The sequence below is a fragment of the Serratia sp. 22278 genome (assembly GCF_052045405.1).
Classification (GTDB): domain Bacteria; phylum Pseudomonadota; class Gammaproteobacteria; order Enterobacterales; family Enterobacteriaceae; genus Serratia; species Serratia marcescens.
Map to the genome: position 1 here is coordinate 1 of NZ_JBQEOW010000001.1, position 55,579 is coordinate 55,579.

General features: G+C 61.3%; 55 protein-coding genes (1 of these 55 cut by a window edge). 28 read left to right on the forward strand and 27 right to left on the reverse strand.

Features of this window, described 5'->3' with window-relative positions:
* The coding region (gene prpR, locus ACTJJ6_RS00005; protein ID WP_440827386.1) for a propionate catabolism operon regulatory protein PrpR at nucleotides 1-1,429 on the reverse strand (1,429 nt) is incomplete at its 3' end.
* Nucleotides 1,430-1,673: 244 nt separating this feature from the next.
* Between prpR and prpB the strand changes: the two genes are divergently transcribed.
* The 4 genes from prpB to ACTJJ6_RS00025 all read left to right on the forward strand — a co-directional run bounded on the left by prpB (nucleotide 1,674) and on the right by ACTJJ6_RS00025 (nucleotide 5,972).
* Complete coding sequence (gene prpB, locus ACTJJ6_RS00010; RefSeq protein ID WP_016928535.1) at nucleotides 1,674-2,564, forward strand: methylisocitrate lyase; 891 nt, start codon at nucleotides 1,674-1,676, stop codon at nucleotides 2,562-2,564.
* A gap of 33 nt (nucleotides 2,565-2,597) precedes the next feature.
* Nucleotides 2,598-3,761, forward strand: a complete 1,164-nt coding sequence (gene prpC, locus ACTJJ6_RS00015) for a bifunctional 2-methylcitrate synthase/citrate synthase (RefSeq protein ID WP_016928534.1) — start codon at nucleotides 2,598-2,600, stop codon at nucleotides 3,759-3,761.
* A 50-nt stretch (nucleotides 3,762-3,811) separates the two neighbouring features.
* Complete coding sequence (locus ACTJJ6_RS00020) at nucleotides 3,812-5,263, forward strand: bifunctional 2-methylcitrate dehydratase/aconitate hydratase (RefSeq protein WP_049299532.1); 1,452 nt, start codon at nucleotides 3,812-3,814, stop codon at nucleotides 5,261-5,263.
* A gap of 79 nt (nucleotides 5,264-5,342) precedes the next feature.
* A complete protein-coding gene (locus ACTJJ6_RS00025; RefSeq protein WP_193842658.1) occupies nucleotides 5,343-5,972 on the forward strand; it encodes a LysE family translocator in 630 nt (209 codons plus the stop codon).
* On the opposite strand, the gene ACTJJ6_RS00030 is transcribed toward ACTJJ6_RS00025, so the two are convergent.
* Complete coding sequence (locus tag ACTJJ6_RS00030; protein WP_049299516.1) at nucleotides 5,969-6,808, reverse strand: helix-turn-helix transcriptional regulator; 840 nt, start codon at nucleotides 6,806-6,808, stop codon at nucleotides 5,969-5,971. The two genes, ACTJJ6_RS00025 and ACTJJ6_RS00030, sit on opposite strands and share 4 nt — an antisense overlap.
* 99 nt (nucleotides 6,809-6,907) lie before the next feature.
* Here ACTJJ6_RS00030 and ACTJJ6_RS00035 point away from each other — a divergent pair, with 99 nt between their 5' ends.
* The 4 genes from ACTJJ6_RS00035 to ACTJJ6_RS00050 are packed head-to-tail and all read left to right on the forward strand — an operon-like array spanning nucleotide 6,908 to nucleotide 11,920.
* Nucleotides 6,908-8,332 (forward strand): MFS transporter, encoded by a 1,425-nt coding sequence (locus ACTJJ6_RS00035; protein WP_151254861.1) that lies wholly within the window; start codon nucleotides 6,908-6,910, stop codon nucleotides 8,330-8,332.
* 57 nt (nucleotides 8,333-8,389) lie between these two features.
* Entirely contained in the window at nucleotides 8,390-9,019 is a 630-nt protein-coding gene (locus ACTJJ6_RS00040) for an FMN-binding negative transcriptional regulator (RefSeq protein ID WP_016928529.1), read from the forward strand.
* Between the two features lie 38 nt (nucleotides 9,020-9,057).
* On the forward strand, nucleotides 9,058-10,017 hold the full coding sequence (gene ybiB, locus ACTJJ6_RS00045; protein WP_440801619.1) for a DNA-binding protein YbiB: 960 nt from the start codon (nucleotides 9,058-9,060) through the stop codon (nucleotides 10,015-10,017).
* 46 nt (nucleotides 10,018-10,063) lie between these two features.
* Nucleotides 10,064-11,920, forward strand: a complete 1,857-nt coding sequence (locus tag ACTJJ6_RS00050) for a M3 family metallopeptidase (protein ID WP_151254862.1) — start codon at nucleotides 10,064-10,066, stop codon at nucleotides 11,918-11,920.
* A 63-nt stretch (nucleotides 11,921-11,983) separates the two neighbouring features.
* Here ACTJJ6_RS00050 and ACTJJ6_RS00055 read toward each other — a convergent pair whose 3' ends face one another.
* Nucleotides 11,984-12,619 carry a carbonic anhydrase gene (locus ACTJJ6_RS00055; RefSeq protein WP_004939270.1) on the reverse strand — a complete coding sequence of 212 codons (636 nt, stop codon included), beginning with the start codon at nucleotides 12,617-12,619 and terminating at the stop codon, nucleotides 11,984-11,986.
* Between the two features lie 275 nt (nucleotides 12,620-12,894).
* On the opposite strand from ACTJJ6_RS00055, the gene ACTJJ6_RS00060 reads away from it, so the two are divergent.
* Entirely contained in the window at nucleotides 12,895-13,311 is a 417-nt protein-coding gene (locus ACTJJ6_RS00060) for a putative T6SS immunity periplasmic lipoprotein (protein WP_016928526.1), read from the forward strand.
* A gap of 68 nt (nucleotides 13,312-13,379) precedes the next feature.
* Here the strand turns inward: ACTJJ6_RS00060 and bhsA are convergent, their stop codons facing one another.
* Together bhsA and ACTJJ6_RS00070 are read right to left on the reverse strand one after the other, a co-directional pair.
* Nucleotides 13,380-13,640 (reverse strand): multiple stress resistance protein BhsA, encoded by a 261-nt coding sequence (gene bhsA, locus ACTJJ6_RS00065; RefSeq protein WP_016928525.1) that lies wholly within the window; start codon nucleotides 13,638-13,640, stop codon nucleotides 13,380-13,382.
* A gap of 169 nt (nucleotides 13,641-13,809) precedes the next feature.
* A complete protein-coding gene (locus ACTJJ6_RS00070; RefSeq protein ID WP_033640932.1) occupies nucleotides 13,810-14,439 on the reverse strand; it encodes a flavin reductase family protein in 630 nt (209 codons plus the stop codon).
* 118 nt (nucleotides 14,440-14,557) lie between these two features.
* Between ACTJJ6_RS00070 and rlmF the strand changes: the two genes are divergently transcribed.
* The 6 genes from rlmF (at nucleotide 14,558) to ACTJJ6_RS00100 (ending at nucleotide 22,754) form a co-directional block, all read left to right on the forward strand.
* Entirely contained in the window at nucleotides 14,558-15,523 is a 966-nt protein-coding gene (rlmF, locus tag ACTJJ6_RS00075) for a 23S rRNA (adenine(1618)-N(6))-methyltransferase RlmF (RefSeq protein ID WP_170913119.1), read from the forward strand.
* Nucleotides 15,524-15,733: 210 nt separating this feature from the next.
* Nucleotides 15,734-18,733 carry a DUF4214 domain-containing protein gene (locus tag ACTJJ6_RS00080; protein WP_151254863.1) on the forward strand — a complete coding sequence of 1,000 codons (3,000 nt, stop codon included), beginning with the start codon at nucleotides 15,734-15,736 and terminating at the stop codon, nucleotides 18,731-18,733.
* A gap of 308 nt (nucleotides 18,734-19,041) precedes the next feature.
* A complete protein-coding gene (locus tag ACTJJ6_RS00085; protein WP_151254864.1) occupies nucleotides 19,042-20,346 on the forward strand; it encodes a methyl-accepting chemotaxis protein in 1,305 nt (434 codons plus the stop codon).
* Nucleotides 20,347-20,536: 190 nt separating this feature from the next.
* Nucleotides 20,537-21,106 (forward strand): TetR/AcrR family transcriptional regulator, encoded by a 570-nt coding sequence (locus tag ACTJJ6_RS00090; RefSeq protein WP_197754618.1) that lies wholly within the window; start codon nucleotides 20,537-20,539, stop codon nucleotides 21,104-21,106.
* An 11-nt stretch (nucleotides 21,107-21,117) separates the two neighbouring features.
* The gene (locus tag ACTJJ6_RS00095) at nucleotides 21,118-21,756 is read left to right on the forward strand and encodes a GNAT family N-acetyltransferase (RefSeq protein WP_206195286.1); all 639 of its coding nucleotides are present in this window, start codon (nucleotides 21,118-21,120) and stop codon (nucleotides 21,754-21,756) included.
* Nucleotides 21,744-22,754 (forward strand): alpha/beta hydrolase family protein, encoded by a 1,011-nt coding sequence (locus ACTJJ6_RS00100; RefSeq protein ID WP_143778745.1) that lies wholly within the window; start codon nucleotides 21,744-21,746, stop codon nucleotides 22,752-22,754. The genes ACTJJ6_RS00095 and ACTJJ6_RS00100 overlap by 13 nt, the downstream gene beginning before the upstream one ends.
* A 2-nt stretch (nucleotides 22,755-22,756) precedes the next feature.
* Here the strand turns inward: ACTJJ6_RS00100 and ybiO are convergent, their stop codons facing one another.
* From ybiO to dps, 6 genes are all read right to left on the reverse strand, one after another.
* Nucleotides 22,757-24,976 carry a mechanosensitive channel protein gene (gene ybiO, locus ACTJJ6_RS00105; protein WP_240429742.1) on the reverse strand — a complete coding sequence of 740 codons (2,220 nt, stop codon included), beginning with the start codon at nucleotides 24,974-24,976 and terminating at the stop codon, nucleotides 22,757-22,759.
* A 154-nt stretch (nucleotides 24,977-25,130) separates the two neighbouring features.
* Nucleotides 25,131-25,853: a glutamine ABC transporter ATP-binding protein GlnQ gene (glnQ, locus tag ACTJJ6_RS00110; RefSeq protein WP_004939230.1), complete on the reverse strand. Its 723-nt coding sequence runs from the start codon at nucleotides 25,851-25,853 to the stop codon at nucleotides 25,131-25,133.
* On the reverse strand, nucleotides 25,850-26,509 hold the full coding sequence (gene glnP, locus ACTJJ6_RS00115; RefSeq protein ID WP_004939229.1) for a glutamine ABC transporter permease GlnP: 660 nt from the start codon (nucleotides 26,507-26,509) through the stop codon (nucleotides 25,850-25,852). The genes glnQ and glnP overlap by 4 nt, the downstream gene beginning before the upstream one ends.
* Before the next feature lie 102 nt (nucleotides 26,510-26,611).
* A complete protein-coding gene (gene glnH, locus ACTJJ6_RS00120; RefSeq protein ID WP_019454486.1) occupies nucleotides 26,612-27,355 on the reverse strand; it encodes a glutamine ABC transporter substrate-binding protein GlnH in 744 nt (247 codons plus the stop codon).
* Nucleotides 27,356-27,694: 339 nt separating this feature from the next.
* Nucleotides 27,695-27,961, reverse strand: a complete 267-nt coding sequence (locus ACTJJ6_RS00125) for a DksA/TraR family C4-type zinc finger protein (protein WP_016928515.1) — start codon at nucleotides 27,959-27,961, stop codon at nucleotides 27,695-27,697.
* A gap of 142 nt (nucleotides 27,962-28,103) precedes the next feature.
* Nucleotides 28,104-28,607 (reverse strand): DNA starvation/stationary phase protection protein Dps, encoded by a 504-nt coding sequence (gene dps / locus ACTJJ6_RS00130; protein WP_016928514.1) that lies wholly within the window; start codon nucleotides 28,605-28,607, stop codon nucleotides 28,104-28,106.
* Between the two features lie 357 nt (nucleotides 28,608-28,964).
* Between dps and ACTJJ6_RS00135 the strand changes: the two genes are divergently transcribed.
* A complete protein-coding gene (locus ACTJJ6_RS00135; protein ID WP_440801631.1) occupies nucleotides 28,965-29,516 on the forward strand; it encodes an adenylate kinase in 552 nt (183 codons plus the stop codon).
* On the opposite strand, the gene nanQ is transcribed toward ACTJJ6_RS00135, so the two are convergent.
* Together nanQ and rhtA are read right to left on the reverse strand one after the other, a co-directional pair.
* Entirely contained in the window at nucleotides 29,498-29,965 is a 468-nt protein-coding gene (nanQ, locus tag ACTJJ6_RS00140; protein ID WP_016928512.1) for an N-acetylneuraminate anomerase, read from the reverse strand. The genes ACTJJ6_RS00135 and nanQ overlap by 19 nt on opposite strands.
* A gap of 132 nt (nucleotides 29,966-30,097) precedes the next feature.
* Entirely contained in the window at nucleotides 30,098-30,985 is an 888-nt protein-coding gene (gene rhtA, locus ACTJJ6_RS00145; RefSeq protein ID WP_004939202.1) for a threonine/homoserine exporter RhtA, read from the reverse strand.
* A gap of 400 nt (nucleotides 30,986-31,385) precedes the next feature.
* Here rhtA and ompX point away from each other — a divergent pair, with 400 nt between their 5' ends.
* The gene (gene ompX / locus ACTJJ6_RS00150; protein WP_004939201.1) at nucleotides 31,386-31,904 is read left to right on the forward strand and encodes an outer membrane protein OmpX; all 519 of its coding nucleotides are present in this window, start codon (nucleotides 31,386-31,388) and stop codon (nucleotides 31,902-31,904) included.
* A gap of 90 nt (nucleotides 31,905-31,994) precedes the next feature.
* Here ompX and ACTJJ6_RS00155 read toward each other — a convergent pair whose 3' ends face one another.
* On the reverse strand, nucleotides 31,995-32,975 hold the full coding sequence (locus tag ACTJJ6_RS00155; RefSeq protein WP_412088883.1) for a nitrilase family protein: 981 nt from the start codon (nucleotides 32,973-32,975) through the stop codon (nucleotides 31,995-31,997).
* A gap of 91 nt (nucleotides 32,976-33,066) precedes the next feature.
* On the opposite strand from ACTJJ6_RS00155, the gene ACTJJ6_RS00160 reads away from it, so the two are divergent.
* On the forward strand, nucleotides 33,067-33,939 hold the full coding sequence (locus ACTJJ6_RS00160) for a LysR family transcriptional regulator (protein ID WP_440801638.1): 873 nt from the start codon (nucleotides 33,067-33,069) through the stop codon (nucleotides 33,937-33,939).
* A 4-nt stretch (nucleotides 33,940-33,943) separates the two neighbouring features.
* Here the strand turns inward: ACTJJ6_RS00160 and ACTJJ6_RS00165 are convergent, their stop codons facing one another.
* The 6 genes from ACTJJ6_RS00165 to ltnD form a co-directional block, all read right to left on the reverse strand.
* Nucleotides 33,944-34,474 (reverse strand): GNAT family N-acetyltransferase, encoded by a 531-nt coding sequence (locus tag ACTJJ6_RS00165; protein WP_440801641.1) that lies wholly within the window; start codon nucleotides 34,472-34,474, stop codon nucleotides 33,944-33,946.
* Between the two features lie 63 nt (nucleotides 34,475-34,537).
* Nucleotides 34,538-35,908 carry a GntP family transporter gene (locus tag ACTJJ6_RS00170; RefSeq protein ID WP_016928507.1) on the reverse strand — a complete coding sequence of 457 codons (1,371 nt, stop codon included), beginning with the start codon at nucleotides 35,906-35,908 and terminating at the stop codon, nucleotides 34,538-34,540.
* A 106-nt stretch (nucleotides 35,909-36,014) separates the two neighbouring features.
* Nucleotides 36,015-36,791, reverse strand: a complete 777-nt coding sequence (gene otnI / locus ACTJJ6_RS00175) for a 2-oxo-tetronate isomerase (RefSeq protein WP_016928506.1) — start codon at nucleotides 36,789-36,791, stop codon at nucleotides 36,015-36,017.
* A gap of 3 nt (nucleotides 36,792-36,794) precedes the next feature.
* Nucleotides 36,795-37,427, reverse strand: coding sequence for a 3-oxo-tetronate 4-phosphate decarboxylase (gene otnC, locus ACTJJ6_RS00180; RefSeq protein WP_016928505.1), 633 nt, complete (start codon nucleotides 37,425-37,427; stop codon nucleotides 36,795-36,797).
* A complete protein-coding gene (gene otnK / locus ACTJJ6_RS00185; protein WP_016928504.1) occupies nucleotides 37,424-38,683 on the reverse strand; it encodes a 3-oxo-tetronate kinase in 1,260 nt (419 codons plus the stop codon). Before otnK ends, otnC begins: the two co-directional genes overlap by 4 nt.
* Complete coding sequence (gene ltnD / locus ACTJJ6_RS00190; protein ID WP_143778748.1) at nucleotides 38,683-39,597, reverse strand: L-threonate dehydrogenase; 915 nt, start codon at nucleotides 39,595-39,597, stop codon at nucleotides 38,683-38,685. The genes otnK and ltnD overlap by 1 nt, the downstream gene beginning before the upstream one ends.
* Before the next feature lie 283 nt (nucleotides 39,598-39,880).
* Here ltnD and ygbI point away from each other — a divergent pair, with 283 nt between their 5' ends.
* Nucleotides 39,881-40,651, forward strand: a complete 771-nt coding sequence (ygbI, locus tag ACTJJ6_RS00195) for a DNA-binding transcriptional repressor YgbI (RefSeq protein WP_350024523.1) — start codon at nucleotides 39,881-39,883, stop codon at nucleotides 40,649-40,651.
* Nucleotides 40,652-40,752: 101 nt separating this feature from the next.
* On the opposite strand, the gene ACTJJ6_RS00200 is transcribed toward ygbI, so the two are convergent.
* The 4 genes from ACTJJ6_RS00200 to ACTJJ6_RS00215 form a co-directional block, all read right to left on the reverse strand.
* Nucleotides 40,753-41,328: a hypothetical protein gene (locus ACTJJ6_RS00200; protein WP_079449495.1), complete on the reverse strand. Its 576-nt coding sequence runs from the start codon at nucleotides 41,326-41,328 to the stop codon at nucleotides 40,753-40,755.
* 122 nt (nucleotides 41,329-41,450) lie between these two features.
* The gene (locus ACTJJ6_RS00205) at nucleotides 41,451-42,218 is read right to left on the reverse strand and encodes a molybdopterin-dependent oxidoreductase (RefSeq protein ID WP_033640918.1); all 768 of its coding nucleotides are present in this window, start codon (nucleotides 42,216-42,218) and stop codon (nucleotides 41,451-41,453) included.
* Nucleotides 42,211-42,816, reverse strand: coding sequence for a cytochrome b/b6 domain-containing protein (locus tag ACTJJ6_RS00210; protein WP_048795952.1), 606 nt, complete (start codon nucleotides 42,814-42,816; stop codon nucleotides 42,211-42,213). Before ACTJJ6_RS00210 ends, ACTJJ6_RS00205 begins: the two co-directional genes overlap by 8 nt.
* Before the next feature lie 13 nt (nucleotides 42,817-42,829).
* Nucleotides 42,830-43,453, reverse strand: coding sequence for a hypothetical protein (locus ACTJJ6_RS00215; RefSeq protein ID WP_420277023.1), 624 nt, complete (start codon nucleotides 43,451-43,453; stop codon nucleotides 42,830-42,832).
* Nucleotides 43,454-43,593: 140 nt separating this feature from the next.
* Here ACTJJ6_RS00215 and ACTJJ6_RS00220 point away from each other — a divergent pair, with 140 nt between their 5' ends.
* Both ACTJJ6_RS00220 and ACTJJ6_RS00225 read left to right on the forward strand, forming a co-directional pair.
* A complete protein-coding gene (locus ACTJJ6_RS00220) occupies nucleotides 43,594-44,265 on the forward strand; it encodes a heavy metal response regulator transcription factor (protein WP_016928497.1) in 672 nt (223 codons plus the stop codon).
* Nucleotides 44,262-45,680, forward strand: coding sequence for a heavy metal sensor histidine kinase (locus tag ACTJJ6_RS00225; RefSeq protein WP_440801649.1), 1,419 nt, complete (start codon nucleotides 44,262-44,264; stop codon nucleotides 45,678-45,680). The genes ACTJJ6_RS00220 and ACTJJ6_RS00225 overlap by 4 nt, the downstream gene beginning before the upstream one ends.
* On the opposite strand, the gene ACTJJ6_RS00230 is transcribed toward ACTJJ6_RS00225, so the two are convergent.
* Together ACTJJ6_RS00230 and ACTJJ6_RS00235 are read right to left on the reverse strand one after the other, a co-directional pair.
* Entirely contained in the window at nucleotides 45,652-47,160 is a 1,509-nt protein-coding gene (locus ACTJJ6_RS00230) for an ATP-binding protein (RefSeq protein ID WP_440801652.1), read from the reverse strand. The genes ACTJJ6_RS00225 and ACTJJ6_RS00230 overlap by 29 nt on opposite strands.
* Nucleotides 47,161-47,163: 3 nt before the next feature.
* The gene (locus ACTJJ6_RS00235; protein ID WP_016928494.1) at nucleotides 47,164-47,877 is read right to left on the reverse strand and encodes a response regulator transcription factor; all 714 of its coding nucleotides are present in this window, start codon (nucleotides 47,875-47,877) and stop codon (nucleotides 47,164-47,166) included.
* Between the two features lie 150 nt (nucleotides 47,878-48,027).
* Here ACTJJ6_RS00235 and ACTJJ6_RS00240 point away from each other — a divergent pair, with 150 nt between their 5' ends.
* From ACTJJ6_RS00240 to ACTJJ6_RS00255, 4 genes are all read left to right on the forward strand, one after another.
* On the forward strand, nucleotides 48,028-48,639 hold the full coding sequence (locus tag ACTJJ6_RS00240) for a cytochrome b/b6 domain-containing protein (protein ID WP_016928493.1): 612 nt from the start codon (nucleotides 48,028-48,030) through the stop codon (nucleotides 48,637-48,639).
* Nucleotides 48,640-48,649: 10 nt separating this feature from the next.
* The gene (locus ACTJJ6_RS00245) at nucleotides 48,650-49,426 is read left to right on the forward strand and encodes a molybdopterin-dependent oxidoreductase (RefSeq protein ID WP_049299842.1); all 777 of its coding nucleotides are present in this window, start codon (nucleotides 48,650-48,652) and stop codon (nucleotides 49,424-49,426) included.
* Nucleotides 49,427-49,485: 59 nt separating this feature from the next.
* Nucleotides 49,486-49,776, forward strand: coding sequence for a pentapeptide MXKDX repeat protein (locus tag ACTJJ6_RS00250; protein WP_016928491.1), 291 nt, complete (start codon nucleotides 49,486-49,488; stop codon nucleotides 49,774-49,776).
* A gap of 67 nt (nucleotides 49,777-49,843) precedes the next feature.
* A complete protein-coding gene (locus ACTJJ6_RS00255) occupies nucleotides 49,844-50,311 on the forward strand; it encodes a YkgB family protein (protein WP_016928490.1) in 468 nt (155 codons plus the stop codon).
* A gap of 44 nt (nucleotides 50,312-50,355) precedes the next feature.
* Here the strand turns inward: ACTJJ6_RS00255 and ACTJJ6_RS00260 are convergent, their stop codons facing one another.
* Complete coding sequence (locus ACTJJ6_RS00260; protein ID WP_004939112.1) at nucleotides 50,356-52,395, reverse strand: choline transporter; 2,040 nt, start codon at nucleotides 52,393-52,395, stop codon at nucleotides 50,356-50,358.
* A gap of 400 nt (nucleotides 52,396-52,795) precedes the next feature.
* Between ACTJJ6_RS00260 and betI the strand changes: the two genes are divergently transcribed.
* From betI to betA, 3 genes are all read left to right on the forward strand, one after another.
* The gene (betI, locus tag ACTJJ6_RS00265; RefSeq protein ID WP_004939107.1) at nucleotides 52,796-53,398 is read left to right on the forward strand and encodes a transcriptional regulator BetI; all 603 of its coding nucleotides are present in this window, start codon (nucleotides 52,796-52,798) and stop codon (nucleotides 53,396-53,398) included.
* A 14-nt stretch (nucleotides 53,399-53,412) separates the two neighbouring features.
* Complete coding sequence (gene betB, locus ACTJJ6_RS00270) at nucleotides 53,413-54,885, forward strand: betaine-aldehyde dehydrogenase (protein WP_016928486.1); 1,473 nt, start codon at nucleotides 53,413-53,415, stop codon at nucleotides 54,883-54,885.
* A gap of 225 nt (nucleotides 54,886-55,110) precedes the next feature.
* A protein-coding gene (gene betA / locus ACTJJ6_RS00275; RefSeq protein ID WP_049299841.1) for a choline dehydrogenase crosses the window boundary here: on the forward strand, nucleotides 55,111-55,579 show its 5' portion. It continues 1,199 nt past the right edge of the window; the window shows 469 of its 1,668 coding nt (coding positions 1-469); it begins with the start codon at nucleotides 55,111-55,113; its stop codon lies off the right edge, out of view.

The following is a 55,579-nucleotide window of genomic DNA, read 5'->3' on the forward strand; positions in this document are numbered from 1 at the left end:
GCGCATGGACAAATTGGATTTGCCCATGCTGCCGCGCCTGTTCCAATATCCTCACTAACGCCTGAAGCACCCGCCCGAGCTCGCGCAGGTTGCCGGGCCAGGCGTAATGACTGAGCGCGGCGTAACAGCCGGGCAGGGCGGCGCGCAGCGGCTCCGTCAGCGGCACGTCGAGCGCCGCCAGCGACTGTTTCAGAAAGTGTTCCGCCAGCATCGCAATATCGTCGCCGCGCGCCCGCAACGGCGGCAGCTGCAGCCGCAGGGCGCTCAGGCGGTAGAACAGATCGGCGCGAAAATCGCCCTGTTGAATCGCCTGCTCCAGGCGGGTGTGGGTGGCGCTGATAACGCGAAAATCGACCTTTACCGGCTGTTGCCCGCCCACCCGGGTGATGGTTTTTTCTTCCAGCGCCCGCAGCAGCCGGGTTTGCAGGTGCAGCGGCATTTCGCCGATCTCATCCAGAAACAGGGTGCCGCCGTTGGCGGTTTCCAACAGCCCGCGTCGGCCGCCGCGCCGTGAGCCGGTAAAGGCGCCTTCCTCATAGCCAAACAGTTCCGCCTCCAGCAGCGATTCGGCGATGGCGCCGCAGTTGATGGCGACGAACGGCGGCGTCGCGCCGCGCCGGGAAAAGTATTCGCGGTGGATCGCCTGCGCCGCCAGCTCTTTGCCGGTGCCGGTTTCGCCTTCGATCAACACCGCCGCCGGCGATCGGGCGTACAGCATGATGGTGCGTCGCGTCTGTTCCATCTGCGGGGAATCGCCCTGTAAATCGCTCAGCCCATAGCGCGGCTGCAGGGTATTGCGTGCGGCGTAGTCGCCGCCGCGTTTGGCGCCGCCCAGCATCAGGCGCGTCACGTCCAGCGCGTCGCTGAAGGCGGCGCGCAGGGTGGCGGCGGAATAGAGAAAAATGGCGGTGAGCCCGGCCTCTTCCGCCAGATCGCTGATGAGGCCGGCGCCGACCACCGCCTGAATGCCGGCGGCTTTCAGCTCGGCGATCTGGCCGCGCGCGTCCTCTTCGGTGACGTAGCTGCGCTGCTCCAGCGGCAGATCGAAGGTTTGCTGGAACTCCAGCAGCGCGGGCAGGGGCGTTTTGTAGGTGATGACGCCGATCCGATCGGCGGTTCTGCGCGCCTTGCTCAGCGCCTGCAGCAGATCGAAGCCGCCGGGTTTGACCAAAATGACCGGCACCGACAGGCGGCTTTTCAGGTAGGCGCCGTTGGAGCCGGCGGCGATGATGGCGTCGCAAGGCTCGGTCGCCAGGCGAGCGCGGATATGCTGCACCGCCTCCTCAAAGCCGAGGCGGATCGGGGTGATGACCGCCAGATGGTCGAACTCGAGGCTGATATCCCGGAACAGATCGAACAGGCGGGTGATGGAGACGGTCCAGATCACCGGTTTGTCTGGCGCGCGGGACGGCGTGATGTGATCGCTCATGGTGGGTTACCGAATGAAAGTGGCTGCATTAGGTGTAGCCTTGTTTCAGTCATGTTTCAAATATGCCGATTGAAACCGCGATTGAAACGTTAACTGAAACGTTTTTTATCGCTTGGTCTGCCCAATGGCGACGCGAATTTTATAACTCATTTATTTTTATCGCTTTTAATTTTTTCCTCGCCAAAGTGCAACCTGGCCCGCCCCTTGCTCTGTCTGTTCCATCTAGCTAATCGGAGAGAACGTCATGACGCTGCGCTCACCCGGGCTCGCCTTTCGTCAGGCCCTGAGTAAAGAGAAACCCCTGCAAATCGCCGGCGCGATCAACGCCAACCATGCCCTGCTGGCCCAGCGGGCGGGGTTCCAGGCCATCTATCTTTCCGGCGGCGGCGTGGCGGCCGGTTCGCTGGGGCTGCCGGACCTGGGCATTTCAACGCTGGACGATGTGTTGACCGATATTCGCCGCATCACCGACGTCTGCCCACTGCCGCTGCTGGTGGATGTCGACAGCGGTTTCGGCGCATCGGCGTTCAACGTCGCCCGCACGGTGCGCTCGGTGAGCAAGGCCGGGGCGGCGGCGCTGCATATCGAAGATCAGGTTGGCGCCAAGCGCTGCGGCCATCGGCCCAATAAGGCCATCGTTTCCACCGAAGAGATGGTGGATCGCATCAAGGCGGCGGTGGATGCGCGCAGCGATCCGGACTTCGTGATCATGGCGCGCACTGACGCGCTGGCGGTGGAGGGGCTGGAGGCGGCCATCGAGCGCGCTCAGGCTTACGTGGCGGCCGGGGCCGACATGCTGTTCCCGGAAGCGATCACCGAACTGGGCATGTACCGCCGTTTCGCCGAAGCGACGCAGGTGCCGATCCTCGCCAACATCACTGAATTCGGCGCGACGCCGCTGTTCACCACCGACGAGCTGCGCAGCGCTCGGGTGGATATGGCGCTGTATCCGCTGTCGGCCTTTCGGGCGATGAACCGGGCGGCGGAGCGGGTGTACCGCGCCCTGCGCGAGGAGGGCACGCAGAAAAGCGTCATCGACACCATGCAGACCCGCAACGAGCTGTACGAAAGCATCAACTACTATTTGTTCGAAGAGAAACTCGACGCTTTGTTCGCTCGCCAGCGCGACGAATAAGCGCCATTCACGCAGAAGCCAAATGAGGACAGTATGAGCCAAGCGATCCCCCCGCAAAGCCCGACTGGCGTTAAGCCGAAAAAATCCGTGGCGTTATCCGGCGTGCCCGCCGGGAATACCGCGCTGTGTTCCGTAGGGCGCAGCGGCAACGATCTGCACTACCGCGGTTACGACATTCTCGATCTCGCGCGCCACTGCGAGTTTGAAGAGGTCGCCCATCTGCTGATCCACGGCAAGTTGCCCAACCGCGACGAGCTGCAGGCCTATAAACACCGTCTCAAAGCGCTGCGCGGCCTGCCCGCCAGCGTGCGCACGGTGCTGGAGGCGCTGCCGGCGGCGTCTCACCCGATGGACGTGATGCGCACCGGCGTTTCGGCCCTCGGCTGCACGCTGCCGGAAAAAGAGCAGCACGGCGCGGCCGGCGCGCGCGACATCGCCGATCGGCTGCTGGCGTCGTTGGGATCGATGCTGCTCTATTGGTATCACTACAGCCACAACGGCGAGCGCATTCAGCCTGAGACCGACGACGATTCCATCGGCGGCCACTTCCTGCACCTGCTGCACGGTGCAGCGCCTTCTGCCAGCTGGGAACAGGCCATGCATGCGTCGCTGATCCTGTACGCCGAGCATGAGTTCAACGCCTCGACCTTCGCCGGCCGGGTGATCGCCGGCACCGGATCCGACGTCTATTCGGCGATCGTCGGCGCCATTGGCGCGCTGCGCGGGCCAAAGCACGGCGGCGCCAACGAGGTGTCGCTGGAGATCCAGCAACGCTATGAAACGCCGGACGAAGCGGAAGCCGACATTCGCCGCCGCATCGATAACAAAGAGGTGGTGATCGGCTTCGGGCACCCGGTGTACACCGTCTCCGATCCGCGCCATCAGGTGATCAAAGAGATCGCGCTGCGCCTGTCGCAGGACGCGGGCGCGATGAAGCTGTATGACATCGCCGACCGGCTGGAAAGCGTGATGCGCGACACCAAAAACATGTTCCCCAACCTCGACTGGTTCTCGGCGGTGTCTTACCACCAGCTGGGGGTGCCCACCGAAATGTTCACGCCGCTGTTCGTCATGGCGCGGGTGAGCGGCTGGTCGGCGCACATCATCGAGCAACGGCAGGACAACAAAATCATTCGCCCCTCCGCCAACTATACCGGGCCGGAAGCGCGGGCGTTCGTGCCGCTGGATCAGCGCTGAGCGCCGATCGTTATCGTGTCGTTTTCACTATGGAGCCTTTGGGAATCATGATGCTTGAGTCTGCCAACACCGGCCGTCCGCCGTTCGATCGCGAAATGGTCGATATCGTCGATTATGTAATGAAAGAGGCCGTCGATACCCCGGCGGCGTACCGCACCGCTCACTATTGCCTGCTCGATACCCTCGGCTGCGGGCTGGAGGCGCTGAGCTACCCCGCCTGCAAGAAACTGATGGGGCCGGTGGTGCCGGGCGCCGAGGTGCTGAACGGCAGCCGGGTGCCGGGCACCCGCTTCCAGCTGGATCCGGTGCAGGCGGCGTTCAATATCGGCGCCATGATCCGCTGGCTCGACTTCAACGACACCTGGCTGGCGGCGGAGTGGGGCCACCCGTCGGACAACCTGGGCGGGATCCTGGCGGTGGCCGATTGGCTCTCGCGCCAGGCGGTGGCGGCGGGCAAAGCGCCGCTGACCATGCGGCAGGTGCTGATCGCCATGATCAAGGCGCATGAGATCCAGGGCTGCCTGGCGCTGGAAAACGCCTTCAACCGGGTGGGGTTGGATCACGTGCTGCTGGTGAAGGTGGCGTCCACCGCGGTGGTGGCACAGCTGCTCGGCCTGAGCCGCGAGGCGATCCTGAACGCGGTGTCGCTGGCGTGGGTGGATGGGCAGTCGCTGCGCACCTACCGCCACGCGCCGAACGCCGGCACCCGCAAATCCTGGGCGGCGGGGGATGCGACCGCGCGCGCGGTGCGGCTGGCGCTGATGGCCGCCACCGGCGAGATGGGCTATCCCTCGGCGCTGACGGCGCCGACCTGGGGGTTCTACGACGTCTCGTTCAACGGCGAACCTTTCCGCTTCCAGCGGCCGTACGGCGCGTACGTGATGGAGAACGTGCTGTTTAAAATTTCGTTCCCGGCGGAGTTCCATGCCCAGACCGCCGTGGAGGCGGCCATGACGCTGCACCGCCAGATGCAGGCCGCCGGCAAAACCGCCGCCGATATCGCCAGGGTGAGCATCCGCACCCATGAGGCCTGCCTGCGCATTATCGACAAGCAAGGGCCGCTGGATAACCCGGCGGATCGCGATCACTGCATTCAGTATATGGTGGCGATCCCGCTGCTGTTCGGGCGGCTGACGGCGGCCGATTACGAGGATCGGGTGGCCGAGGATCCGCGCATCGACGCATTGCGCGGCAAGATCCTCTGCCATGAAGATCCCGCCTTCACGCGCGATTATCACGATCCGGAAAAACGCTCGATCGCCAATGCGCTGACGGTGGAGTTCGCCGACGGCAGCCGTCTGGATGAGGTGGTGGTGGAGTACCCTATCGGCCATGCGCGGCGGCGTGAAGCGGGTATCCCGCTGCTGATCGAGAAGTTCAAAACCAACCTGGCGCGCCAGTTCCCGGCCCTGCAGCAGCAGCGCATTCTCGAGGTGTCGCTGGACCGGCAGCGGCTGGCGCAGATGCCGGTCAACGAGTATCTCGATTTGTGGGTGATCTGACGCGAGCGGCGCTGACAAGCCACGTCGGCGTCGCTATGATGGACGCTCCATTTCCGTCTGTCTTCTTATCAGGTGATTCATGGTTGATGCCGCAACGTTGTTGTTGTTTTCCGGCGCCTGCGTGGCGCTGGCGCTGACCCCCGGCCCGGATATGCTGCTGATCGCTTCGCGCAGCGTCAGCCAGGGGCGGCGCGCCGGTTTCGCTTCGCTGGCGGGCATTCAGCTCGGCACTTACTGCCACGCGCTGGCGGCGGCGCTGGGGCTGTCGCAATTGTTCGTCGCGGTGCCGCTGGCTTACGACGCGGTGAGAATGTTGGGCGCGGCCTATCTGCTCTATCTGGCGTGGAAAACGCTGCGATCCGGCAGCAGTCTGCAGGCTTCCGCCGGGTTGCAGGCGGTGCCGACCGCGCGCATTTTCCGTCAGGGATTGTTCACCAACATCCTCAACCCGAAGATGGCGCTGTTCGTGTTGGCGCTGTTCCCGCAGTTTATCGATCCGCGCGCCGGCTCGGTGGTGGTGCAGATGCTGGCGCTGGCGACGGTGCTGAATCTGGTCGGCTTGCTGATTAACGGCGGGGTGATCCTGGCGGTCAGCGGCATGAAAAGCCGTTTCGCCGGCCGCCGCTTCAGCGCCCGTTGGCCGAACTATCTGCTGAGCGGCGTGTTCGCCGGGCTGGCCTGCAAACTCATTTTCGACAGCCGTCGTTAATCTTCGCGCAGCAGCGCTTCAAACGCCGCGCTGGCCGGTTCGTCCGGCAGCGCGCTGTACATCACCAGCCGCAGGTGGTTCTCTTCGTCGACGATGAAAGAGGCGTGGTCAAAGGTGACCGGGCCGATCTCCGGGAGGGTGAAGCTGCGCCGCCCCTGGCAACGTCCGTGAATATCATGCTGCCGCCAGAGCTGGCGGAACTGCGGCGATACCTGCTCCAGCGCCTGTACCCGTTGGCGCATCACCTCATCCTCCGGCGCACGGGCGTAGTCGCGGCGGAAGCTGGCCAGGATTTGCGGCGCCTGCGCCCGCCACTCCAGCAGGCGCGCATTGAGCTGCGGATCGGCAAACAGCATCCACAACATGTTGCGCTCTTGCGCCGGGCGCTCGCCGATGGCGAACAGCCGCTGTGCCGCCGGATTCCAGGCGATGATGTCCCAACTGAGGTTCATGACGTAGGCCGGCCGCAGCGTCAGGTCGTCCAGCAGGCGCCGCACCAACGGCGAAACCTGGCACCACTGATGGCCGACCGGCACCGGCGGGCGCTGATGCGCCAATAAAAACAGGTGGTAGCGGCCGGCGGCATCGAGCTGCAGCACCCGCGCCAGATTTTCCAAAAACGTCACCGACGCATTGATTTCCCTGCCTTGCTCCAGCCAGGTGTACCAGGTGAGGCCGACGCCGGCCAGCGCCGCCACCTCCTCGCGCCGCAAGCCCGGCGTGCGGCGGCGGCTGCCGCTCGGCAAGCCGACTGACTCTGGCGACAGTTGTTCTCGCTTTTGCCGCAGAAAATCCCCCAGTTCGTGGCGGGTGCGTTCGAGGGTGCGTGGGGGCATGTCGGCCGTCCTGTTGCTGTCAGTAATAGTATAAATGGCTATATAGTAACAGTTTAAACTCTATTCCATACTGCGGCCATCATAATCTCTGGAGGTGGTATGGAACATTCATTATCTGTTGAACGGCGGGGATTGCCCGGTCTGCCGGTGCTGCTGTTAGGCGGCTTCGTCACGGTGTTCGATCTGTTTGTGGTCAACGTGGCGGCGCCGGTGATCCAGCAACAGTTCGCCGCCGATTTCGCCGGTATCGGTTTGATCGTCGCCGGTTATGAACTGGCGTTTGGGGTGCTGTTGATCGCCGGTGGGCGTCTGGGCGATCGCTTCGGGCGTCGGCGTCTGTTCAGCCTCGGTATGCTGGGTTTCACGCTGAGCTCCCTGTTGTGCGGGCTGGCGGGATCGCTCAGCCTGCTGATCGCCGCGCGTATCCTGCAGGGGGCGGCGGCGGCGCTGTTGTTCCCGCAAATTTACGCCTTGATGCGGGTGCTGTACGCGCCGCAACAGCGGCGGCGCGCCTTCGCCTGGCTGGGCATGACGCTGGGGTTGGCGGCAATCTTCGGCCAGATCCTCGGCGGATTTATCATCGAGGCCAACCTGTTCGGCAGCGGCTGGCGCATGATCTTTTTGATCAATTTGCCGATCGGCGCGCTGGCGCTGTGGGCGGCGCGGCGCATTCCCGAATCGCGAGTGGCGCAGGCGCAGCGGCTGGACGGCGTTGGCCTGTGGCTGGCGGCGGCCGGCCTGTCGCTGTTGCTGCTGCCGTTGCTGGAAGGCCCGGCGCGCGGTTGGCCGTGGTGGATCGCGCCGATGTTGGCATTGGCGTTGCTGACGCTGTGGGGCTTCCTGCGTTGGGAGCGCCGCCTGGCGCAGCGCGGTGATGATGCGGTGCTCGATCCGGCGCTGTTCCGCCAGGCGGGCTTCGCGCCGGGCATGGCGGTGGTGCTGGCGATTTATGCCACCGCTTCCTCGTTTTTCTTGTGCTTCGCGCTGCTGCTGCAGGCGGGGGCGGGGCTGACGCCTTTTCAGGCGGGCAGCCTGTTCGCCCCGGCCAGCGCGGCCTTTATGCTGGCCTCGATGCTGGCGCCCCGGCTGACGTTGCGTTGGGGCAACGGCGTGCTGAGCGCGGGCGTGGCGATTTACGCCGCCGGGTTGGCGCTATTGATGGCGCAGGCGCTGTGGGGCGGGGCGCTGGCGCATCCGCTGCGGCTGCTGCCGGGGTTGGTCGTGCTGGGATTCGGCCAGGCGCTGAGCATGACGCCGCTGCTGAATCTGGTGCTCGGTTTGGCGCCGGAGCGGCAGGCGGGCATGGCGGCGGGTCTGGTGGCCACCGTGCAGCAGGTGGGGGGCGCGCTGGGCATCGTGGTCAGCGGCGTCGGTTTTGTGCCGCTGTTGGCGAGCGGCGGCGTGGCGGAACGCTATGCGCAGGCCTTTGCCGGCGCGATGCTCTGTAATTTGGTGGCGATGGGCGTCGCCCTGATCTTGTTAAACCGGATCACTCGAAATACTCAGAAAGCGGATCTTAAGTAGGCCGCCGGCGGGTGCTTTACTGTCGACATCATGAGAGAGCGATAAGGAGCCACACTGATGTTTCAACCCGCCGCATTTCGCGAAGACGATCTGGATGCCCAACTGGCGTTGGTGCGCGCCCACCCGCTGGGGCTGTTGGTCAGCCACGGCGAGCAGGGATTGACGGCCGATCCGCTGCCGTTTCTGGCCGATGTCGAACAGGGGCAGATCCGGCTGCGGGCGCACCTGTCGCGCGCCAACGAGCACTGGCGACGGTTGCAACAGGCGGCGGAATGTCTGGTAATTTTTCAGGGCCAGGAGGGCTATGTGTCGCCCGGCTGGTACCCGAGCAAGCGCCAGACCGGCAAGGTGGTGCCGACCTGGAACTACAGCGTGGTGCAGCTGCATGGCGTGCCGACGGTGACGGACGACCCGGCCTGGCTGCGCCGCCAACTGATCGATTTCACCGCGCAGCAGGAAGGGCGGCGTCCTGAACCCTGGCGGATCGAGGATGCGCCGGCCAACTACATCGCCGCACAGCTTAAAGGCATCGTCGGTATCGAGATCGCCGTCACCCGGCGCGAAGGCAAATGGAAAATGAGCCAAAACCGCAGCGCCGACGATGCCGGCGGGGTGATCGCCGGGCTGCGCGATGGCGATGAAGCGCAGCGGCGGCTGGCGGCGGAGGTTGAGCGGCGGCGCGGATAGGGTATGCTAACCGAAGAGTGAGCTGAGGGAACCTTCGGATGGATTACACCAAAATTATCAAAGAAATAGGCCGCGGCAAAAACCATGCGCGCGATCTGGATCGACAGACCGCCTTTGAGCTGTATCAGGCGATGCTGGCCGGGGAGGTCCCCGAGCTGGAGTTGGGCGGCATTCTGATCGCGCTGCGCATCAAGGGCGAAGCCGAAGAGGAGATGCTGGGGTTCTATCAGGCGATGCAGCAGCAGGTCTTGCCGCTGCAGGCGCCGCAGGGGCGGCCATTGCCGGTGGTGCTGCCGAGCTATAACGGCGCGCGCAAGCAGGCCAATCTGACGCCGCTGCTGGCGCTGCTGCTCGCGAAAGTGGGCCTGCCGGTGGTGGTGCACGGCGTGCTGGACGACAGCACCCGCGTGACCAGCGCCGAGATTTTCCGCGCGCTTGGGCTGACGTGGTCGGAACAGGCCGCTCACGCCCAACAGCGTCTCGATAACGGCGAGGCGGTATTCATGCCGGTTTCCGCGCTGTCGGCGCCGCTGGCGCGGCAGCTCGGGCTGCGTTGGCGCATGGGGGTGCGCAACAGCGCCCATACGTTGGCCAAGCTGGCGACGCCGTTCGGCGAACAGGATGCGCTGCGTCTCGCCAGCGTCTCACACCCGGAGTATGTCGGCCGAGTGGCGTCGTTTTTCCGTCAGATCGGCGCCCGCGGGTTGTTGATGCACGGCACCGAAGGCGAAGCCTACGCCAATCCGCTGCGCTGCCCGCAGATTCACCATATCGTCGGCGGCGAACAGCGCATATTGCTGGAGCGCACCTTGCAGGATGAAACGCCGGCGTTGCCGGCGGCGAAAGACGCGGCAACCACCGCGCGCTGGACCGAGCGCTGCCTGGCGGGCGAGGTGGCGATCCCGCAGGCCATCCAGCGGCAGGTCGCCTGTTGCCTGGTGGCCGCCGGCGAGAGCGAGACGCTGGAGCAGGGGCTGAAACGCCTGCATCAGGCCTGAGCGCGACTATACTGGGATATTTCCTCATCGGCTGAGAAGGACGGTTATGCAACAGGCTCTCGATTACTTCAATCAATTGAACCAGGATTACCTCGACGTACACCGCGCCAAAGAAGAGCTGTTCTGGCAAAACTACATGGGCACCGGCGGCGAAGACGTCTCGGCGCGCTTTTCCGCCGCGGAAAGCGCCTATAAGCGCTTTATCGCCGAACCGCGCCGGCTGGCCGAGATCCGCAATCTGCTGGCCGGATTGGAAGCGTTGCCGCAGGAGGCGCAGCGCGATGCGCTGATCCACGGTCTGCAAGGTTGGCTGCGCTTTTTCGACTGCAACGCCATTGAAGACCCGCAGGCGCAGGCGCTGTTGGATCAGATCATCCACGCCGAATCCGATCTCTACTCGCGCCGCAAGAGCTATCAGGTCACCCATCTGAACGCCGATGGCCGGCGCGTGGCGGCTTCGCTCGGCGAGCTGTTGACCAACCAGGCGACCAACCCGAACGAAGACTACCGCCGCAGCTCGCAGCAGGCGCTGCGCGATCTGGAGCAATGGCTGCTGCATAACGGCCTGCCGGAGCTGATCGGCCTGCGCAACCGCTTTGCGCGCCAAATGGGCTATCGCAACTATTTCGACTACAAGGTGAACAAGACCGAGCGCATGACGCCGGAGCAGCTGTTCGCCATTCTGGATCGCTTCGAGCGGGAAACCCGCGAGGCCAACGCGCGCAGTCTGCAACAGCTGGCGGCCGAGAAGGGCAGCCAGGCGCTGGAGCCATGGAACGTCCGCTTCGCCAGCGCCGGCGACGTCACCCGCCAACTGGATCCTTATTTCCCGTTTTCCCGTTCGCTGGAACGCTGGGTCGACAGCTTCAAACGCCTGCACATCGGTTTTGGCGGCGCGGAGATGAACCTCGATCTGCTGGTGCGCAAAGGCAAGTATGAGAACGGCTTCATGCACGGCCCGGTGCCGCCGTTTGTACGCCAGGGGGAATGGGTGCCGGCGCGCATCAACTTCACCAGTCTGGCGCAGCCGGGGCAGGTGGGCAGCGGGGCTTACGGGCTTAACACGCTGTTCCACGAAGGCGGTCATGCGGCGCATTTCGCCAACATTCGCCAGAATGCGCCGTGCTTCTCGCAGGAGTTCCCGCCGACTTCGATGGCCTATGCCGAAACCCAGTCGATGTTCTGCGACAGCCTGCTGGACGACGCCGATTGGCTGAAACGCTATGCGAAAAACGCCGCCGGTGAGGCGGTGCCCGATGCGCTGATCGAAGCCGGCATCGCGGCGCGCCAGCCGATGCGCGCGTTCAACGAACGCCATATCCTGCTGGTGCCGTACTTCGAGTGGGCGCTGTATCAGTGGGATGACGGGCAGCGCACGCCGGAAGCCATCACCGCGCTGGCGCGCGAGGTTGAGCAGAAGATCCTCGGCATCAGCGGCAGCCCGCGCCCGACGCTGGCGATCCCGCATCTGCTGTCGCTGGAGTCCGCCTGTTCTTATCAGGGCTACCTGCTGGCGATGATGGCGGTGGAACAAACCCGCCACTTCTTCCTGCAGCGCGACGGTTATCTGACGGACAACCCGGCCATTGGCCCGGATCTGGCGCAACACTACTGGTTGCCGGGCAACAGCGTCAGCCATGACGACACGCTGCGCAGCCTGACCGGCGAAGGGTTTAATCCGGACTATCTGGCGCAGGCCTGCAACCAGACGGTGGCGCAGGCGTGGCATGAGGCGCAGCAGACGATGGCCGCCGCGGCCAAGCGCCCGCAGCCGCCGGCAGATTTCGATTTGCAGGCGCACATCCGGGTAGTGGATGGCGAGACGGTATTGGCGGACAACGCCGAGGGTGACGAGCGGATGTGCCGCGACTTCGCCGCGGCGATAGAGGCGCGTTTGGTTTAAGGCTGACAATAAAATCCACGCGGAAGCGTGGATTTTATTTAATGGTTAAAACCAGGCGTTATTTTATTCGAAATAGACGTCGGGATTATCGGCCAGAGACACGAAGCTCTTGGTGTTTCTATCCAGCGTGCGAATTTCGCCGCTTTCGATGTCGTACACCCAGCCGTGCAGGCGTAGCCCGCTGTTGCGCAGACCCACCGCCACAGAAGGATGGGTTTTGATATTATTTAGCTGAGCAATAACGTTCTCTTCCACCATAGCGTTAACTTTGTCTGTTTCGCTATTCCAGGTTTTCTTCTCGACCACCGCTTTTGCCGCATCCGCATAGTGCAGCCAGTGAGCTACCGCAGGCATGGGGTCGAGGCACTGGCAGGACGCGATAGCCTTCATGGCGCCACAGTTCGAGTGGCCACAAATCACGATATCAGTAACACCCAATGCCACCACTGCGTACTCGATGGTCGCAGAAACCCCACCCGGCTCCGGGCCAAAGGAAGGAACGATGTTGCCGGCGTTGCGGATAACGAACAGTTGCCCAGGTTCTTGCTGCGTCACCAGCTCGGGAACCAGACGGCTGTCAGAACAGGAGATGAAAAGCGCTTTAGGATTTTGGCTGGAGGCAAGGCTGCGAAACAGTTCCTTACGCTGTGGGAAAATCTCTTTCTGGAAACTGAGGAAACCTTCAATGATATGTTGCATACAACGCTCTCTGCATCTGTAGTCTGCGTAACATGATAATCATCCTCTTCCGTTAGTCCAGCCATAGGCAGGTAAAAAAATGTGTGTGCAAGCCCCCCGCAAACCCCATTGAATACAGGGTTTCTGCCTGTTTGCGACAGAGTTTTCCGGCTCGTTGGCGCGCGGGGGCTGACGAAGCGGACGATAGGCAAATAGCTGTCGTATCTATTTAAAACTCGCTATGAAACCGTGTTACGGTTGTTCATCCAAGAGCCGCGTAACCCTAAGGCAATGAAATGAAGAAACTGACTTTTTTATTGGCGCTGGTATTACTGAGCGGCTGTGTGCAGGAGCATCCCTGGTTCTATCCGGCAAACGTCAGCATTAAAAATAATCGCGTATGCGTTAGCGTGCCGGACGATATTGCCGGAAAACGCGAGCTGGTGGGCATCGGAATTTATCAACCGGGGGCCGGCGGGAAGGCGGAATGGTCCACTTCGGTTGCGCCAGGTCAGCAACCGATAGCGGTGATGCCAGGCGAATGCCTGACGGAGGCTTTCGGCGGGTTCCAGATTGGGCATAGCTATTCGGTTGAGATTGCGACGGTCGGCAATGCGTCAAATGAGGCGCCGCGCAAATATTGGGCTGAATTTACAGTGGTTGCTGATAAAGCGGACGGCAAAAAACTCGCTGTCGTACCCATTCAGCGCTGACGTACGCGAACATCAAAAAAGCCCGCCGGGGTGATATCCGGCGGGCTTTTTGACGTCTGGGGCGGCGATTATTTGTAGATAACCGCGGTCGCGTGCATCAGGTTATTGCCGCTGGTAGAGGTGATGGTGAAAGCCTTGGCGCCTGCAGCATCGGCTTTGGCGGCCAGCTGAGACTTCAGGCTGCTCAGGTCGGTTGCGCCGCTGGCGACGATCACGCCGGCTTTTTCGAATTGGGCGGCATCCTGGGCGCTGACGTGTTCAGCGGCAAAAGTGCTGAAAGAAGCGGTGGCCAGGGCGATAGCGGCAGCAAAAGTTTTGATGGTTTTCATGTTCGTCATTCCTGTCAAAGTGAATTAGGGAGAAAGGGGTTTGCCTTTCGATGGGAAGATTATTGCGCAGTGACAGTCGGGATGAAATCGGAGAGTGTTGACAATTTTGTTCAGATTTTTTGATTATTAATTCCCCCCGTTCATCTTCTGCATAAACAGGGGGAGACGATCAGCGCGTCGGGCGCGCCAGATCGAAACGGTGCTGTTCGGAAATGCCGTAGTAGGCGGTTGGGCCGCCGGCGCGCAGGATAGGTTCGGCAGCGGCGGTCTGGTAGACGCCGTGTTCGTCCAGCAGCGCCGGATCGAGGTGCACCGCCACCACTTCGCCCAATATCAGCCAGGTCTCCACCTGTTCCCCGGCGGCGGTTTGCAGCTGAATGCACTGGGTCAGCCGGCATTCGAAGTTCACCGGGCTTTCGGCCACGCGCTCGGCTTTGACCCGGCGCCCGGGCAGCGGCGTGACGCCGGCGAAGGCGAATTCATCCTCGCCGCGCGGCAGGGGGATGGAACTGTGGTTCATCGCTTCCGCCAGCGGGCGTGTCGCCAGGTTCCAAACGAACTCACCGGTTTCCACGATATTCGCCACGCTGTCTTTCCAGCCGGTGCTGGCGAAACCGATGATGGGCGGGCGATAGTTGAAGCAGTTGAAAAAGCTGTAGGGCGCCAGATTACGCAAGCCGGCGGCGCTGCGGGAAGAGATCCAGCCGATGGGGCGCGGGCCGACGATGGCGTTCAGCGGATCGTGCGGCAGGCCGTGGCCGGCGGCGGGTTCATAATAATAACGAGATTCACGGTTCATGGGGCGTCCTGCGGCAATCGATGAAGCTTTCATTGTGCCGGGTTTCCCGCCGCTGCGCCATTGCGGGCCGGATGTGTTATCTTACGCGCCGGAAATCCCTTCAAGAGAGCCCGTCACGGTGGAAAAAAAGAAAACCTTCCCGCAGCAGAAAAGCGGCTTGCATCCGCGCAACCGTCATCGTTCGCGCTACGACTTCCCGGCGCTGATCGCCAGCTGCCCGGCGCTGGCGCCGTTCGTAAAACCGAACGCCTGGGGCGATGTCTCGGTGGACTTCGCCGATCCGGCGGCGGTGAAAATGCTCAACCGTGCGTTGCTGCAACACTTTTACGGCATCGAACACTGGGATATTCCGGCTGATTATCTGTGCCCGCCGATCCCCGGCCGCGCCGACTATCTGCATCACCTGGCGGATCTGCTGGCGACCAGCAACGGCGGCGAGATCCCGCGCGGCAAGGGCGTGGCGATCCTCGACGTCGGCGTCGGCGCCAACTGCATTTACCCGATCGTCGGCCTGCGCGAATACGGTTGGCGTTTCACCGGCTCCGAAATCGATCCGGTGTCGCTCAACTCGGCCAAGATGATCGTCGAGATGAACCCGACGCTGCGCAACAGCGTGCGCCTGCGGCTGCAAAAACAGCCTGAGCTGATTTTTAACGGCATTATCGGCGCGGCCGAGAAATTCGACGCCACCCTGTGCAACCCGCCGTTCCATGCGTCCGAGCAGGAAGCGCGCGCCAGCACCCGCCGCAAGCTGCATAAACTGGGCAAAGGAGAAGTGGCCGCCAAGCCGGTGCAAAACTTCGGCGGCAAGAACAATGAGCTGTGGTGCGAAGGCGGCGAAGAAGCCTTTGTGCGCAAGATGGTGGAGGAGAGCGTCGGCAAGGCCAACAACTGCCTGTGGTTCACCTCGCTCATCTCGAAAAACACCACGTTGCCGGCCATTTATCATGCGCTGAAGGTGGCGGGCGCGGCCGAGGTGCGCACCATCGAGATGGCGCAAGGGCAGAAGATCAGCCGCTTCGTCGCCTGGACCTTCCACGACGCCGAGCAACAGGCCGCCTGGGCAGCCGAACGCTGGCGTTAAGCCTTCAGGTGCCTCGGTATGGGAGCAAAGTCCCATACCGAGGATCGGTTTTCCCCGTTTTATTGACTTATCGCATCAGCATTTCTTAACTGTAGTCATACCTATAAAAACCCCTCCAGGCAGTGTGCAATGTCTCTCTTCGCGAGGTAGGAGACAGGCCGCGGCGCAGCCATGCCGCGAACTTAGTCCATTACACTGACGGGATTTATTATGATTCCTTTAGCTACGCAACAAGAGATCGGCGCCTTAATCATCGGCATTTTCGGGCGTTTGCCGACGGCGGCGGAAATCGATTACTACGACAGCGCATTTGATATCGGCAGCCAGCCGCCCGCCTATATGGCCAGTATTCTAATGAGCCAACCCGATGCTGGTTGGATGAGCGGCCAAAGCGAATACGACATTCTCAGCCAGGTTTATTTCTCCGTTTACAATAGCGCTCCCGATCCGGATTACATCAATGCCTTACTGCAACAGGGGCATTTCAACAGCGCTGTCGCCAGCGTCGTCATCGACCTCTTTAACTATCTGGGGGACGATCCGGTGATGCTGGCGCAGCGTGATGCGCTCGATCAGCGCATTGCAGAAGGTTTGTATCCCGGCACGGCCGCCGATGCCGCCGGCGGAAGCGGCGACGCGCAGGCGATGTTTTATCTGCTGCGAGCGCCCTGGCAGACCGATGAAATTGCGCATGACGGCAAGCTGCTCAATCAGGGGGGCGATCTGGCTGCGTTGGCGCAGAGCAAGATTGCCACCCTGCCGCTTAACGATCTTTCCGATCATGACTTCATTTTGCATCTGTTCGCTCAGGGATTCGAACGGCCACCGACGGCAACTGAACTGGCCGCTTACCAGCAACGGCTGGCGGAAGGCGCGACGCGCGGCGATCTGCTGGTGGATATGATCGCGCAGTTGCGCGGGGTGGTGGCGCCGGAAGATGCGGCGGCTCAACAGCATTTCAATGCGGCGGGCCAGGAATATTCGCCGGGCGAACTGCCGGCGACCGAGTATCTGGAGCAGATAGCGGCGCTGTTCCGTGCATTGCCCGAGCGGGCGGTGGACAGCGTCTCGCTGGACAATTGGAGCAAGACGCTGGCCTCCGGCACCTTGAGCTATGCCGAATTGGTCACGGCCCTTCTGGCGACGCCGGAATTTCAGGCGCAGATCGGTGGTTTACAGGGGGACGACTTTATTCAGCACGTCTATCAGGCGGTGCATGGCCGGGCGGCGAATGAACAGCAGTTGGACCACTACCGGACGTTGGGCGGCGACAAGGCCCTGGTCACGCAGGCGGTGATCGCCGATCTGATCAATGCGCCGCCGACAGGTGATGTTCAGTATGAACAGTGGATGTTCGCGCGCGATGTCGGCGCCAGCCTGGCGTATAAAACGACCGCGTCTCTCGCCACCAGCGAGGGCGGCGGCAACGCGTCGGGTACGGTGAATACGCATGCTCATCATACGCTGAGCAATGCAGAAACCGCCGTGCTTTTCAGGGTGTTCCTGGATGCTGACGCGGACGTCACGGTTGACCTGAGCTATGCCTCGCAGCTTTCTTACCTGATCGTCAATGGCGACGCTGCGGCGGATATCTGGCTGCACAATAACCCTGCGGCTCGGTATGGGGTGGACATAACGGTAAACAATGCCAATGTGACAGTGCATGGCACCTATGGCGACGATCGGGTGCAGCTCACTTCGCAGGCCGATCTCGCCGCCGCCCAAGGGCACTTTTATCTGAACAACGGCAATGACAGCCTGCTATGGGGAGGCAATGCCGATGGCGGCGCCAATCATGTGGGGTGGATATTCAGCGCCGATGGCGGTGACGGGCACGATATTTTGTCCGCCAACCTGATCGTCAAAATGACCTCGACGCTCGATCTCTTTGGCGTGCGCATCAGTACGGTGAGCAGCAATGCCGCCAACTTCAGTCATTTCGAACAGATAGATATGGCGGGTTACATCGGCCAGGCGGAAGCTACGCTGACGCAAATCGGTTGGAACGGTTACAGCACGAAAGCGCTGGCGACGAGTGCTCATGTGTTTGACTACGGGGTGCTGAGCGGCAACGCCACCGTAGAGGGAACGGACGGTGGGACGGTCGTGCAGAGCCGGGCGGCGCAGGCGCTTGGCCGTGAGGGATTGTTGTTGTCCGGCCGGGCGGATAACGTCAAGGTGATCAACGCCAATGCCGATGCGGCGCGCCTTGAAATCAGCGGTATCGGCGATCATGCGGACAGCCGGCTGGAGATAGCCTTCCTTGAGAATGCCACCGATCGTTTCGATCTGTTGTTCTCCGGGCGCGGTAATGCCGGCTCGTTGGCGCTTGACTCGCATGGCGATGAAAATCCATTGACATTGGTTGCCATTAACACCGGCGGCTGGGGAAATGGCGCCTTGACGCTGACGGGGCAAAATGATCAGGTGCAAGACATTACGTTGTCCGGCGGCGCGAATTTCAACCTGACGCTAACGGAGGGGTACACTCAGGTCCGCCAGGTTGACGCTTCGGCCTTCGCCGGTAATGGGTTCACCCTGACGTCCTCTCATGGTGGCAGCGGTGACGGCACGATCATTCAAATGTTGGACTTGCTGCCGTTAAGTGGTGGCGCGCAGGCCAAATTGGCGCCGCTGCTGGAAGATCTTGGACTACAGGGCGAACAGCTGTTGGTCAAAGGCGGAGGAGGCAGCGATCAATTTAACGTGCAGGGAGACACGACGATCGTCGCCGGCGCAGGGAAAAGCCACGTTACGCTGCAGAGCAGCACGGCGGCGTCAGGCGTGACGTTAAAAGACTTTTCGCTGACGCAGGGCAGCATCGACGATGTGCTTTCGGGCCTGCGGATTGCCCATGGCGCCGGCGCTAAGCTGGCGGATTATGGGGTCAGCGATGCGCAAGGCATGGAGGCGAGAATCAGCGCCCTGACGGCCGAGCAGGGCGGCAGCGCCAGCCAGCTGTTGGCCGCGTTGCTCGATCTCGGTCAGCCTGGCGCGCTGAGCGCCAAGGTCGGGGTCAGCAGCGTTCTCGGCGAGCAAAACAGCAGTTACCTCATTGTCGATAACAATGATGACCACCGTCTGGATGCGGCGGACAGCGTCATCCTGCTCTTGGGGCAGGACCATCAAAGTTTGCTCAATGAACTGCGTTATGTGCCGGAAATCATGCTCAACGGCACGGTGACTGAGCCGGAGCCGCTGGTCGCGTAAGAGGCGATGTGTTAGCTCAACGGCGCCGGTTATCCTGCCGGCGCCGATAAAAATCCGCATTTTACCTTTCAATTTTCATTACTTACGTTATTCTCATTACGCATTTAATAATAAAAATCTTAGGTTGTTGGTTTATTTAAATTCGAATAATTACTTTACTGAATAAATAAATTTAATCCGGTTAATAGCAATAACCAGAAGGTTCGGCGCTGCCCGTTCCTTCCGCGATGGCACGTCTGCGTGTGGGCGCGGCATGTGGCCAGACAAAATAAGAAAAGCGCCATCATCTGCCACAAGGACTACACCTTATGCTGTTAAGATTCAGTCAGTTAACTACCCACAAAGGCGCCGAACTGGGCGCGATAGAACACGCCGTTCCCATGATCGTATTCTCGCCCGACGGCACGGTCTTGCGCGTCAACGATCTCTTCCTCAACACGCTGGGATTTCAACGCGATGACGTGATTGGCCGGCATCACCGTATTTTCTGCGATCCGAACTATGTCGCCAGCCCGTTATATCGCAAGCATTGGGAGACGCTGAATAAGGGGCAGCCCATCACGGACACGATAAAGCGCATCGCGAAAAACGGCGAGGCGGTGTGGCTGCAGGGCACCTACGCGCCGGTGCTGAATAAACAGGGTAAGGTGGTGGAAATCGTCAAGATCGCCAGCGAAGTGACCGAGCGAGTGACCCAGGCGCAGGAACACCGCAGCCTGCTGGCGGCGCTGAATCGATCGATGGCGATGATCGCTTTCACGCCGCAGGGCACCATTGTCAGCGCCAACGACAATATGCTGGCGCTGATGGGCTATCGGCTTGAAGAGGCGTGTGGGCAGTCGCATGCGGTGCTGTGCCCGCCGGCGTTCGCCGCTTCCGACGATTATCGGCGGCACTGGCAGCGCCTGGCGCGCGGCGAGTTCATCACCGGGCGTTTTGAGCGCGTCAACCGGCGTGGCGAACGGGTATGGCTGGAGGCCAGCTATAACCCGATCCTCGACAACGACGGCCAGGTGGTGAAAGTGGTGAAGATCGCCCAGGACATCACCCGGCTGATGCAACAGCAGCAGCATGAAGAAGAGATGGTGCGCAACGCGCATCATCTGTCGCTCGATACCGACCGGCAGGCGGCGCAGGGCGCGGTCATCGTGCAGCAGGCGGTGAAGGGCATGCAGCAGGTCGAAGCGGCGGCGCGCGAAACGTCGGGCGTGGTCACCGAGCTCGGCAAGTGCTCTCAGCAGATCGGCACCATCGTCGAAGCCATTCGTAAAATCGCCGCCCAAACCAATCTGTTGGCGATTAACGCCTCCATCGAAGCCGCCCACGCCGGTGAGCACGGGCGCGGTTTTGCGGTGGTGGCCAATGAAGTGCGCACGCTGGCGGAGCAGTCGCGCAAGGCGGCGACCGAGATCGAACGCATGACCAAGTCTATCCAGCAAGGCGTGGCGGCGGCGATCGCCGGCATGGCGACCTGCGTGGAACAGGCCGGCGGCGGTGTGGCATTGACCCACGATGCCGGAGAAGTGATCAACCAGGTCAATATCGGCATGCATGACGTCGTGAAGCTGATGCAGGCGTTTACGTCGGTGAAACAGGGCGACGCGTTGCACTGAGTCTGCCGGACGCCGCCCCTGAAAGCGGGGCGGCGTTTGTCTCTTCCCACCGATCTCTGCGCCGTTGAGCTGCGGTTCAATTTTACCGGTCTATGCTAGACTTGATATGAACGAACGTTCGTTCATTCATTCATTCATTTATATCAATTTATGGCGCCAGGCGCCCCCTTCACCGTTTCGGGAGCTGCCGATGGGAAACCGAGAAAAGATTGTCGACGCTGCGCTGCACAGCTTTACCCATAAGGGATTTCACCAGACCAGCATGCGGGATATCGCCCAGGCGGCGGGCGTCAGCGTGGGCAACCTCTATAACCATTTTTCCGGCAAGGAGGCGCTGATCGGCGAGATCGCGCTGCTGGAAAACGGCGTATTCGCCGAGTTCGCCGCCGCATTGCGGGCCGAGAAAAAGCGGCCGAAAGAGGCGCTGTCGGCCTTTTTCACCGCCTATCACGCTTTTGTCGCCGAACCGGACAATGTGCAACTGACGGCGGAGATTGTGGCTGAAGTGGCGCGTAACCCGGCATTGGCCGAACCGTTCAGCGCCAACCAGCGGCAGTTGATTGAGGCGCTGGCGACGACGATCGCCGAGGCTCAGCAAATCGGCGAGATCGCGCCGGCGATAGCGCCCTTGCCGCTCGCGCAGCTGGTGCTGGACGTGATCGAAAGCCAAGCCTGGCGGCAGGCGATCTTTGCGTCGCCTGCGCCGGAGGGGGCCACGCCGGTGCGGCTGTTGGAACAACTGCTTTACCGGCATCCCTAGTCGAGGTTGATATGTTGCACATTGAGCCTTATCGCGACGCTGACCGGCTGCAAACGGCGGCGTTGATCTACGCCGCGTTCTGCGACAAATTCCAGCGCGCGCGCCGTCTGAGCGCCCGCCTTCAGTGGCGTCTGTTCTATCGGCTGTGGTGTTGGCGGCAAAGCGGCAGCCGGGAGCGCAGTTTCGTGGTGAAACAGAATGAACAGGTGGTGGCGGCCTTTGCCCTCAATGCGGCCGAAGCAGAGGGCGACGGCGGGTTGCGCCCGCGCGGATTGCCGATTTGGCGGCTGTGTCGCCGCTATGGCTGGCTGAACGTTTGGCGCATGTATCTGCAAATGGCGGTGTTGCAGCATGCCCCGGCGGCCGATGAGCTGTATCTCTCTTACCTGGCGGTGGCGGAGAATCAGCGCGGCAAAGGGGTGGGCAGGCGACTGCTGCAGTGGATGAACGACTACGCCGCCGAACAAGGCGCAGGCCGACGTCTGAGCCTGCATGTCAGCCGGCGCAACGTGAATGCGCAGCGTCTGTACCGGCGCTGCGGCTTTCAGGTGCGACGCGAAGAGCATTACGCCTTGCTGGGGCTGCTGTTCGGCCAGGCCGATTGGATATTGATGGAGAAACGCAACGGGGAGGCGACGTGCGCAAAATAGGGCTGTGCCTCGTGGCGCTGGTTTTGGCGGCGCTTGGCTGGGTGATTTACGTCAACGACTTTCGCTTTGTCACCGAACCGGTCGCGGTGACCGCCGGCGGCAATCGGTTGACCGGCACGCTGGTGCTGCCGGAGCATGCGCCGGTCAAGCCCGGCGTCGTGGTGTTCGTGCACGGCGATGGGCCGGCCAACGCCAGCCGCGACGAAGGCTATTACGGCATTTGGGAGGCGATGGCGCAGCAGGGCTATGCGGTTTTAGCCTTCGATAAGCCGGGCGTTGGCGGCTCCGGCGGCAACTGGCTGCATCAGACCATGGCGGATCGCGCGCGGGAAACCGTCGATATCATCGACTGGGTCCGGCGGGACGGGCGCTTCGATGCGCGCTGCGTGGGGCTGTGGGGCACCAGCCAGGCGGGGTGGGTGATGCCGGAGGTGGCGCGTTTGCGCCCCGACATCGCGTTTACGCTGGCGGTGGCGCCGGCGATCAACTGGCTGCGACAGGGGCGCTATAACACCCGGGCGGCGATGGCGGCGGCGGGGGATGATGAAGCGCAGATCCAGGCGCGCGAGGCGCATTGGCGCCATATCCAAACGCTGCTCGAACAATCGGACGGCTACGCGGAGTACCGCCGCGAGTATGGCGCCGCCGCCGCATTGAGCGCCGACCGCTGGCGCTTTATCCGCGCTAACATGGCCAGCGACTCGACGGCGGGATTGCGGCATTTCACCACGCCGGTGCACCTGATCCTGGGCGGGCGCGACGTCAACGTGGACGCGGACGAAACCGAGCGCGTTTACCGGCAAACGATCCCGGCCTCGCTGCTGACGGTGACGCGCATCGACGAAGCCGATCACGTGATGGTCAAGCCGCTGTTCGCGCGCCATCCGTGGCTGACCAACGTGGTGGGCCTGTTTGCCCCGCGTTCGGTGCAATACGACGCCTACCGGCAGGACGTGGCGGCCTTCCTGGCCGCTCAGCCCTGCGGGCGCGGGCGCTAACCTCAGATCGCCGCGGGCGGCGCCTGCTCGTCATGCGGCTGCGGCGCGCGGGAAATCTGCATCGCCTGCTGCGGCATGCCGATGCCGGCCCGATCGAAATGGATTTTCACCAGCCGGTCGAGAGCGTACTGTACCACCCACTGTTTCAGCGCCTGCGTGCGCACCGTCACGCGGGTGGTGAACGAGCGATCGCCCAGCGCCACCACGCCGTTGAAGACCGGCTCGCCAATCAGGAAATGCTTGACCTGTTCATCCTGCTTCAGCGCCTCGATGGCTTGATGCAGCACCGCATTGACCCGATCGATGTCCTCGTCGCGGCTGACGGTGTAATTGGCGCGGTACACCCCGAACTCACGCGCATAGTTGGCCAGCGTGGTGATCGAAGAGTACGGCACGATGTGATAGACGCCGTAGTCGTCGCGCAGGCCGATCGAGCGGATGGTCATGCGCTCCACGGTGCCGGTGATGCCGCTGACGGTGACGTATTCGCCGGTGTTCATGCCGTTTTCAAACTGGATGAACACGCCGGTGATCACGTCTTTCACCAGCGTCTGGGCACCGAAGCTGATGGCCAGCCCCAGCGCGCCGGCGCCCGCCAGCAGCGGCGCGATGTTCAATCCCACCTGGGACAGCACGATCATCACGGTGATGGTGCTGATAACGATAGCCAACACGTTGCGAAACAGCGTCAGCAGCGTGCGTTCGCGCGCGCTCGGCCGCACGCCGTTGCTCAGCTCCAGCGCCAGGCGGTGCTCGATGATGCTGGCCATCAGCGTCCAGCTGAACACGGCGATCAACAGGATCAGCAGAATATGCACCAGCCCGCCGAGCGTCCGCTGGCCATTTTCGCTGCCCGCCCATTGATACAGGTTGATCAGGTGCCAGGCATCGAGCAGGAACAGCGTCACCGCCAGCACCACCATCACCCGCAGTATCTTCAGCCCGTTCGGGATGTAGGAGTTGATGCGCCGCTCGAGCATCGGGTAGCGCAGATTGACGTCGGTCGGCAGTGAAATGCGGCGGAAAATCCAGCGGGTCAGCATGCCGGACAGCAGCGCGCCGACGCCGACCACCAACAGGCTTTTCACCGTGGCGCTCATCATAAAGCGCAAGCTGTTGCCGATGTCGAACTGGGACAGCACGAACAACACCAGAAAATAGGCGATCGCCAGCAGATGCCAGATATGCCCCAGGCCGCGCAGGATCACGCTGAAAAACGCCATCGACCGTTCGGCCAGCAGGTTGATCTGTTGCTGTATCGGCTTGCGGTTGTGCAGGATCAGCCAAATGGCGTACAGCGTCAGCGCCAGCATCACCACCAGGTTGACGGTGGCGGCGGCCGGGTAGCTTATTTGTACCGCCACCACCGGCACCACCACCATCAGGCCGTAGCCGATCAGACCGCTGAGCCAGGCGAGGCGCGTGTTCCAGTAGTGCGCGCTCCGGTCGCTGAAGGGGAAGGGGCGCAGATAGTCGAAGTTGGGGGCGAAAATCAGCCGCAGCACCGCCTTGAAAAATTCAATCACCGCGAAGGCGCTGAGAAACAGGGTCTGCAGCCGCAGAATGGTGGCGCTGTCGGCGTGGACGTGGCGGGCGAACAGATTGCCCGCCGCCAGCGCCAGCAGCAGCACCAGCAGATCGATGGCGAAAGCGCCGAGAATGGCGGCGGGGCGTTTATACCACGGGCCGCGCTGTAGCCGCGCATTGTGTCCCCAACTGCCCATGCGTTTGTACAGCGGCGCGATCAGCCGCCGGATCAGGTGGAACAGCGCAAAGGTGACCGCCACCGTCAGCAGAAAGTAGCCCAGCGCGCGGAAAAAGCCGGCGGGATTGAAAACGCGCTTCGGGCCGGAGTCGATCAGCTTTTGCAGCGCGCCGAGCTTTTGGTTAAAGGTGCCGATGCCTTCCTGCGCCAGTGAGTTCAGGCTGTCGCTCAGCGTAGCGGGGGTCGATTCTTCCGGCGTTGCCGGCGCGGCGGCGGGGGCGTCGCCGGCGGTCTGTTTCAGGTGGTTGATGAGTTCCGCGCGCGCTTTGTCGTCTTGCAGCAGATCGGCCAGCGCGGCGTAGGCGGCTTTCTGCTGCTCACTCTTGTCGGCGGGCGCGGGCGGCGCATTTTGCGCCAGCGCCGGTGGTGCGAAGACGTTCAGGGCCAGCAACAGCAGCAGGAAAAGTAGGTGTTCTCGCAGATGAGAACCTCGTCGGGAGTCTGCGTTTGGCGGCATGGTTCCTCTCTTTGGCGTTCTGTGATCGGCGGATATAAAAGCAATACGATGAAAAACAATCAATATAGTAGGAAAGGTGGCGCGACGGGGCGTGGGAGAGCGTGCGGAATGAAAGCGGCGGGCGCGTGGCGCGCCCGCCGTTAAACCGCTTGGATCAGGACACGTGCTGCAGGAACTCCTGCAGACGCGGGCTTGGCGGATGATTGATCAGATCGTGCGGGTTGCCGTCTTCGGCAATCCGGCCCTTGTCGATAAAGATCAGGCGCGACGCCACTTTTTCGGCAAAGCCGACTTCATGAGTGACGATGACCATCGTCATCCCTTCTTCGGCCAGATCCTGCATGACCTTCAGCACTTCGTGGCGCAGCTCCGGATCGAGCGCGGAGGTCGGCTCGTCGAACAGCATCATTTTCGGCTTCACCGCCAGCGCGCGGGCAATCGCCACGCGCTGCTGCTGGCCGCCCGACAGTTCAGACGGGTAATGGTGGGCGCGCTCCGCCAGACCGACTTTGGCCAGCAGCTCGCGCGCCAGCTTTTCCGCATCGGACTTCTTCGCGCCGCGTACGCGGATCGGGCCGAAGGCGACGTTTTCCAGCGCCGTCAGGTGCGGGAACAGATAGAACTGCTGGAACACCATGCCGGCTTCCTGGCGGATCAACCGATCGTCCACTTTCGGATCGTTGGCTTTCAGGCCGTCGACGATCAGATCGCCGCTGGTGACTTCTTCCAGCTTGTTGATGCAGCGCAGCAGGGTGGATTTGCCGGAGCCGGACGGCCCGATGATCACCACCACTTCGCCTTTGTCGATCTTCAAATCGATGTTGTGCAGCACCTGGGTTTGGCCAAAATGCTTGGAGACGTTTTTAAATTCAATCACAGGATTTTCATCCTTCTTTCCAGACGACGCAGCACGAAGCTCAGCACCAGGGTAATAATCAGATAGATAACCGCCACGGCGCTCCAGATTTCCAGCGCGCGGAAGTTACCGGCAATAATTTCCTGACCCTGACGGGTCAGCTCCGCCACGCCGATCACGATGAACAGCGAGGTGTCTTTGATGCTGATGATCCACTGGTTGCCCAGCGGCGGCAGCATGCGGCGCAGCGCCAGCGGCATAATGACGTAGCGGATGGTTTCGCGGCGCGACAGGCCGAGCGCCAGGCCGGCCTCGCGGAAACCGTTATGGATAGACAGCACCGCGCCGCGGGTGATTTCCGCGATGTAGGCGCCGGAGTTGATCATGATGGTCACCACCGCCGCGGTGAACGGATCGATGCGCAAATCGGTGAACGCCATCGGCAGGGCGAAGTAGATGAACATCACCTGCACCACGATCGGCGTGCCGCGGATCACTTCGATAAACACCAACGCGATGTGGTTGGCGATCCAACCGCCATAGGTGCGGGCAAAGCCGGCGACGAGGCCGATGATCAGGCCGCCAATCAGACCGAGGACCGAAATCCACAGGGTCATTTTGGCGCCCTCTAACAAGATAGGAATGGCGGGCCAGATGGCGCTCCAGTCGAACTGCATGATATTTCTCCCGGTGATCCCAAACGTGGGTATCAGATACAACGAAGCGCAGGGGGTTAAGCGCCCCCTGTGCTTAAGTTAATAGCTTGCCAAATTCACAGCTTACTTAGGTTCGGTGCCGAACCACTTCTTGTAGATTTCGTTATAGGTGCCGTTCTCACGCAGGGTTTTCAGCGCGCCGTTCACCTTCTCGCGCAGCGCATCGCTGCCTTTAGGGAAGGCGATGCCATACTGCTGCGCTTCCAGCGAATCGCCGACGGTTTTGAACTTGCCGGCGCCAGCCGTCTTAATGAAGTATAGGATGTTTGGCGTGTCGTGCAGCACCGCGTCGGCGCGCTTGGTGCCCAGTTCCATATAGGCGTTGTCAATGTTCGGGAACTGACGCAGATCCTTGGTTTTGATGTGCTGCTTGGCGTAATCCACCGAGCCGGTGCCGCTCTTCACCGCCACCACTTTGCCGTTCAGATCGTCGATGCTTTTCACGCTGTTGTTGTCGGCATTGACCATCACCAGCAGGCCGCTTTTGTAGTAACCGTCGGAGAAGTCGATGGCTTTCTTGCGCTCATCGGTGATGGTGATGCCGGCCAGCGCCAGATCGACGTTTTTGGTCTGCAGCGCCGGAATGATGCCGCCGAAGTCCATCGGTTTCAGGGTGTAGTCCAGCTTCAGCTCTTTGGCGACGGCGGCCCACAGGTCGATGTCGAAGCCGACGTATTTGTCGCCTTGCTTGAACTCAAAAGGAACGAAAGCGGTGTCGGTGGCGACCACCAGTTTGTCTGCTGCGTGAGAACTTACGGCAAAGGCCAGGGAGAGTGCGGCCAGGGAGACTTTAAAAATCGACTTCATGAGAGGAATTCCTGTACAGGTTGCGGATTACCCATTTTTTATATTGCAGTTGGTGCCATGAAAAAATCGTGCCATGTTTTCAACTACTATAAAAACAAAGAGTTACTTCGTGATGTTGTGCCGGAAAGGCGAATTGTTATGGTTGTGCACCACAATGAGGCACCGAAATGGTGCGTAAGAATTATCTTGGTGCACGGGGCTATCATTAACCAAATTTTGGCTGTGAAACAACCGTTCTTTAACGTTTTTGCTTCAATATTGATAACTAACTCTAACTTTCATGATGCACCGACGGTGCAAGCGGGGGCCGCGAGAGGAGAAAAAGGGGAGCAGATAATGCTAACGCAACTGGCTGTCTTTGCTGCCGCGCCGGTTGTACAGGCTGGTGGCCGCGTGTTTTTTGTCTTGTTCGGTCTGGCAGGCGAGGCAATAACGCACCCCCTTCAGCGCCTTGCGGCGCGCCTCGGGGATCGGTTCTCCGCATTCCTGGCAATAGCGTTCGCTCTCGCCATGCCCGAGCGCATCACGCGCGCGCTGCACCGCATCGTCGACGGTAGAATCAATTTGATCTTGTACGGCGCCGTCCGCCGCCCAGCCGCTGGCCATCATCACCTCCTGATAAGGGAAACCTACCGTTTAATATGGGCCGTTTTTTGCACAATTCAACGACCGCGCAAAAGAAAACAGGCCGGGCGAAGCCCAGCCTGTTCTGCCCGGCACGACGGGCGGTCTGCAACGCGTTGCGGCGTTATTCGATATTGGATTCGATGAACCACAGGAACTTGTCCAGATCGCGCGAGGCGGCGGTGAACATGTCGGCGGTGTCTTCGTCTTCCACTTCGGTAATGGCTTTGCGGATGTCATTCGCCACCGCGCCGTAGCGATCGGCCAGCGCTTTCAGGTGTTCTTGCACGCTGTGGATATTGGTTGGATAGCTTTTCAGCGGCGTGCGATCGTTCACCACCTGTACGGTGCCCAGCGCCACGCCGCCCAGCTGCACCACGCGCTCGGCGAAGGTGTCCTGGTGCTCGATGATGGCGGTGCGGAAGCCGTCCAGCATTTCATGAACCGCGATAAAGTTCGCGCCACGCATGTTCCAGTGCGCCTGTTTGGTGATCAACGAGAGATCGATGAATTGCACGACCTGATGGTTCAGCGCCTTGATGGCGGCCAGTTTGATTTTTTCGTCCAGATCGTTACGGGTATACAGCAGATCAGAAGATTTCGTTTTCACCAGTTTAGCGGTACTCATATCAGATATCCTCTTGATTAGTCGTTGTCCTATTTCGTTACGGGATCAATTATAGCAGGGCTGTTTATTTTTGCCGGACGAAAATGGCTATTGCACAAATAGGGTTAGCCTACGAATAATTGGTCTGGTTGAATTTTTATTTAATGCAACAGCATGAAAAATATAATTATTTATCATTCACTGATTTATTGTTTATGGCTGTGAAAATTTACCTTGGTTATTTTATTTTTTCGCCTGCGGGTTTCGGCTAAATATCCGCTTTGTTATCGTGGTGTTAATTTCTCATCCATTCATATTGATAGCGGTAATTGATGCCGCTACAGTAGGGTAATTATCCTCTCTCTTTATAGGCGAATAATGAAAATTAACGTCGTCGGCACCAGCGGCAGCGGTAAAAGCACCCTGACGCGTCAACTGGCGGAACGTCTTGACGTTCCCTATATCGAGATGGACAGACTCTATTGGCGGCCCGAGTGGCAGGGGACGCCCGATGGTGCGTTCCTGGCGCGGCTTGAGCAGACGCTGGCCGAAGCGGGAGGAGGCTGGGTGCTGGACGGCAACTACAGCCGCACGCAACCGATCAAGTGGCGCGAGGTCGATTATATCCTGTGGCTGGACTACGGTTTCTGCCGCACGTTGTGGCAAGCCGTGCGGCGCGCGTGCCGACGCGCGGCCAGCAAAAGCGAGCTGTGGCCGGGCACCGGCAATCGGGAAAGTTTCCGCCGTTCTTTCTTTAGCCGCGAGTCGATCGTGCTGTGGACGATCCGCACTTACTCGAAGAACCGGCGAAAATACCTGGCGGAGATGGCTCGTACCGATGCAGGGCACCGTTTCGTGCGCTTGCGCTCTCCCCGCCAGGCCGCCGATTTTCTACGGACGCTGCCGCAGGCTCACAGCAGCAGGCGGTGATGGATCCTCACCACCGCTTTCTTGACGTGCTGCGGCTGCTGCCACAGGCAGCCGGTCTTATGCGGTTCCATCTGGAAAAAGATCGCGAACATACCGTGCGTCATGTGCAGCGTTTGCGGGTGGCGTTTGATGTCCAGCAGCAGCAGGTCGCTATTTTCTGCATGCGGATGTTCGCGATGCCAGTCGCCCGCCAGGCCGTATTCGATGCGTTCTTCGCCGCTGATCAGCAGATGCAGCGCGATGTACTCCTGATGCATTTCGGCGCGCTTTTCCGCCGCCGGCACGGTGGTCAGCGTCATCACGTCCATAAAGATGTTATCGCCGTCGATCGGGTGATGGCCCAGCGCCAGTTCGGGCAGGTCGCATCGGCGCAACTCGGTCAGGGTTGAAACCAGCGCTGGCGCGAGTCCGCGGCCGAAGCGTGGGTTGAACAGGCTGTTATGAATCACTGTTATTCTCCATGTGAGCGAAAGTCCAAAGAGCCTGCGATACAGGCTAAGGGGAAGTATGCCGATTTGTCACGAGGAAAACAGTTAACCCGCCTGCATTCCGGCGTTGCGGTCGGCAGGCGAGTCAGGCGATCAGGAAAGGCTTTCGAGGCGCGGTTTGGGGCGAATGGTCAGGGCGGAACCCATGGAGGCGGCGATGATCGCCGCCAGCGCCAACCATTGTACGCCGCTCAGGTGTTCGCCGAGGAACAGCATGCCGGACAGCGCCGCCATCGCCGGCTCCAGGCTCATTAAGGTGCCGAAAGTGCGCGCCGGAATTTTGGGCAGCGCGATGATCTCCAGCGAATAAGGTAGCGCGGTGGAGAGGATCGCCACCGCCAGCGCGACCGGCAGAATATCGAGGTTGAACAGCACGCTGCCGGTTTGCCAGGCGCCGATCGGGCAGAACACCAGCGCGGCGATCAACGAACCGAGCGCCACCGTGCCGGGGCCGTGATCGCCGCCGGCCTTTTGGCCGAAAATGATATAGACCGCCCAGCAGGCGCCGGCGCCGAGCGCACAGGCGGCGCCGAACGGATCGATCCCGCCTACGCCGTGGCCGAGCGGCAACAGGAACCACAACCCGGCGATCGCCAGCGCCACCCAGAGAAAGTCGATCGGCCGCCGCGACGAGAACATGGCCACCGCCAACGGGCCGGTAAACTCCAACGCCACGGCGATGCCGAGCGGCACGGTGCGCAGCGACAGGTAGAACAGGTAGTTCATCGCGCCGAGCGACAGGCCGTAAATCAGCAGCGGCAAGCGGCTGCCGGCGACGATGCGCATACGCCACGGGCGGAAGATAATGAACAGAATCAGGGTGCCGATGAAAAGACGCAGCGTCGTAATGCCTTCCGCGCCCACGATCGGGAACAGGCTTTTGGCCAACGAGGCACCGCTTTGGATAGACACCATGGCGATGATTAACAGACAGATGGGCAGCAGCGCGGAGGGCGCTCTGCCGGAAGTAGATAACGACATCCTTAACGGGCCTTTTTTGCGCCGTTCCTCAGCCTTGAGAAAACGGTCGAAACGGGGATGCGAGCAGTGTAAATGAAATGGCGAAAATCTGTCTGAGAAAAGCGCACATCGCGGTGAAATCCGCCGATCCTCGGATGAGATGTGGCGAATTTGGTCAAAAAGTGCGCTTTTTCTTAAGAATTATCTGGATATTAAATTGGTGATTTTTGTCACAGAAAGCCGTAGAATACGGCCGAAAATAGAGCGAAAAGAAGTAGATACACTGTTCTTGAAATCTTCTGTTACACGATATAAAGCATTAGACACTCATTTCAAGGCAGAGTTTCACGCTAATTTTTGTTATATTTTCAAAGCATGAACAAATGGATGTACTTAATAATAAAACGCGTTTGAGGTGGTTATGAAAAAAATTGCATGTCTTTCCGCAGTAGCAGCTTGCGTATTAGCAGTTAGCGCAGGTACCGCATTCGCTGGTCAGAGCACCGTATCCGCTGGCTATGCGCAGGGTGATCTCCAAGGCGTTGCTAACAAGGCCAACGGTTTCAACCTGAAATACCGTTACGAGTTCGACAACAACCCACTGGGTGTGATCGGCTCCTTCACCCACCTGGAAAAAAATCGTTCTGAAAGCGGTTTCTACAAGAAATCTCAGTACGATTCCATCACCGCAGGTCCAGCTTACCGCTTCAACGACTGGGCGAGCATCTACGGTGTGATCGGTGTTGGCTACGGCAAAAACATCGACAACGCCCAGGCTGGCGGTAACAAAGGTGGCAACAGCGACTACGGCTTCACCTACGGTGCAGGTCTGCAGTTCAACCCAATCGAAAACGTTGCCCTGGACGTTGGCTACGAGCAGAGCCGCATCCGCAGCGTGGACGTTGGCAGCTGGAACGTTGGCGTAGGCTACCGCTTCTAAGATTTCTTCATGCCTGCGGGCGTGAATGCGCGGCACAGGTTGCCGCGCGGATAAAAAATCCGCCTTCGGGCGGATTTTTTTTATCTGTCATTAGCCGCTGCGCCCCGTCGGCTGCGTCGAAAAGCGCGCGCTGCGGGCATCGCGCTCATAGCCTTGCGGTTCGGTCAGTAAACCGTACAGCTCGGGGCGGCGTCCGTAAATCCAGCGGCGTCCGGTACTGAGCGGGATCAGCGTCAGATCGAGATCGGCACTGACCAGCCGGTCTTCCGCCGCCCAGGTCTCCGCTACGATGCGGCCGTAGGGATCGAGGATCATCGCATTGCCGGTGCGTACCTCATCGTCATCGCGGCCCACGCCGTTGCTGAATAACAAAAACAGCCCGTTGTCATGAGCGCGCGAGGGCAGCCAGCGCATCAGCCAGCCGCGGCCGTGTTCGCCGCGAAAGGCGGCTTCTATCGCCTGCGGATCTTCCGCTCGCCGCTGCCACAGCGCCTGTGGGATCGGCTTCATGCCGTGCGGGCTGCGCGAATGGGTGCCGCCGGTCTGGTGCGGGGCCATCAACACCTCCGCGCCCAGCAGCGCCGTCGCGCGCACATTCTCCACCAGATTGTTGTCCCAACAGATCAATACGCCCACGCGCACGCCCCAGGGAGTGTCGAACACCGTATAGCGATCGCCGCTGGCGATAGCCGGGTGTTCGAAGGCGTGCAGTTTACGGTGCACATGCAGCGCGCCGTCCGGCAGGCATACGGCGTAGGCGTTGTAGCAACGGCCGTCATCGCCCAGCTCGATCAGCCCGACGCCGATCGCCATGTTGTAACGCTCCGCCAGCGGGCGAATGCGCGCCAGCGAAGGGCTGGCCGCGATCGGTTCCGCCAGCGCCCGCACTTCGGCGTCGGACAGATGGCGTACGTGCCAATAGCCGGTGATGCACATTTCCGGGAAGGCCAGCAGCTGTACCTGCTGCTCGGCCGCCTGAGCGATAAAGCGCTCGATGGTCGACAGGTTGTAATTTTTATCGTTGGCGCGATGCTGGAATTGCACCGTGGCGGCGCGCAATGAGATGGTCATGGGGTCTCTCCGGTTAGGGTCTGCGTTGATTACAGCAGGTGGATTGATTACTGTATAATCAATTAAATTCCTTATTCGATAACTTAATGGAATGGATATAAAACAACTGCGCGCCCTGGTGGCGCTGGCCGAACAGGGCAACTATCGTCAGGCGGCGAGCCGGCTATGCATCAGCCAACCGGCGCTGAGCAAGCAAATTCAGGCGCTGGAAACCCAGCTCGGCGTTCGATTGTTCGAGCGTGGCCGACAGGGGGCGGTGCTCACCGCCGGCGGGCAGCGGCTCTACCCGGAGGCGCAGGCGCTGGTGGCGCACTACCAGCAGTTTCAGCGGCGCGCGCGGCGGGTGGCCCTCGGGGAAGCGGGGCGGCTGTCGCTGGGATTTGGCCTTTCCAGCTTTCATCTGGCGCCGCAACTGGTGGCGGCCTTTCGCCAACGGTTCCCCGAGGTGGCGATCGGCCTGGAGGACTTGCCGTCGGAACGCCAGTATCAGCTGTTGCTGCAGGGAGAGTTGCAGGCGGGGTTCGTGCGTTTGCCGGTCAATACGCCGCTGTGCGGCGTGGCATTGCTGAGCGATCGGTTGGTGCTGGCCGCGCCGGGCGCGCTGGCGCTGCGCGCCGACGATCTGATGGCGCGTTTCAATCAGTTGCCGCTGTTGCAGCTGACGCCCAAACGCGGGCGCGGGCTGAGCGATCAGTCGCTGCGGTTTATCGCCGCTCACCGGTTGGTGCCGAATGTGGTGCAGCAGGCCGGTGATATCCAAACGTTGTTGGCGTTGGTTGCCGCCGGCGTCGGTGTCGCGCTGCTGCCGCACAGCATCACGCATATCGCGCCGGCCGGTATCGACATTTTACCGCTGAGCGGCGAGGAGACGGAGTGGCAGGTCGGGATCGCCTGGGATCCGCAGCGCGCCGACGCGCTGCGGGACAACTTCATTCAGACGGCGTTGACGGTGCAACGCGCTTAGGCATTCAAAGCGGGCAATGCATCACGACGATCGGGCTCTGGTGATACTCGCTGCGGTGGCTTTCGCTAAAGCCGACTTTTTTCGCCAGCGCCAGCGAGGCCTGGTTTTCCGGCGAGATGATGCAGACGGTTTGCGCGCCCGGCAGGTGCGTCTTACCCCAGGCCAGCGCCGCCCGCAGCGCCTCGGTGGCGTAGCCTTTGCCGTGCGCCGAGCTCACCAGCGTCCAGCCCATTTCCGGCGCGTCGAGCGCCGGGGTGATGTCGCGCAGGAAGTTGGAGAAGCCGATGCTGCCGAGATACTCGCCGCTTTGTTTGTCACGCACCGCCCAATACCCGTATCCCAGCAGCGCCCAGTGGCCGACGTAGCGCATCAGGCGCCCCCAGGAGTCTTCCCGGTCGCGCGGCGTGCCGCCGATATAGCGCACCACCAGCGGATCGGCCCACAGCGCGGCCAGCGAGTCGAAGTCGTCCAGCGTGTGCGCTTCCAGCCGCAGGCGTTCGGTGATAAGCGTTGGCGCGGTGTTGATTACGGTCATGTTGCTGCTCCTGCACAGGGTGAAAGGCGATGAAAAACAACGGCGTTCAGTATGCCAGAGAAATCACACCGCCAGCCACAACAGCCAGGTGAACAGAAAGCCGCTCAGGCCGAGCAGGGTGGTCAGCACCGTCCAGGTCTTCAGGCCATCGGCCACCGACAGCCCCAGATAGCGCGTGACGATCCAAAAACCGGAGTCGTTGACGTGGGAAAGCCCCAGTCCGCCGAAACAGGTCGCCAGCGTCACCAGCACCAGCTGCAGCTGATTCAACCCGCTGACCGCTTCCGACAACAGGCCGCCGGTGGTCAGGATCGCCACGGTGGCGGAACCCTGCGAAGCGCGCAGCGCCAGAGAAATGATAAACGCGGCGGGCACCAGCGGCAGGCCGATGGCCGTCAGCACTTCCGCCAGCGCCTTGCCGACGCCGGATTCCACCAACACCTTGCCGAACACGCCGCCCGCGCCGGTCACCAGGATCACCACCGCGGCGGTCGGCAGCGCAGCGCCCATCACGTCGCTGGCGTGTTGCAGACTCCAGCCGCGGCGCAGCGCCAGGAAGTAGAAGGCCAGCAGCAGGGCTATCATCAGCGCCACCGCCGGCGACCCCAGCAGAGACAGCGCATCGCGCAGCGCCGAGCCTGCCGGCAACAGCGTGGCGGAGACGGTGCCGAGCATGATGATGGCGATCGGGATGACGATCAGCGCCGCCACCAGGCCGGCGCCGGGCGGGTTGATGCGATCGCTGAGCGGCGCGTGATCTTCCGGCCGCGGCTCCGGCGCCGCCAGCTGCAGTTGTTCCAGCACCTCTATCGATAACGGATAGGTTTTGCGGTTGAGGTAGTTGGCGGCGAAATAGCCGATCACGCCGACCGGAATACAGATCGCGAGGCCGATGATGGTCAGCCAACCGATGTCGGCGTTGAGCAGGCCGGCGGCGGCGACCGGGCCGGGGTGCGGCGGCAGCGCGACGTGTACCGTTAACATCACGCCGGCCATCGGCAGGCCGAACTTCAGCGGCGACACTTTGGCGACCTTGGCGAAGCCGTAAATAATCGGCGCCAGAATGATAAAGCCGACGTCGAAGAAGACCGGAATGCCGAGGATAAATGCGGCGAGGGTCAGCGCGGCGACGGTATGTTTCGGCCCCAGCCCCTGGCTGAAGCGTTGCGCCAGCGACTCGGCGCCGCCCGAGTGTTCGATCATGCGCCCGAGCATCGCCCCCAGACCGATGATGATGGTCACCGAGCCGAGCACGCCGCCCATCCCGGCGGTCATCACTTTCATCACTTCACCGGTCGGAATGCCGCTGGCCAACGCCACCAGCAGACTGACCACTAACAGCGCGACAAAGGGTTGCACCTTCGCCTTGATCACCATCAATAACAGCAGCACCACGCCGAGTACGGCAATCAGCAACAGCAGAGAGGTAGACATGAAAAAAGCCTTTCGTTGGGTAAGCGTTGGGCACCGCGATCGCCGCGTGGCGATACGGGTGCGTTTCATTGTTATAAAATCGTTTTCCTGGTGTCGGCGTGCGGCTTTAGCGGTAAGGCTTCAGCCAGCCGAGTCCGGCGGCGGTGTCGCCACGCGGGCGGTATTCGCAACCGATCCAGCCCTGATAGCCGAGCGCATCCAGCTTGTCGAACAGCCACGGGTAATTCAGTTCGCCCTCATCCGGTTCATGACGATCCGGCACCGAGGCTATCTGGATATGCGCGTAGCGCCCGGCCAGCGTTTCCAGCAGCCCGCTGATATTGCCGTCCACTAACTGCGCGTGGAAAAAGTCGAACTGGATGAACACGTTCGGTCTCTCGATCGCCGCCACCGCTTCCGCAGCCTGATGTTGACTGGCGAACAGGTAGTCGGGCTTGACCGGTGGGCTGAGCGCTTCGATCAGCACCTTGACGCCGTGCGGGGCGAAGGCGTCGGCGGCATAGCGCGCATTGGCGATAAAGGTGTCGAGATAACGCTGCCGATCCGCGCCCGCGGGCACCACGCCGGCCATCAGGTGCACGCAGGGGCAGGAAAGGGCGATGGCGTAGGCCAGCGCGCGATCGATATCAGCGCGCGCATCTTGCTCGCGGCCCGGCAGCGCCGCCAGCCCCCATTCGCCGGCGGCGACATCGCCGGGCGCGGTATTGAACAGCACCTGTTGCAGGCCGTGTTCGCGCAGCTTTTCGGCCAACAGCTCGGCGGGATGTTCGTAAGGGAACAGGAATTCCACCGCGCTGAAGCCTTGTTCGGCAGCGGCGGTGAAGCGATCGAGGAACGGCACCTCGGTAAACATCATCGATAAATTGGCGGCAAATTTAGGCATGGGTCAGCTCCGTAATTCGGCAATTTCATCATCGGTCAAATAGCGGATCGGACGATCGCCGAGGGTGAAGATCAGCCGCGCCGCATCTTCCATCTCTTCGGCATTGTCCGCCGCCGCTCGCAGGTTTTTACCGGTCACCACCGGCCCGTGGTTGGCCAGCAAAAAGGCGCGGTGGGTCGGCGCCAGGCGAGCCAGATCCTGCGCCAACCTTTCGTCACCGGGGCGATAGTAGGGCACCACCGGCACCTTGCCGACGCGCATCACCACATAGGGGGTGAACGGTTTGATGGCGTTGTCGACGTCCAGCCCCTGCAGGCAAGAGAGCGCCGTGAGGTAGGTGCAATGCAGGTGCACCACCGCTTTGCATTCAGGATTGTTCAGATACAGCGCTCGGTGAAAGCTGATCTCTTTCGACGGCTTGTCGCCGGAGAGCCAGTCGCCGTTCAGGCTCACTTTAGACAGGCGATCGGCCTGCAGCTCGCCCAGGCAAGAGCCGGTCGGCGTCGCCAGCAGCGCGCCGTCTGGCAGCAACAGCGAGAGGTTGCCGGCGGAACCGGTGGCGTAACCGCGTTGAAAAAACGAGGCGCCGAGGCGCACCATCTCTTCGCGCGCCTGTTGTTCGATGGTCATGGTCATACTGGAAACTCCGTTTGCGCGCGCGCGAAGAAGGCTTCATCGCCAAAATTGCCTGATTTCAGCGCCAGGGAAATCGCCCGATCGCTGGCGCGCACCCAGGGAACGCCGGGGGAAATGCTGGGGCCAATATGGAAGCCGCGAATGCCCAGCGCCTGCGTGACCACGCCGGAGGTTTCTCCACCGGCGACGATAAAGCGGCTGAATCCCAACTGGCGCAGTTGCACCACCAATTCGGCGAACAACGCCTCCACCGCCTCGCTGGCTGCGCTACCGTGCTGCCGTTGCGTTTGCTGCAGTGCTTCCGGCGCCGCGGTGGCGTAGATCAGCGGGGCAAGCGCCTCCCCGGCGTGATGCTGCGCCCAGTGCGCCAACTCGGCGGCGTAGGCGGCGCGTGCCTGCGGTTCGAGGCAACGGTCGATATCGATGGCCTGCGCCGAAGCGCGCTCGCGATAGTGCGCCACCTGCCGGTTAGTCATCACAGAACACGAACCCGACAGCACTGCTGCCTTTTCCCCCTGCGGCGCGCCGGCCGCCTCTGCCGCACGATCGCCGCTTTGCGCCCATTGCCGCGCCAGGCCGATCGCCAGGCCTGAACCGCCGGTCACCAGCTTCATCGTTTTCAACGCTTCACCCTGGATGAGCAGATGCCGCTCGTTGAGCGTATCCAGCACCGCGTAGCGCACGCCTTCCTGGGCCAGTTGGCGCAGCTTCTCGCTGACCGCCTCGGCGCCGCGATCCATTTCCGCCGCCGTCACCAGCCCGCAGCGCCCGGCGGCCTGGGATTCCATCAGGCGCAGCAGGTTGCTGTCGGTCATTGGCGTGACCGGGTGATGACGCATGCCGGATTCAGACAGCAGCTGTTCCCCGACGAACAGGTGGCCCTGATAGACCGTGCGGCCGTTTACCGGCAACGCCGGTGAGACAACCGTGAAATTTTCCCCCAGCGCGGTGAGCAGGGCGTCGGTCACCGGGCCGATATTGCCCTGTGCGGTGCTGTCGAAAGTGGAGCAGTATTTGAAGTAGAACTGGCGGCAGCCCTGTTTTTGCAACCAGGCCAGCGCCTGCAACGACAGTTCGACCGCCTGTTCTGCCGGGCAGGAACGCGATTTCAGGCTGATGACCGCCGCCTGTGCATTGATCTGGGTTTCGTCTTGCGGCACGCCGTTCAGCTGCACCGTCGGCAGGCCGTTTTGCACCAGAAAACTGGCGATGTCGGTCGCGCCGGTAAAGTCATCCGCGATTACGCCAAGCAGCATCAGAGCGCCTCCTTTTTCTGCGGCAGATCGATGCCGGTAAAGATTTTGATTACCGCACTGTCATCTTCTTTACCGTAACCGGCGTTGCTGGCGGCAGTAAACATGGTAAAAGCGGTAGAGGCCAGCGGCAGCGGGAAGTGCAGCGCCTTGGCGGTATCCGCCACCAGCCCCAAATCCTTGACGAAGATATCCACCGCCGATTTGGGCGCATAGTCGCCGTCGACCACGTGGCGCATGCGATTTTCGAACATCCAGGAGTTGCCGGCGGCGTGGGTGACCACGTCGTACATCACGTCCAGCGGGATGCCGGCGCGGGCGGCCAGCGCCATAGCTTCCGCTCCGGCGGCGATGTGCACGCCGGCCAACAGCTGATGGATGATTTTTACCGTCGCGCCCAGACCGATCGTCTCGCCGATGCGGTAAACCTTGCCGGCGATGGCGTCCAACACGGGTTGCAGACGCTCGAAGGTGGCGTCGGCGCCGGCGGCCATCACCGTCATCTGGCCTTCCTCCGCCTTGGCCGCTCCGCCGGAAACCGGCGCGTCCAGCATCGGTAGCCCGTAGTCCAGCAGCCGTTGCTCGATCTGTTTGGCGTCATCGGCGGAAATGGTCGAAGAGACCATCACCGCGGTGCCTGGCTTGAGCTTTGGCGCCAGGCCTTGTTCGCCGAACAGGATCTGCTTCACCTGGGCGGCATTCACCACCAGCAGCAGCACGGCGTCCAGCTCGGCCGCGAAGTCGCACGCGCTGGTAGACGTTTGTTTCGCGCCAGCCTGCTGCAGCGTCGCCAGCGCCTGCGGATTCAGGTCCGCCCCGTAGGTGGTCAATCCGGCGCGGAGGCACGAACGCGCCGCGCCCATGCCCATCGCGCCCAGTCCGATGATGCAGACGGCATAATTCCCTGGGTGTGTCATACTGCACTCCTGTTAATTTTAGTGATAATTTGTTTTGTTGTGTTAAATGTAAGCGCTTGTCGATGGTTTATCCGCGATCGATATCACAATAATTAACAATGTGTGAAACGAGTTTTTCGTCTGATTTCTGGCCCGTATCAACATTATTATTATGTTTTTAAATAAGTTTATGTTTACCTGGCCTAACTGCGCGCGTCGTCACGCCGCGAAAAATTAGGGCTATCGGCGAACGAAAATTGACGTAAAATCACAATTATTATCACCGCAGCAACGAGAGGGAACCGTGATACCTGTAGAACGCCATCAACAAATTCTTGCGCTGGTATCCGAACGCGGCGTCGTCAGCATTGCCGAGCTGACCGAACGGCTGGGGGTATCGCACATGACGATCCGCCGTGATTTGCAAAAGCTGGAGGAACAGGGCGCGGTGCAGTCGGTCTCGGGCGGCGTGCAGGCGCCCGAGCGGGTGGCGAGCGAACCTTCGCACCAGGCCAAAGAGGGGATGTTCAGCCGGCAGAAACTCGCCATTGGCCGGCTGGCGGCGCGGCAAATTCCCGCCGGCAGCTGTATCTATCTGGATGCCGGCACCACCACGCTGGCGCTGGCGAAACAGATCGGTGGACGTGACGATTTGACGGTGGTGACCAACGACTTTGTCATCGCCGGCTTCCTGATCGAACACAGCCAGTGCAGAATCATCCACACCGGCGGCACCGTGTGCCGGGAAAACCGCTCCTGCGTCGGCGAAGCGGCGGCACAGGCGCTGCGCGGTCTGTTTATCGATCTGGCGTTCATCTCCGCCTCTTCGTGGAGTATGCGCGGCCTGTCGACGCCGAACGAAGACAAGGTGATGGTGAAGAAGGCCATCGTCGAGGCCAGCCGCCGCCGCATTCTGCTCAGCGATACGTCCAAATACGGCAAGGTCGCGACCTACCTGGCGCTGCCGATCGCTGCCTTTGACGCCGTCATTACCGACGAAGGGTTGCCCGCCGCCGCGCGGGAGGCCATTGAGCAAGCGGGGATTGCATTGCTGACGGCGGGAGAAGAAGAATAAGAACGAACCGGAATCAGGATGAAAGCTCGGTATCGATGCCACGTGCGGGCGCTTCACTTGCTTCAATGCCGCCGCGTTCACGCCATTCGCGGCGCCTTTGTTCAGCCCATTCTTCGTGGAAGGCTTGCATCTCTTTTTGGTGCTGTTCCTTTATGCTCATAGGGGTTGGGTGAGATTCTGCCGTCAACAGACGGGATTTCGATGACATATAATCCGTCCTCAATAAGCTCTTGGTTGTACAAATAATGTACGCGATGCGCGTGTTTTTTCAAGAGCGAGTCATAAATTCTGGCTAGCGCTGGCCTGAGCGGTACACTGAAAACCAATCTTGCTTGGTATTGCGCCACAAAAGTGACGATCGCCAGGCCGATGCCATTAATGAAGAGTTGTTCTCGTTCATATCGGGTGTACGCCATCCTGGTATAGGTATCAAATAAGGATCTGGTTACTTCGGCGCGGTTTTCCAATGCTCTTACATCGTACAGTTCCATGACGTAAGCATTGTCCAAAACTTCCGAGGCAGGATAAGCCCCAATAAGCCATTGACGCATCCTTAACGTCGCTTTTTTAAAATCAAGGTAATACGCAGCAACGCTGCTGGCTTTTTTATAAACCGTTATTCGGTATCTATACTCCGTGACAGGTCGTGCATTGATCTCCCTCACATCAATCTCCATGATAAAATCCTTTTTACTATTATTTTTCCTATAGTTATCCCCTTTGTGACGAACAGATTATTAATCGCGGCGGAGACAATCCTCCAGCCGCCGATGAGGGTTGTGCGCAGCGCTGCGCAAAACTAAATGCCGCTGAACCAGTTGTAGCCCTGGTCCTCCCAATAGCCGCCCGGATTGACGTCGCTGACGAAGATCGCGGCGATATGTTTGGCGTTTTTGAACCCCAGTTTGGTTGGCACGCGCAGCCGCAGCGGGTAGCCATAGTCCGCCGGCAGCGCCTTGCCGCCGAAATCCAGCGCCAGGATGGTCTGCGGGTGCAGCGCGGTGGCCATGTCGAGGCTGGCGTAGTAACGATCGGCGCATTTGAAGCCGACGTAACCGGCATTCAGATCCGCGCCGACGTGCTGCAGAAAGGTGCGCAGCGGCACGCCGCCCCATTGACCAATGGCGCTCCAGCCCTCAATGCAGATCAGACGCGTGATCTGACTTTGCTGTGGCAGCCGCTGCAGCTGTTCCAGCGTCCAGGGCGCTTTTTTCTCCACTTTCCCCGCGACCTCAAGCCGATAGCCGGCAAGATCGATCTCGGGGACGTTGTATTCCGGGTAAAACGCGTTGAAGGGGAAAGGCTGGGTAATCTGATCGGGGCGGTAAGTTTGCGCCAACCGCTGGCCGCTGAACAGCCAGGCCTGCACTCGGTCGTTCCAGCGCGACATGGCCCACAGCACCTTATCCACCCGATCGCCGTCTTGCAGGTTGCAACCGGTGAGCATGGCGATGCCGCCCAGCGTCAGCCCGGAGCGCAACATCAGCCGGCGTTGCAGATTGACCAACTGCTTTTTTTGGTCCGGTTCCAGCGTCGGCGCGGCTGCCCGCTGTTTTTTCTCATTCATGTTTGCCACCCGTTATCATCGCCCACAGAGTTTTGGGCACGACAGCCACCATAAAGACGTGGATCGCCACGAACAGGCCGATGCCGGCCATGGCGAAAAAATGCACGTAGCGTGCGAAATCGAAGCCGCCAAACAGCGCGACCAATCCCTGCAGCTGAACCGGCTTCCAAATCGCCAGGCCGGACAGCACCAGCAATAGACCCAGCGCCAGTACGCCGAGGTACATCAGTTTCTGAATGGCGTTATAGTGGCCATGCCGGTGGCGCAGGCGCAGCGTCAACGCCAGCCAGATATCCTGCCGCAGCGCGCCGATGCGAAGCGGCAACAGATCGCGGCGAAAATGACCGCTGAACAGGCTCCACAGCAGATAGCAGACGGCGTTGAGCGCCAATAGCCACATCACCGCCAAATGCCAACCAATCGCGCCGCCCAGCCAACCGCCCAGCGTCATCTGCGGCGGAAAGCGGAAATCGAACAGCGGCGAGGCGTTGTAGATTTCCCAACCGCTCATGAACATGCACACCATGGCGAACAGGTTGATCCAATGAGTGATTCGAACCGGCCAGCGATGCACCGGCCGCGACGCGTTGGTTTTCATGGCTTTCCTCCGGTTACATCGGCGGCACGGTGCCGTCTTTGCCGGCGGAAATGCGGGTGGCGATGCGTTCGCCCTTATCGTTGACGGCGGAGAACAGCACGATGTGCACGCCCGGTTTAAGCAGGCTCAGATCGCCCGGATCCAGCGTCACGATCGGCACGTCTTCCGGCACGACGACGGTTTTCTGCTGGTTGCCGTAGGTGACGGTCAGGGTGCGGCCGTTGGATTTGAGCAGTTTACCGACGGTGCCGTTGGTCATGGTGTCCACTTTGCCGTCGGCGGATTCCCAGGCCGAATGCCCTTCGCCGGTGCCGCGCAGGCTGGCGGCGAACACGTGCACTTCCAGCGCTTTGAGCGTGCCGTCCGGCTGCGGCACGGCGGCGGTGCCGATAAAGCTGTCCGGTTTGATGTCGTCCAGCGTGGCTTTGGAAACGCTGAGCACTTTGGTCTGATCGTTCAGCTTGACGCTGAGTGTCTCGCCTTTGCGATCGGTCAGTTGCAGATTGCCGTCGGCAACCTGGCTGATGGTGCCGCGCAGCGGCGCAATCACCTTGCCCGGCGGTTGGGCGGCGGCCAAGCCGCTGGACAGCAGTAATGTGGATAACAATAAACCGGCTATACGATGACGGGTAATCATAATGTTCTCCTGAAATGAGTTTGCCGGTTAAGCATGGTTGACCTACTGGGTCAGCGCCATGGCCGTTTGATGACATTAATGTCATCAAGTTTGTCCGCCGAAACTGCTAGTATTTTTGCAGACGTAACGAGGTGGCGAGCATGCGAATACTGGTTGTTGAAGACGATATCGGCACAGGGGATTACCTGAAGAAAGGGCTGGGGGAAGCGGGCTACGGCGTCGATTTGGCGCGCACCGGCACCGATGGGCTGTTTCGCGCGTTGGAGCAGGACTACGATGCGATCGTGCTCGACGTGATGCTGCCGGGGCTGGACGGCTGGCAGGTCATCGAGGTGCTGCGCAAGAAAAGCGACGTGCCGATCCTGTTTCTCACCGCCCGCGACGGCGTGCAGGATCGCATCCACGGTTTGGAGCTGGGCGCGGACGACTATCTTATCAAGCCGTTTTCCTTTACCGAGTTGGTGCTGCGTTTGCGCACCTTGCTGCGCCGCGGGCCGGCGCGCGAAGCCGATCATTACGCCATCGCCGATCTACAGTTGGACGTATTGCGCCGCCGGGCGGTGCGCCAGGATCAGGTGATCCCGTTGACCAACAAGGAGTTCATGCTGCTGCATCTGCTGGTGCGGCGCGAAGGTGAAGTGCTGTCGCGCACGCAGATCGCCTCCCAGGTGTGGGACATGAATTTCGACAGCGACACTAATGTGGTTGATGTGGCGATCAAACGCCTGCGCGCCAAAATCGACCGGCCGTTCGACGTCAAGCTGATCCACAGCGTGCGCGGCATCGGCTATGTTTGCGAGCCGCGCTCGTGAACGCCCGCGCTTCACGTCGGCCGGTGTCGCTGACGCTGCGCACCGCCATGCTGTTCGCGCTGGTGGCCGCCTGCGTGGTGAGCGGGGCGGGCTGGTATCTGTTCGGCGCCATGCGTCAGGAAATGACGCTCCGCAGCGATCTGCAGGTGACCGGGCGCGTAGAGTATTTCCGCCATTTATTGGGGCAGCGCTTTCCTTTGGCGCGCCTGACGGCTAATAACGGCCTGTTCGAAAATATGCTGGGCAATGAACAGGATGTGTTGATTTTCCAAATTCCGGGGCAAAAACCGCTCATCAATGTGAATCCGGCCAGGGTGGCCCTGCCGCCGATCGCGCCGACGCCGTCCGAACAGGCGCAGACGCTGGCCGCCGTGCGCGGCGGGGAAACGGCGCAGGGGGTGCCGCTGCGCGCGGCGTCGGCAATGGTGCGCCTGGAAGACGGCAGTTTGCTGCAGATTTCCGCCGCGCACGTGATGGTCAACGAACAGAAAATGCTGGCGCGCTACCTGTGGCGCATTGTCGCGGCGGTCGTTGTGGCTTTCCTGCTGATTGCGCTGCTGGGCTATGGGGTCATGCGCCGCGGATTGCGGCCGCTATGGCGCATGGCGGCGCAGGCGTCGCAGATCGCGCCCAATACATTGTCGACGCGCCTCAGTGAACAGGGGGCGCCGAAGGAGTTACAGCAATTGACCCGGGCGTTTAATGCGATGCTCGATCGGTTGAATGAAGGCTATCAGCGGCTGACGCAGTTTTCCGCCGATTTGGCCCATGAGATCCGCACCCCGGTGGGCGCGTTGATGGGCCAGTGTCAGGTGGCGCTGTATCAACCCCGCAGCGTGGAGGAGTACGAAACCCTATTGTCGGACAATATGGATGAGCTGGAGCGTATTTCGCGCATGGTGGAAAACATCCTGTTTCTGGCGCGCGCCGGTGAGGCGCAGTCCGCGCTGAACTACAGTCGTCTGGATGTGGCGGCAGAGCTGCGGCGGGTGGCGGATTACTTCGAAGGGCTGGCGGAAGAACGCGGCATCGCGCTGAGCTGCGAGGGGGAAGGCGAGCTGAAGGCGGACGCGATGTTGTTCCAGCGGGCGCTGAGCAACCTGGTGGCCAACGCGGTGCGTTATGCCGACGAAAACAGCCTGATCGTCCTGCGGGCTGAACGGCGCGCCGATGCCTGGTGGGTGCAGGTCATCAATCAGGGGCCGCCGATCGCGCCGGCACAGCTGGAAAAACTGTTCGATCGTTTCTACCGCGCCGATCCCGCGCGCAGCGCCGGCAGCCACGCCAGCGGCCTCGGGCTGTCTATCGTACGCGCCATCATGACGCTGCACGGCGGTGAGGTGCGCGCCGAATGTACCGGGCGCGCGTCTGCCGCCAGCCTCATTTTCAGCCTGCGGTTCCCGCTCGCGCAATAACCGTTGTGCCGGACTCACGCGGCGGAATGGCAAAGCGGAAGCAGGCGCCGCTTTGCGGTTGTTCAATCAGTTGGATGTCGCTGTCGTGCAGTTGCAGAATGCGCCGCACGATCATTAACCCCAGCCCGCCGGCGGGGCGTTGGGCGCCGCTCAGGATCGACGGCCGCACGAACAGATCGGCGCGCAGCGTCTGCGGAATGCCGGGGCCGCTGTCGCTGACCTGCACCATCACCCGACCTTCCTGCCGCCACAGCCGCACGCCAATGTCGCCGCCGGGCGGCGTATGGCGAATGGCGTTGTCCAGCAGGTTGGTCAGCACCCGCTCAATCATGCTGAGATCGGCGAACACCGGCGGAATGCCGGGAGCGATGTCGGCGTGCAGCCGCTGATTGCGCGCCTCCGCCGCCAGCTCGAACTTCTGGAACACGTCTTGCAGCAGTTCGCTGAGAGAGAAGGGTTCTTTCTGCGGTTTCACCACGCCGTACTCCAGCCGCGCCAGCTCGAACAGCTCCTGCGCCAGCTTGCCCACCTTGCGGCTCTGCGCCAGCGCGATCTCCAGATAGCGGCGCCGTTCGGTGTCGCTCAGGGCGGCGGCCTTGACCGACAGCGTTTCCAGATAGCCGTGCAGCGAGGTGAGCGGGGTGCGCAGATCGTGCGAGACGTTGGCGATGAATTCGCGCCGCAGCCGATCCTGCTGCGCCAGCGTTTGCCACTGTTCGGCGAGACGCTGCGCCATGCGGTGAAAGGCCTGTTGCAACTGACTGACCTCGTCGCGCCCGGCCGGCGCCGCCGGCAGCGCCGCGTAGGCCTGCACTGCCTCGATGCCGCCGCTGTCCAGCGCATTGACCTGGCGGGTCAGGCGCCGGATGGGGCGAGTGACCCAGTAAAACGCGAAACCGCCGGCCAGCAGGCTGAACAGCACCATCACCCCGGAGGTCCACAGCGCCATCCTGGCCGCCGAGTTGAACTGGGCGTTGCTGGCCAGCGCCGTGTACTCTTCACCGAGCAAGACCACATACAGATAGCCCTCGACCCGGCCGTCGACCTTCAGCGGCGCAACGCTGAACACCTTGCGCCCGTCCGCGCTGCGCGGATCGTCGCCATACACCGGCATCTGCGCGCCATCGAGCAGCGCCTGCAGCGGCGCCAGCGCGACCCGCTGCCGCTTCAGATGCCCGGCCGGCGCGGCGTTGCCGATGATTGCGCCCTGTTTGTCGAGCAGATAAACCTCCACGCTGGGGTTCACCGCCATCAGCTGATCGAACAGGGTATGCACCGCCTGCGGATCCGGCCCGTTCACCCCCAACAGCGGATTACTGTCGGCGATATGCTGAGCCAGGTTGCCGGACAGGCGCTGGATCACCGCCTGGCTGTACTGGGTATTGCTGCGCACCTGCATCCAGCCGGAAAAGGCGCAGCCGATGACGATCAGCAGCGCGAAGATCAGCGTGAGGCGCTGCGCTAACGTAAGGTTTTTCATGGCTCACTCTTGCGGCGCGGCCGCGAATTTATAGCCCATGCCCCACACCGTGAGGATGCGCTCGGGTTCCGCCGGATTGCGCTCAATCTTGATGCGCAGCCGGTTGATATGGGTGTTGACGGTGTGCTCATACCCTTCGTGCTGATAGCCCCAGACCTGATTCAACAGGCTGAGGCGCGAGAACACCTGGCCCGGGTGGCGGGCGAAAAAGTACAGCAGGTCGAATTCGCGCGGCGTCAGCTCGATCGGCTGTTGGTGCAGGCGCACCTCGCGGGCGATAGGATCGATGGTCAGATCGTTGAAGCTGAGCGCGCCGGCGTCCATGCGCAGGTTGCGGCTCATCGCCTCCTGGCGGCGAAACAGCGCCTTGACCCGCGCCACCAGCTCCAGCATGGAAAAGGGTTTGGCCAGATAGTCGTCGGCGCCCAGCTCCAGCCCCAGCACACGGTGCACCTCGCTGGAGCGCGCGCTGGTGATGATGATCGGCGTGTAGCGCGTCATGGTGCGCGCCCGGCGGCAAATCTCCAATCCGTCCACGCCCGGCAGCATCAGATCGAGGATCAAGGCGTCCCAGCCGCCCTGTTCCAGCATCGCCATGCCCTGATTGCCGTCGGCGGCGTGGCTGATGGCGTAACCCTCGTCACGCAGATGCAGCTGCAGCAGCTCGGCGATGTCGCCGTCGTCTTCGACGATCAAAATTCGTTTTGGCTTGTCCATTCTCATTACCGCTGATTGCCCGATTCACTCTGAAGTCTACACAACCGCCATCGGCGGAGTTATCACATTTTATTTAACTCTGCGTGAGGTCTTGGGGAACAAATCCGGGGAATACTCGGTTCATCGCATCGTTAGCTGGCAGGAATCGTTATGAGCCTCACTCTCACCCCGGAACAACGACAGACCGTACATCCGCTGTGGCTGCGGTTAACGCATTGGCTGAATGCGCTGGCGATGCTGATCATGGTGACCAGCGGCTGGCGCATCTACAACGCCTCGCCGCTGTTCAACTTCAGCTTTTTCAACGAGCTGACGCTCGGTGGCTGGCTGGGCGGCGCGCTGCAGTGGCACTTCGCCGGCATGTGGCTGTTTGGCGTCAACGGGTTGTGCTACCTGCTGCTTAACCTGACCAGCGGGCGTTTCAAACGCAAATATTGGCCGCTCAGCCCGAAGCAGTTTCTCGCCGATGTCGGCGCGGCGTTGCGCGGCCGGTTGCAGCACGCCGACCTGCGCCACTACAACATGGTGCAGCGCGTGGCCTATCTGTCGGTGATGCTCCTTGGCGTGCTGAGCGCGCTGTCCGGACTGGTGCTGTGGAAATCGGTGCAGTTTCCACTGCTGCGCACGCTGCTCGGCGGCTATGAAGCGGCGCGCTATATCCACTTTTTCGCCATGTCGGCGCTGGTGGCCTTCGTCGCGATCCATCTGGTGATGGTGGCGCTGGTGCCCCGCACGCTGTTGGCCATGCTGCGCGGACGCTAAGGAGTGAATGATGGAAAAGGATAAACAAATCATGACGATCGTTGAAGGGCAGGCGATCGTCAAAGAAGCGCAGCGCTTGTTGACCGCGTCATCCCGCCGCCGCTTTCTGCGCAACGGCCTGACGTTGGGCGGTATCGCCATGCTTACCGGCTGCGATCTCAGCGGCAACGCCAACGTCGAGCAGGCGTTGAGCCGCATTTCGCGCCTCAACGATCGGGTGCAGGGCTGGCTGTTCAACGGCGATCGTTTGGCGCCGGTCTACCCGGAGTCGATGATCACCCGGCCATTCCCGTTCAACGCCTTTTACGCCGAGGAGGACGCGCCCGACATCAACGGCGACGACTATCGGCTGGAGGTGGCGGGGTTGGTGCAGGACAAGCGCGCCTGGAGCCTGCCGCAGCTGCATCGGATGGCGCAGGTCAGCCAGGTGACGCGTCATATTTGCGTCGAGGGTTGGAGCGCTATCGGCAAGTGGGGCGGCGTGCCGTTCGCCACCTTTCTCAAGGCGATCGGCGCGGATCTGAGCGCCCGCTACGTCAGCTTCAAATGCGCCGACGACTACTACACCAGTATCGACATGGCCACCGCGCTGCATCCGCAGACGATTATCGCGCTGACCTACGACGGCCAGATCTTGCCGCGCAAGTACGGCTACCCGATGAAGCTGCGCATGCCGACCAAGCTGGGCTACAAGAATCCGAAGCACATTCAGGTGATCGAGGTCACCAACCGCTTCCCGGGCGGTTACTGGGAAGACCAGGGTTACAACTGGTTTGGCGGCAGCTGAGGCGGCCGCCGGCCATTCTCCGGCACTCCGGTGCCTTTGACATGACGGAAGGAAATACCATGAAAAAGTTATTCGCAATGATGATGTGCAGCGCGCTGATGCTGGGCGTGGCCGGCGCCAACGCCGCGGACGGCATGAGCAAAGACGCGATGAAAAAGGACGGCATGAGCCAGATGTCGCACGACGGCATGGCGAAAGATGGGATGAAGAAAGAGTGCATGGGCAAGGACTGCATGAAGAAAGACAAGATGGGGAAAGACGCCATGAAAAAGGATGGCATGGCGAAAGACGGTATGGCCAAAGACGGCATGAAGAAAGACGAAATGAAAAAGGACGCGATGGGGCAGTAAGCCGCCGTACCCCGCGGCCGCAAGCGGCAAACCGCGGCGGCCGCGGGCAACATAAGGAGAGAGGACGATGCTGGCGACATGGCTGAGGCGCTTTCGGCGCTCGAACGGGGACGTTATCTTTATGCGCGCGGCGCTGGTGGTGATCTTCGCCGCCTTCGGCTACGCCAAGTGGTTTGATTACGAAGCGCAGGGACTGGTGCCACTGATCGGCAACAGCCCGCTGCTGAGCTGGATGCACCAGGCGTTCGGCATCCGCGGCGCCAGCTATGCGCTGGGCGTCGCCGAGTGGAGCTTCGGTTTGCTGCTGCTGGCGGGATTCTGGTCGCGGCGGCTGGGGTTGCTGGGGGCGATCGGATCGACGGTGACCTACCTGACCACGCTGACGCTGATCTTTTCCACGCCGGGCGCCTGGGAGCCCTCCGCCGGCGGTTTTCCCGCCATGGCCGGCGCCACCAGCTTTTTAATCAAGGATCTGGTGTTGCTGGCCGGTTCTCTGGTGCTGTTGAAAGCCGATTTGCCGGCCGAGCAGGCATAAAAAAGGGCGTAGCCTGGCTACGCCCTCTCGTTATTGATTGACCGTCACATATCCGGGAAGGTCAGAGTGCCCCCCGGCGCTTCGCGATGAATGTGCAGGAAGTTCAGGTGCTTCTCATACTGGTCGAGGATATCGCCAATCACCTGTTCCTTGCTGTAGTCCATCAGGTCGTTGCCCTGGGTGCCTTCCATCAGGAAGGTTTCCAGCCGGTAGTAGTGCGACTTGCCGGAGCGGGCGCGGTAGGTGAAGCCCGGCACCGAGTAGCGCATCGGCCAGATCTGATAGATGAAGTTCTGTTCCTCGCCCAAGTGCACCAGCAGCTCCAGGTGGTTCAGGCGTTCGTCTTCGGTCGGCGGCACTTCGCTGAACTCCACTTTCGCGCCGCGCAACTCCAGCTCGCGCGCCACGTCCTGCATCGCCGGACGGCAAACCTTATCCAACATTTTCTGCGTGTACTGCGTGCCCGGGTAGTTCATCACCCGCGACAGACGCTGTTTCCAGTTGAGCACGTCGTGGCTGGAGACCGGCACCGGCGCCAGGGTGCTGAGCGCGCTGGCCTTGCGGTAGTCTTCCACCCGCAGCGATTTATACAGCCCGGCCATCACGAAGAAGATCACGAAGCTGAACGGCAGGCCCATGATCACCGTGGTTTTCTGCAGCGCCGGCACGCCGTCGGTCATCAGCATGCCGATGGTCAGCAGGCCGATGGCCACCGACCAGAAAATCCGCAGCCAGTTCGGCGCATCATTATTGATGTCGGCCAGGCGCGAGGTGAAGTTGCCCAACACCAGCGAGCCGGAGTCCGCCGAGGTGACGTAGAACAGCAGGCCGGTGATGGTGGCCACCGAGGCGCTGAAGGTGAAGCCGGGGTATTGCGCCAGCAGGCTGTAGAAGCCGCGCTCCGGGAACTGCATCACTTCCTGAGCAAACTCGGCGTTGCCGTGGATGATCTGGTACAGCGCGCTGTTGCCGAAGATAGACAGCCACAGCAGGGTAAACACGAACGGTATGATCAGCGTGCCGACCACGAACTGACGAATGGTGCGCCCGCGCGAGATGCGCGCCAGGAACAGGCCGACGAACGGCGACCACGCCACCCACCAGGCCCAGAAGAACAGCGTCCAGTTGTTCATCCATTCCACCGGCCGATCGAAGGCGAAGCTGTTGAGCGTCATGCCCATAAAGCGGTTGACGTAATCGCCGACGTTAAGCACCAGCGCGTTGAGCAGGAACTCGGTGTCGCCGAAGAACAACACGAACAGGATCAGACCCAGCGCCAGCAGCACGTTCAGCTCGGACAGGATGCGGATGCCCTTGTTGACGCCGGAAGTCACCGAGATGGTGGCCATGATCACCGACAGTAGGATCAGCGAGCCCTGCACCGTCAGGTTTTCCGGGATCTCGAACAATACCTTGAGGCCGTAGTTGAGCTGCACCACGCCGATGCCCAGCGTGGTGGCGATGCCGAAGATGGTGCCGAGCACCGCGGCGATGTCCACGCTGTGGCCGATCGGGCCGTTGATGCGCTTACCGAAGATCGGGTACAGCGCCGAGCGGATGGTCAGCGGCAGATTGTAGCGATAGCTGAAGTAGCCGAGGGCGATGCCCATCAGCGCATACATCGACCAGCCGGTCAGGCCGTAGTGGAACAGCGTCCAGACCATCGCCTGGCGCGCGGCCTCCAGCGTTTGCGCGTCGCCTTCCGGCGGCATCATGTACTGGGTCACCGGCTCGGCGACCGAGAAGAACATCAGGTCGATGCCGATGCCGGCGGCGAACAGCATCGCCGCCCAACTCATCAGGCTGAACTCCGGTTTGGATTGTTCCGGCCCGAGCTTGATGGAACCGAAGCGCGAGGCGGCGATAAACACCACGAACACGATGTACAGCGTCGCCGCCAGCAGGTAGTACCAACCGAAGGTGGTCGACACCCAATTCAGCGTGCGGGTGATCCACTGCCCGGAGAAGTCGGTGAAAAAGATGGTCATCAGCGAGAAGGCCAGGATCAGCCCCGCCGAGGTGAAGAAAACCACAGGGTTGAGGCGGTCCTGCTGCGGTTTGGAGGAGGTTTCGCGTGTTGTCATCGTCATCCTCTGAACTGAGTAAAATCGTGCCGCTCCGCATTTCGGGGCGCGTTGGCGCCGCCGGAAAACGGGCGAATGAAGGCGGCGACCATCCCCATGGGAATGGCCTGAGTAACGCCGCTTTCGCCTGTTGCTGAAGCACCGGAGCGCTTCGCGGCGGGAACCGCTTACAGCCACTGATTTTGGTCAGATTCGTTAATTACCTCACAAAAATCAGCCAGTTCCACAACCAGATAGTACAAATTTTTAACCAGGCGGCAATAAAATATATGCAATTTTTATTGAACGTTCAATCAAAAAAAAGTTTAATAGTCCTCATGATGACCTGAATCACGGGCGAAACGGCAGTGAAATTTGCCCGCTGAGATAAGGCCGAAGTCGGTTTTGTGAGAGTCGAAATATGCCAAAGGTAGGAATGCAGCCAATCAGAAGGCAGCAGTTGATTGATGCCACGCTCGCCGCGGTAAACGAAGTGGGAATGCATGACGCCACCATCGCGCAGATTGCGCGGCGGGCCGGCGTTTCCAACGGCATCATCAGCCATTATTTCAAGGACAAGAACGGCCTGCTGGAAGCCACGATGCGCTATCTGATCAGCCATCTGGGCGAGGCGGTGAAATTGCGCTTGCAGGCGCTCACCGATAACAGCCCGGCGGCGCGGCTGCAGGCGATCGTCGCCGGCAACTTCGACGACAGCCAGATCAACAGCGCGGCGATGAAGACCTGGCTGGCCTTTTGGGCCAGCAGCCTGCACCAGCCGCAGCTCAACCGGCTGCAGCAGGTGAACGGCCGCCGGCTTTATTCCAACCTGTGCGCCGAGTTTCGCCGCGTCATGCCGCAGCCGCAGGCGCGGTTGGCGGCCAAGGGGCTGGCGGCGCTGATCGATGGGCTGTGGCTGCGCAGCGCGCTGCGCGGTTCGGCGTTCAATCAGGCGCAGGCGCTGGCGCTCACGACCGAATACATCACGTTCCAACTCCGGGGGCAAACGCCGCCCGGAGGCTAACTCAAGGAGATCCTATGTCCCGTTTTGGCTTGCAGAAGCTCTATATTCATGGCGCCTATGTAGACAGCACCGCTGGAAAAACCTTCAACGCCATTAATCCGGCGAACGGCGAAGTTCTGGCTGAAGTCCAGTCCGCCGGCGCTGAAGACGTCGATCGTGCGGTGGCCAGCGCGGCCAGCGGGCAGAAGGTGTGGGCGGCGATGACGGCGATGGCGCGTTCGCGCATCCTGCGTCGCGCGGTGGATATTCTGCGCGAGCGCAACGATGAGCTGGCGGCGCTGGAAACGCTGGATACCGGTAAAGCGATGTCGGAAACCACCGCGGTGGACATCGTCACCGGCGCCGACGTGCTGGAGTACTACGCCGGCCTGATCCCGGCCATTGAAGGCGAGCAGATCCCGCTGCGCGATACCTCGTTCGTCTACACACGCCGCGAACCGCTGGGCGTGGTGGCCGGCATCGGCGCCTGGAACTACCCGATTCAGATCGCGCTGTGGAAGTCCGCGCCGGCCCTGGCGGCGGGCAATGCGATGATTTTCAAGCCGAGTGAAGTCACGTCGCTGACGGCGCTGAAGCTGGCGGAAATCTACACCGAAGCCGGCCTGCCGGACGGCGTGTTCAACGTGGTGACCGGCAGCGGCGCGGAGGTGGGGCAGTACCTGACCGACCACCCGGGCATCGCCAAAGTCTCTTTCACCGGCGGGGTGAAAACCGGCAAGAAGGTGATGGCCAACGCGTCGGGTTCGACGCTGAAGGAAGTCACCATGGAACTGGGCGGCAAGTCGCCGCTGATTATCTTCGACGACGCCGATCTGGATCGCGCCGCCGATATCGCCATGATGGCCAACTTCTACAGTTCCGGCCAGGTGTGCACCAACGGCACCCGCGTCTTCGTGCCGGCGGCGCTGCAGGCGCAGTTTGAGGCGAAAATTCTCGAGCGCGTGAAACGCATTCGCCTCGGCGATCCGACCGATCCGCAAACCAACTTCGGGCCGCTGGTCAGCTTCGCGCATATGGAATCGGTGCTGCGCTTTATCGAGAGCGGCAAAAACAGCGGCGCGCGCCTGCTGTGCGGCGGCGAACGCGTCACCCACGGCGAATTCGGCAAGGGCGCTTATGTGGCGCCGACGGTATTCAGCGACTGCCGCGACGACATGGAAATCGTGCGCGAAGAGATCTTCGGACCGGTGATGAGCATCCTCAGCTACCAGAGCGAAGAGGAAGTGGTGCGCCGCGCCAACGACACCACCTTCGGCCTGGCCGCGGGCGTGGTGACCCACGATCTGGCCCGCGCGCACCGCGTGATCCACCAGCTGGAAGCCGGCATTTGCTGGATCAACACCTGGGGCGAATCGGCGGCGGAAATGCCGGTCGGCGGCTATAAGCAGTCCGGCGTCGGTCGCGAAAACGGCCTGACCACGCTGGAGCACTACACCCAGATCAAATCGGTGCAGGTCGAGCTGGGCGAATACGCCTCGGTATTTTAACTATCCCCGTCGTCTTTCAAGCTACAGCGTTGTTGGCTGCGAGCGCAGACCCCAGTCACTTACTTGAGTAAGCTCCTGGGGCTCTGCGCCCTTGCCGCCTAGCTGTAACTCGAAATCCATAGGGGATATATCCTTTTTTGCATCCAAAACTGCCTTGATATATTCAGCATGCGGAATTCAAGCCATTCGCATCATTCAGGCATATGAATATTTAGGAGATAATGAATGGAATTTGACTACATCATTATCGGTGCCGGTTCCGCCGGCAACGTGTTAGCCACCCGATTGACCGAAGACGCCGACGTCAGCGTCCTGCTGCTGGAAGCCGGCGGCCCGGATTACCGGATGGATTTCCGTACCCAGATGCCGGCCGCGCTGGCGTTTCCGCTGCAGGGCCGCCGCTATAACTGGGCGTATGAAACCGATCCTGAGCCGCACATGAACAACCGCCGGATGGAATGCGGCCGCGGCAAAGGGCTGGGCGGTTCATCCCTGATCAACGGCATGTGTTACATTCGCGGCAACGCGATGGACTTCGACAACTGGGCCAAGGCGCCGGGTCTGGAAGACTGGACCTATCTGGACTGTCTGCCGTATTTCCGCAAGGCGGAAACGCGCGATATCGGCCCGAACGATTACCACGGCGGTGATGGCCCGGTGAGCGTCACCACGCCGAAGGCCGGCAACAACGAAC

Coding starts and splice junctions, on each gene's coding strand:
- betI (WP_004939107.1), top strand. CDS start 52,796: ATGCCAAAGGTAGGAATGCAGCCAATCAGAAGGCAGCAGTTGATTGAT.
- ltnD (WP_143778748.1), bottom strand. CDS start 39,597: ATGACACACCCAGGGAATTATGCCGTCTGCATCATCGGACTGGGCGCG.
- otnC (WP_016928505.1), bottom strand. CDS start 37,427: ATGACCATGACCATCGAACAACAGGCGCGCGAAGAGATGGTGCGCCTC.
- ACTJJ6_RS00240 (WP_016928493.1), top strand. CDS start 48,028: ATGAGCCTCACTCTCACCCCGGAACAACGACAGACCGTACATCCGCTG.
- prpC (WP_016928534.1), top strand. CDS start 2,598: ATGAGCCAAGCGATCCCCCCGCAAAGCCCGACTGGCGTTAAGCCGAAA.
- ACTJJ6_RS00165 (WP_440801641.1), bottom strand. CDS start 34,474: ATGACCGTAATCAACACCGCGCCAACGCTTATCACCGAACGCCTGCGG.
- ACTJJ6_RS00080 (WP_151254863.1), top strand. CDS start 15,734: ATGATTCCTTTAGCTACGCAACAAGAGATCGGCGCCTTAATCATCGGC.
- ACTJJ6_RS00155 (WP_412088883.1), bottom strand. CDS start 32,975: ATGACCATCTCATTGCGCGCCGCCACGGTGCAATTCCAGCATCGCGCC.
- ACTJJ6_RS00200 (WP_079449495.1), bottom strand. CDS start 41,328: ATGGAGATTGATGTGAGGGAGATCAATGCACGACCTGTCACGGAGTAT.
- ACTJJ6_RS00025 (WP_193842658.1), top strand. CDS start 5,343: ATGGTTGATGCCGCAACGTTGTTGTTGTTTTCCGGCGCCTGCGTGGCG.
- ACTJJ6_RS00220 (WP_016928497.1), top strand. CDS start 43,594: ATGCGAATACTGGTTGTTGAAGACGATATCGGCACAGGGGATTACCTG.
- ACTJJ6_RS00050 (WP_151254862.1), top strand. CDS start 10,064: ATGCAACAGGCTCTCGATTACTTCAATCAATTGAACCAGGATTACCTC.
- prpB (WP_016928535.1), top strand. CDS start 1,674: ATGACGCTGCGCTCACCCGGGCTCGCCTTTCGTCAGGCCCTGAGTAAA.
- ACTJJ6_RS00125 (WP_016928515.1), bottom strand. CDS start 27,961: ATGGCCAGCGGCTGGGCGGCGGACGGCGCCGTACAAGATCAAATTGAT.
- ACTJJ6_RS00055 (WP_004939270.1), bottom strand. CDS start 12,619: ATGCAACATATCATTGAAGGTTTCCTCAGTTTCCAGAAAGAGATTTTC.
- ACTJJ6_RS00090 (WP_197754618.1), top strand. CDS start 20,537: ATGGGAAACCGAGAAAAGATTGTCGACGCTGCGCTGCACAGCTTTACC.
- bhsA (WP_016928525.1), bottom strand. CDS start 13,640: ATGAAAACCATCAAAACTTTTGCTGCCGCTATCGCCCTGGCCACCGCT.
- ACTJJ6_RS00060 (WP_016928526.1), top strand. CDS start 12,895: ATGAAGAAACTGACTTTTTTATTGGCGCTGGTATTACTGAGCGGCTGT.
- ACTJJ6_RS00160 (WP_440801638.1), top strand. CDS start 33,067: ATGGATATAAAACAACTGCGCGCCCTGGTGGCGCTGGCCGAACAGGGC.
- ACTJJ6_RS00095 (WP_206195286.1), top strand. CDS start 21,118: ATGTTGCACATTGAGCCTTATCGCGACGCTGACCGGCTGCAAACGGCG.
- ACTJJ6_RS00030 (WP_049299516.1), bottom strand. CDS start 6,808: ATGCCCCCACGCACCCTCGAACGCACCCGCCACGAACTGGGGGATTTT.
- ACTJJ6_RS00250 (WP_016928491.1), top strand. CDS start 49,486: ATGAAAAAGTTATTCGCAATGATGATGTGCAGCGCGCTGATGCTGGGC.
- ompX (WP_004939201.1), top strand. CDS start 31,386: ATGAAAAAAATTGCATGTCTTTCCGCAGTAGCAGCTTGCGTATTAGCA.
- dps (WP_016928514.1), bottom strand. CDS start 28,607: ATGAGTACCGCTAAACTGGTGAAAACGAAATCTTCTGATCTGCTGTAT.
- ACTJJ6_RS00135 (WP_440801631.1), top strand. CDS start 28,965: ATGAAAATTAACGTCGTCGGCACCAGCGGCAGCGGTAAAAGCACCCTG.
- ybiB (WP_440801619.1), top strand. CDS start 9,058: ATGGATTACACCAAAATTATCAAAGAAATAGGCCGCGGCAAAAACCAT.
- otnK (WP_016928504.1), bottom strand. CDS start 38,683: ATGCTGCTTGGCGTAATCGCGGATGACTTTACCGGCGCGACCGACATC.
- ybiO (WP_240429742.1), bottom strand. CDS start 24,976: ATGCCGCCAAACGCAGACTCCCGACGAGGTTCTCATCTGCGAGAACAC.
- betB (WP_016928486.1), top strand. CDS start 53,413: ATGTCCCGTTTTGGCTTGCAGAAGCTCTATATTCATGGCGCCTATGTA.
- rhtA (WP_004939202.1), bottom strand. CDS start 30,985: ATGTCGTTATCTACTTCCGGCAGAGCGCCCTCCGCGCTGCTGCCCATC.
- otnI (WP_016928506.1), bottom strand. CDS start 36,791: ATGCCTAAATTTGCCGCCAATTTATCGATGATGTTTACCGAGGTGCCG.
- ACTJJ6_RS00035 (WP_151254861.1), top strand. CDS start 6,908: ATGGAACATTCATTATCTGTTGAACGGCGGGGATTGCCCGGTCTGCCG.
- ACTJJ6_RS00235 (WP_016928494.1), bottom strand. CDS start 47,877: ATGGACAAGCCAAAACGAATTTTGATCGTCGAAGACGACGGCGACATC.
- ACTJJ6_RS00255 (WP_016928490.1), top strand. CDS start 49,844: ATGCTGGCGACATGGCTGAGGCGCTTTCGGCGCTCGAACGGGGACGTT.
- glnP (WP_004939229.1), bottom strand. CDS start 26,509: ATGCAGTTCGACTGGAGCGCCATCTGGCCCGCCATTCCTATCTTGTTA.
- ACTJJ6_RS00230 (WP_440801652.1), bottom strand. CDS start 47,160: ATGAAAAACCTTACGTTAGCGCAGCGCCTCACGCTGATCTTCGCGCTG.
- ACTJJ6_RS00170 (WP_016928507.1), bottom strand. CDS start 35,908: ATGTCTACCTCTCTGCTGTTGCTGATTGCCGTACTCGGCGTGGTGCTG.
- ACTJJ6_RS00215 (WP_420277023.1), bottom strand. CDS start 43,453: ATGATTACCCGTCATCGTATAGCCGGTTTATTGTTATCCACATTACTG.
- ACTJJ6_RS00210 (WP_048795952.1), bottom strand. CDS start 42,816: ATGAAAACCAACGCGTCGCGGCCGGTGCATCGCTGGCCGGTTCGAATC.
- ACTJJ6_RS00020 (WP_049299532.1), top strand. CDS start 3,812: ATGCTTGAGTCTGCCAACACCGGCCGTCCGCCGTTCGATCGCGAAATG.
- ACTJJ6_RS00205 (WP_033640918.1), bottom strand. CDS start 42,218: ATGAATGAGAAAAAACAGCGGGCAGCCGCGCCGACGCTGGAACCGGAC.
- ACTJJ6_RS00085 (WP_151254864.1), top strand. CDS start 19,042: ATGCTGTTAAGATTCAGTCAGTTAACTACCCACAAAGGCGCCGAACTG.
- ACTJJ6_RS00245 (WP_049299842.1), top strand. CDS start 48,650: ATGGAAAAGGATAAACAAATCATGACGATCGTTGAAGGGCAGGCGATC.
- glnH (WP_019454486.1), bottom strand. CDS start 27,355: ATGAAGTCGATTTTTAAAGTCTCCCTGGCCGCACTCTCCCTGGCCTTT.
- ACTJJ6_RS00040 (WP_016928529.1), top strand. CDS start 8,390: ATGTTTCAACCCGCCGCATTTCGCGAAGACGATCTGGATGCCCAACTG.
- ACTJJ6_RS00070 (WP_033640932.1), bottom strand. CDS start 14,439: ATGAACCGTGAATCTCGTTATTATTATGAACCCGCCGCCGGCCACGGC.
- ACTJJ6_RS00260 (WP_004939112.1), bottom strand. CDS start 52,395: ATGACAACACGCGAAACCTCCTCCAAACCGCAGCAGGACCGCCTCAAC.